This window comes from Variovorax sp. Soil_C_33, from assembly GCF_057656935.1.
The window spans coordinates 57,672-113,326 of sequence record NZ_JBDGJK010000017.1; the positions used below are offsets into that span (position 1 = coordinate 57,672).

Consider the following 55,655-nt stretch of genomic DNA (forward strand, 5'->3'; position numbering starts at 1 on the left):
CGAGCTGGACCTCGCGAGCCAGAAGCGCTGCATCGATTTCATGATCGAGTCGGGCTCGGACGGCATCTGCATCCTGGCGAATTTTTCCGAGCAGTTCGTGCTCGCGGACGACGAGCGCGAGCTCCTGACCCGCACCATCCTCGAACACGTCGCCGGCCGCGTGCCGGTGATCGTGACCACCACCCACTTCAGCACCAAGGTCTGCGCCGAGCGCAGCCGCCGTGCGCAGGACATGGGCGCCGCGATGCTGATGGTGATGCCGCCCTACCACGGCGCCACCTTCCGCGTGCCGGAGACGCAGATCTTCGATTTTTATGCACGCCTGTCCGACGCGGTGGACATCCCGATCATGGTGCAGGACGCGCCGGCCAGCGGCACCGTGCTGTCGGCGCCCTTCCTCGCGATGATGGCGACGGAGATCGAGCACGTCGCCTACTTCAAGATCGAGACTGCGGGCGCGGCATCGAAGCTGCGCGAACTGATCCGTCTGGGCGGCGACGCGATCGAAGGTCCGTGGGACGGCGAGGAAGCGATCACCCTGATGCCCGACCTCGACGCCGGCGCCACCGGCTCAATGACGGGCGGCGCCTACGCCGACGGCATCCGGCCGATCATCATGGACCACCTGGCCGGCCGCCGCGAGGCAGCCTTCGCGCGCTACCAGCAGTGGCTGCCGCTGATCAACTACGAGAACCGGCAGGCCGGCTTGCTCGCCTGCAAGGCGCTGATGAAGGAGGGCGGGGTGATCAACTGCGAGGCCCCGCGCCATCCTTTGCCGGCGATGCATCCCGACACGCGCGCCGGCCTGATCGAAACGGCGCGGCGCCTCGATCCGCTGGTGCTGCGCTGGGGCCGCTGAGGGGCGCGGCTCAGCGCTTCGATCGTTTCCAGAACGGTTGCGCGTGCGCGATCTTGTTGAGCGCGTCGCGACATTCCAGCGCGCTTGCGGGCTGCCGCGCGGCCAGCCAGCCGACCGCGAACCATGCCCGCCCGTCGCGCTGGGCCGTGTCGCGGTAGGCGGCGATGGCCATGGCGGCGTCGTTGTGCGTGCCCAGCGCATCCTGCGCCGGGCGCAGTTCCTTCAGATAGCGCTTCGCGCCGTGGCCGAACAAGGGCGCGACGAACTCGCCCAGGTAGCGCAGCCGCTTGAGGCGCTTGCGCACGCGATGCTGCTCCTCGACCGCCAGCGCGTCGAAGCGCCGGCCGTCGCGCACCACTTGACGGTGCAGCTTGGACAGCCGCGCGCGCAGCGGCTTGCGGGCCGGCGCGTCGGGTTCCGGTTCGCCGAGGGGGTCTTCTTCGGGCAGCGAGGCTTCGATCAGGCTCATCAGCACGAGCTGGAAGGCCGCCGAACGCACCACTTCGGCCGGGGGCGGCGACGCATCGTCCGGCGAGCCCTCGTTCAAAGACATCGACGGCCCGCCGACGGCCTCGATCTGCGGCTGCACGGTCTGCTGCAGGTGCTCGCGGTCGCGCTGGCGGCCCAGCGCGCGGAATGTGTCCACCAGGGCCGGCTCCCATGCCGGATCGATGGAAGGCGCGAGCTCGGCCAACTCGCGCAAGGCGGTGCGCAGGCGCCGGATGCCGACGCGCAGCTGATGCACGTGCTCGGGATCGGTGCTGCCGGCCGCGACCTCGCCGGCATTGGGCAGGATCTGAGTCAGGCAGCTGTTCAGCACCGCGCGAAAAACCTGCACGCCGCTCGGATCGCCGCCCAGCTTCGGCGCTTCGGCCTTGACCGGCTCGCCGTATTCGACGCCCTTGGCCAGCCGCTCCCCGCGCGCCGACTTGGACACGGTGTCGAGCCACAGGCCGTAGCGCATGCACCAGCGCCGCGCGAGCTCCAGCACCGACTGCGGGCTGCCGCTTTTCAGCTCGATCTCGAGCTCGCACACCGCGTGCGAATGATCGCCGGCACGCACTTCGCCGCGGTCGAAGGCGAGCTCGACCCGTGCATCGCCGGTGCGCATCTCGCGCAGGGTGCGGTGGATGTCGGTGAGGTAGAGCGGCACCAGCACGGCGTCGGCCGGCTCATGTCCGGCCGCGCGCAAGGCCTTCGCGATCAGCGCGCCGACGGGCGTGCCTTCATGGCGCTCGATGCGCGGCGGCGGCACCTCGCCGGCGCGTTCGGTGCGAAGGTCGACGTTGTGCTCGTGGCGCTGCAAGGGTCCGTCGGCAGGCGCTTTGGCGGTCTGTATCCAGTTCCTGCCTTCCTTGCGCACGCGCAGCACGAGTTTCTGTGCCGCCAGGGCACCGTCGGCGGTGTCGAAATAGCGCGCCTGGAGACGGGTGCGCTGCGAATGGCCGCGCGCGACCGCCGCCTCGACGGCGGCGCGTTGTTGCGCGTCGACCTGGAACTTGAGTTCGAACTCGGTCACTGCGGGGGCATCAACCCGGCAGCTCGCTGATCTGCAGCGACAGGTCGAACAGCTTGGACTTGCTGGCGTAGTAGCGGTCGAGCCGCCATTCCTTCAGGATGTCCATGGCCAGCTGGAAGCTCTTGTAGTCGAGGTCGTAGAGCGTGATCAGCTCGAAGCTGCGCTCCGATTCGAGAGCCAGGACGAGCCGGGCCAGGATCTGGGCCGACTCGTTGGCCGGGTCCGTTTCGATGAATCGGCGTGCGACCTTGATGGCGTTCATGGGGGTGGGCTTCGGAGTTGACGGGCCCACGACTATAGCCAGCACCCCCGGGGCCTTTTATGACAGCCGCGTGACAAAGTAGGGCTTTGGTCTTCGTCTTAACGAAGCGGAAGCGGCGCCATGGGTGCCGGCGCTGTCATCGGCGCCGGCGCGGTCATCGGCTCCGGCCTTGTCATCGGCGCTGCTGCCGGCGGCGCGCTCATCGGCGTCGGCGACACGATCGGCGTCACGGTTTCGCGGATCACGCCGCCGCCCAGCACGCTGCCTTCCATCGTGGTCCTGCCGGTGCCGAGCACGCGCGCCTCGCAGTCGGCCCGGTCGGCCGGCGGCTGCAGGCTGCAGCGTGCCAATGCGTTCTGTTGGTAGTTGGTGGGCGCGGCGCTGGTCAATCCGCCTCGCCGCGCCTCGTGGCGTGCCGCTCCGGCTTCTCGAAGACAGGCGGTGCGATCCTGCAGGACGCCGTCGCAGACCGCGCGCTCGCGCTGCAGGGTGGCATCGGAACCGGCCGCCTGGGCGATGGCCGACGAGCCGCCGATCAGGCCGCCCGCAGCAAGCAGGACGGCAAGGGTCGAACGAATGGGTGCTTTCATGAGATCACTCCTTGACTCGGGCGGCACAGTTCGCGCCGCCGGTCAGGCAGTGTGGTGGCGCTCCGCGGCGCAGGCTGTGGGACAGCGTGGCCGCGATCTGGCGCAGGTGCCGCAGCTTCGTGTGGGACAGGTCCGTCACGGCGGCAGCGCCGCCGCGCGCTCAGCCAGCAGCGATGCGCTTCGCCAGGTGAGCGAGCGCTTCCTCGACCTGGTCGACCAGGATCAGCGAGAGGTCGCCAGGCTGCAGCCGTTCGAGTGCGGTGTCGATGGCGATGAACTCGCCGCGGATCTCGTCGATGGCACGGGTACGCGTCGCGCCTTCGAGCCCCTGCCGCAGCAGCGCCATGACCTCGCCGTCGGCGCGGCCGCGCTGGGCCGCGTCCTGGTAGAGGATCACGTCGTCGAAGGCCTGGCCGAGGATCGCGGTCTGGTCGCGGATGTCGCAGTCGCGGCGGTCGCCGGCCCCGCTGATCACCACCGAGCGCTTCTTCGCCGGCATGGTGTCGACTGCGGCCACCAGCGCACGCATGGCGTCGGTGTTGTGGCCGTAGTCGGCGATCACGGTGGCGCCGCGGTAGTCCATCACGTTGAAGCGGCCGGGCACGCCGGCGGCGTCGTTCTTGAAGCTCGCGAGGCCGCTGCGGATGGTGTCCCAGTCCAGGCCCACGGCCCAGGCCGCGGCGACCGAGGCCATCACGTTGTCGACCTGGAAGCCGATGGTGCCGTTGCGCGTGATCTGCACGTCGCGCAGCGCAATGCGCTCGCGCCACGAGCCCTCGGCGGCGACCAGCGTGTCCTGGTCGACGTAGACGGTGCGCTTGCCTTGCGCGCGGTGCGTGGCCATCACCGGATGCTGGCGGTCGGCGGCGAAGAAGATCACGTTGCCGGGACAGGTGGCGGCCATCGCGGCCACATTGGGGTCAGCCGCGTTGAGTACCGCGTAGCCACCGGGCGCCACGTTGCGCACGATCACGCGCTTGAGGACCGCGAGGTCTTCGACCGTGGTGATGTAGTTGAGTCCCAGGTGGTCGCCGCTGCCGATGTTGGTGACCACCGCCACCTGGCAGCGGTCGAAGCCCAGGCCCTCGCGCAGCACGCCGCCGCGCGCCACTTCGAACACGGCCGCATCGACGTCCGGGTGCAGCAGCACGTTGCGGGCGCTCTTGGGGCCGCTGCAGTCGCCGCTGTCGGTCTGGCGGCCATCGACGTAAACGCCGTCGGTGTTGGTCATGCCGGTGCGCAGGCCGCTGGAGGCGAGCAGGTGGTTGATCAGGCGCGCGGTGGTGGTCTTGCCGTTGGTGCCGGTCACGGCCACCACCGGGATGCGGCCGTCGTCGCCGTGCGCGAACAGCGTGTCCATCACCGCTTCGCCGACCGCGCGGCCGCGGCCGAAGGAGGGCGAGATGTGCATGCGCAGTCCCGGCGCAGCATTGACCTCGACCACGCCGCCGTGCTGCTCCTCGAGTGGGCGCAGCACGTTCTCGCAGACCATGTCGACGCCGCAGATGTGCAGGCCGACCATCTGGGCCGCATCGACGGCGCGCGCCGCGACTTCGGGATGAACCGTGTCGGTGACGTCGGTGGCAGTGCCGCCGGTCGAGAGGTTGGCGTTGTTGCGCAGCACCACGCGCTGGCCGAGCGCGGGCACGCTGTCGGGCGCGAGGCCCTGCGATTCGAGGCGGCCGATCGCGATGTCGTCGAGCCGGATCTTGGTCAGCGAGGTCGCATGGCCTTCGCCCCGGCGCGGGTCCTGGTTGACCAGGTCGACCAGCTGGCGCACGGTCTGCCGGCCGTCGCCGATGACTTGCGGCGGATCGCGCCGTGCCGCCGCCACCAGCTTGTCGCCCACCACCAGCAGGCGGAAGTCGAAGCCCGGCAGGAACTTCTCGACCATCACTTCGCCGTAGGCCGCGGCCGAGTCGTAGGCGGCGAGCAACTGCTCGCGCGTCGTGATGTTGACCGTGACGCCCTTGCCCTGGTTGCCGTCCTGCGGCTTCACGACCACCGGCAGGCCGATCTCCTGCGCCGCGGCCCAGCCGTCGTCGGCATCGCTCACGGGCCGGCCCAGCGGCACCGGCACGCCGGCCGCGTTGAGCAACTGCTTGGTGAGCTCCTTGTCCTGCGCGATCGATTCGGCCACGCCGCTGGTGCTGTCGACCTCGGCGGCCTGGATGCGGCGCTGCTTCGAACCCCAGCCGAACTGCACCAGGCTGCCGCTGGTGAGGCGGCGGTACGGGATGCCGCGCGCCACGGCTGCATCGACGATCGAACCGGTGCTCGGGCCCAGGCGCTCGGATTCGTCGAGGTCGCGCAGTTCGGTGATGGCGGCGTGGGCATCGAATTCGGTACCGGCCTGCGCGGCGGCGATCAGCTGCTCGGCCAGCTCGATCGCGCGCCGGCCCACGGGTTCTTCGCTGTATTGGAAGGTGACTTGGTAGACGCCTTGCTCTACTGTGCGCGCGGTGTGTCCGAAGTTCACGGCGCAGCCGGCCTGGGCCTGCAGCGCCACGGCCGCATTCTCGAGCACGTGCGCCAGCGCGAGCGGCTGGCCGAGCACGATCGGGTGCAGTTCGCCGATGGTCGGGAACAGCGCGCGCAGCCGGGCTTCGAAGCCGGGCAGCCGCCTGATCGCGTTCTCGTCGCCTGCGCAGGTGACGATCGCCTCGATGCAGGTGTGGCGGCTCCAGAGATTGGGCCCGCGCAGGGCGCGGATGCGGGTGACTTCCATGGCGGTGGTGCAGTAGGGCGCCGGCGAACCTGAGGGTTGCGCCGGTCAGGCCAGTTGAGGTTCGGGCGAAAGCAGGGTTTGGGACAGCTGCAGCGAGGCCAGCGCGGCCTGCAGGTCGGCTTCGAAGGCTTCGACGCCGGCGCCGATCAGGCTCAGCGGAATGCCCAGCGCCCAGCCGGCGGCAATCGCGGCCAGCAGGCTCTCGAGCCCGACGCCCGCGTGCGTGGCGCGCCAGATGGTCAGCCGGCCGAGGCCGGGCAGGAAGGATTCGCTGCTGCCGTTGGCCAGCACCACGCGGTCCTGCCGCACCAGCACGGCCTTGCCGCCGGCGCTCTGGTGCTTGGCCAGTGCCTCGGCTTGCGGGTCGATCGAATAGAGGATCACCTCGCCATCGCACAGCGGCGCGAGGCCGGCGACACGCATGTCCGCGGCGTTGAGCACGGCGGTGCCTTCGGGCAGCACCACGTCGACCTGGGTGCGCAGCACCCTGACCATCTGGTCGCTCTCGGTGATGTCGAACTCGGCCAGGTCTTCGGCGCCGTCGAGATCGGTCACGATGCCGACCTCGCAGCGGTCGTAGGCCAGGCCGTCGCGCAGGATGGTCTGGGCGCCGTTCTCGATCACCACGGCCTGCACGGCGCGGTTCACCAGCAGGCGGCGGCCGGCGTCCCAGGTCGCGCTGTCGCGCGCATCGACGCGGCGGCGCTCGAGGAACAGGCCGTCGCGGCAGGCCAGGCCGGTGTGGCGTCCGCCCAGGCCGACGAGCCAGGCGACCAGGCGCGAGAGCACCGCGGTGCCGCGCGAGCCGGCCACGCCGACCACCGGGATGCGGCCCGGCGCGTCGTCGGGAAAGAGGTGGTCGCAGATGGCGCGGCCCACCGGCCGCGGCGAACCGACGGCCGGCTTCAGGTGCATCAGGAGGCCGGGGCCGGCGTTGACTTCGACGATGGCGCCGCCTTGCTGCGCCAGCGGGCGGCCGATGTCCTGCGCCACCAGGTCGACGCCGGCGATGTCGAGCCCGACCACGCGGGCCGCCAGCACGGCCGCATGCGCGACCTCGGGATGCACCTGGTCGGTACAGTCGATGGCCATGTTGCCGTTGCGCTGGATCGTGACGACCCGGCCGGCGGCGGGCACGGCGGCCGCGTCCAGTTCCTGGCGCTTGAGCTCGAGCTGCAGCTTGGCGTCGGTCGCGACGTCGATAACGTCGAGGGGAAATTCTTCTTCCGCGCCGCGCCGCGGGTCGCTGTTGAGCTGGCTGTCGATCAGCTGGGCCACGGTGGATGTGCCGTCGCCGGTCACCGTGATGATCTCGCCGCGCGCGGCCGCGACCACCTGGCCGCCGACCACCAGCAGGCGGTGCTCGTGGCCGCGGATGAAGCGCTCGACCATCACGTCGCTGCCCTCGGGCTCGGCGACGGCGAAGGCGGCTTCCACTTCCTCGCGCGTATTCAACTCCAGCGAGACGCCGCGGCCGTGGTTGGCGTCCGAGGGTTTGACCGCCACCGGCAGGCCGATGTCTTCGGCGGCTTCCCAGGCTTCCTGCGCGTTGGCCACCACCTGGCCCTCGGGCACCGGCACGCCACAGCCGGCGAGCAGCGACTTGGTGAGCTCCTTGTCGCTGGCGATCGATTCGCCGATCGCGCTGGTGTAGTCGGTCTCTGCGGTCCAGATGCGCTGCTGGTTGGCGCCGTAGCCGAGCTGCACCAGGTTGCCGCTGTTGAGCCGCATGTGCGGAATGCCGCGGTCGGTCGCGGCGCCGACGATGCAGGCCGTGCTCGGGCCCAGGTAGCAGTCCTCGACCTTGGCCTTGACCGCATCGACCGCGCGCTGCACGTCGGCGGCGTCGAAGGGGTCGTTGTTGATGGCGGCCATCAGCAGGCGGTGGCCCTCGGCCAGGGCGACGCGGGCGACTTGCTCGTCGCGGGCGCGGAACACCATGCGGTAGACACCGTACTTGGAGGTGCTGCGCGTCTGGCCGAAACCGGTCGGCATGCCGGCCAGGTTGAGCAGCTCGATCACGACGTGCTCCAGCACGTGACCCGACCAGGTGCCCTCGGTCAGGCGCTGGATGAAGCCGCCGCGCTCGCCGACGCCGCAGTGGTGCTCGATCAGGGCCGGCAGCAGCGTGGTCAGGCGGTCGGTGAAGCCGGAGATCTTGTTGGAGGGGTAGTCCTCGAGCGCGCCGAGGTCGAGCCAGACTTCCAGCACAGGCCGGTAGGTCCAGAGGTTCGGGCCGCGCAAATAGTTGACGCGCAGCAGGCGGATGTCGTCGAAACGGGTCATGAGAACGTTCGTTGTGCTTTGGCCGAGCACGGGGCCGACTTCAAGCGCGCCCATGGTCATCGGTCAGAATCGGCGCCCGGCAGGCGCCATGAAGGGCCCCGTCGCGGGCCAGAGACACAGAAACACAATGCAACATCACGATCCAGTCGGCACCCCGGAGGGCGGAGAAGAGGAGGCTTCTGAGGCTCTGAAAAGCCGGCTCAGAACCGCGGAAAACGTCTTGGCAACCGTACCGGTTGACCTCGATGGCGAACTTCGGTTTGCTTCCGGCCTGCTGGCCCTGACCGATCGGCGCCTGCTGGCCCGGGATTCCGAAGGTGCTTGGGCCGAATGGCCGCTGGCCGCACCGGGGCTGGACCTGCAACTCGCCGACCATGCCGGCGTCGGAACCCTCGACCTGCTCGATCTCCGCGGGCGGCTGGCGCGCTGGCGCTACACCCTGCGCCACCAGGCGGCCGCGCTGCGGCTGCAGAAGCTGTTCGGCCAGCAGGCGGCGGGTGTCGCGCAGGCGACAACAGCGGCCGCCGAGGCTGACGAGGCGGCGCTTTCCGAGCCCGAGCTCCAGACCCCGCCCTCCACCTGGGTGCTGCTGCGGCTGGGCCGTTTCGCCAAGCCCTACCGCAAGCAATTGATCGCCGGTTTCCTGCTCACCCTGGCCTCGACCGCCGCCACGCTGGTGCCGCCCTACCTGACCATCCCGCTGATGGACGACATCCTGATCCCGTTCCAGAACGGCCAGCAGATCGCCTTCGGCAAGGTCGCGATGTTCCTCAGTGCGCTGCTCGCCGCCGCGCTGGCTGGCTGGGCGCTGGGCTGGGCCCGCACCTACCTGCTGGCACTGGTGTCGGAGCGCATCGGCGCCGACCTGCGCACCACCACTTACGAACACTTGCTCACCTTGCCGCTCGATTACTTCGGCGGCAAGCGCACCGGCGACCTGATGGCGCGCATCGGCTCGGAGACCGACCGCATCAACGTTTTCCTTTCGTTGCATGCGCTGGACTTCCTGACCGACGTGCTGATGATCGCGATGACGGCGGTGATCCTGGTCTCGATCAATCCGCTCCTGGCCGTGGTCACGCTGGTGCCGCTGCCCTTCATCGCCTGGATGATCCACGTGGTGCGCGACCGGCTGCGCACCGGCTTCGAGAAGATCGACCGCGTCTGGAGCGAGGTCACCAACGTGCTGGCCGACACCATCCCCGGCATCCGCGTGGTCAAGGCCTTCGCGCAGGAAAAGCGCGAGGCCAGCCGCTTCCACGCCGCCAACGCCTACAACCTGCAGGTCAACGACAAGCTCAACAAGACCTGGTCGCTGTTCACCCCCAGCGTGTCGCTCCTGACCGAGATTGGCCTGCTGGTGGTCTGGGGCTTCGGCATCTGGCAGGTGGCGCGCGGCCGCATCACGGTGGGCGTGCTCACCGCCTTCATCGCCTACATCGGGCGCTTCTACACGCGGCTCGATTCGATGAGCCGCATCGTCTCGGTGACGCAGAAAGCGGCGGCCGGCGCCAAGCGCATCTTCGACATCCTCGACCACGTGAGCAACGTGCCCGAGCCGGCGAACCCGGTGAAGGTCGAGCGCGTGCAGGGCCGCATCGAGATGGCCGACGTCGGCTTCCGCTACGGCAGCCGGGCCGTGATCCGCGACCTCGACCTGGTGATCGAGCCGGGCGAGATGATCGGCCTCGTCGGCCACAGCGGCTCGGGCAAGAGCACGCTGGTCAACCTGATCTGCCGCTTCTACGACGTGACCGACGGTGCCATCCTGGTCGACGGCACCGACATCCGCCGCTTCGCGGTGGCCGACTACCGGCGCCATGTCGGGCTGGTGCTGCAGGAGCCCTTCCTGTTCTTCGGCACCATCGCCCAGAACATCGCCTACGGCAAGCCGGAAGCCACGCGCGAGGAGATCGTCGCCGCGGCGCGCGCCGCCCATGCGCACGACTTCATCCTGCGCCTCCCGCACGGCTACGACTCGCTGGTCGGCGAGCGCGGGCAGGGCCTGTCGGGCGGCGAGCGGCAGCGCATCAGCATCGCGCGCGCGCTCCTGATCGACCCGCGCATCCTGATCCTCGACGAGGCGACCTCGGCGGTCGATACCGAGACCGAGAAGGAAATCCAGAAGGCGCTCGACAACCTGGTGCAGGGCCGCACCACCATCGCCATCGCGCACCGGCTCTCCACCTTGCGCAAGGCCGACCGGCTGGTCGTGATGGACCGCGGCGAGATCGTCGAGGTCGGTCCGCACGACGCGCTGATGGAAAAGCAGGGCGCCTACTGGCGGCTCTACCAGGCGCAGCTGCGGCAGGCCGATGAGGAGAGCCCGGGTTCCGCGGCCGAGCGGGCTTCGGTCGCGCTGGTGCTCGGCGGCCATGCGGCGCATCCGGCGGGTGAAGCATGAACGATTGCCAACTGGAACGCGACGGCTTCGGCCGATTGGTGGTGGTCGACGCCGAGGGCGTCCGCCACGCCGGCGTGGTGCCGGTGCGCGCCTTTCCGCTCAGCGCGCCGGGCGATGGCCTGTCGCTGGTCGGCAGCGACGGCCGTGAACTGCTGTGGATCGATCGCGTCGACGACTTGCCGGAAGAAGTGCGCGCCTTGCTCGCGCAGGACCTGGCCGCGCGCGACTTCGCTCCTACCTTGCGGAAGCTGCACAAGGTGTCGAGCTTCGGCGTGCCCAGCACCTGGCAGGTCAGCACCGATCGCGGCGAGACCAGTTTCGTGCTCAAGGCCGAGGAAGACATCCGCCGGCTCGAAGGCGGCGCGCTGCTGATCGCGAGTGCGCACGGCGTGCAGTTCCGCATTCCCGATGTGAAGGGGCTGGACCGGGGGTCGCGCAAGTTGCTGGAGCGCTTCCTGTAGGCCCGCATCAAATGAGATAAACTGCATCAAGTTAACGAAACAGCATCAAAATCATGCGGACCACCGTCACCTTGGAAGACGATGCCTTCGTTGCTGCGCAAGCCTATGCGCAAGCGCGGGCACTGAAGCTCGGGCAGGCCATCTCCGAGTTGATCCGGCGCGGCAGCGGCGAGCGCCTGCCGGTGCGAAAGGAAGCCGGCGTCTGGGTGTTCGATGTGCCGGCCGATACGCCCAAGGTGACGGCGCGCCAGGTCAAGGATCTGCTGGAAGACGGGTCTTGAGCTACCTGCTGGATGCCAATGCGCTGATCGCCTTGGGTTGGCCGACGCATGAGCACCACGAGCGAATGATTCGCTGGTTCAAGGCGCACGCCCGGCATGGCTGGGCCACCAGCGCCCTGACCCAGGCGGCTTTCGTTCGCATCATTTCGCAGCCCGCCTTTTCGGGTCGAGCAATAGGGGTGAGCGAAATTGCCGAGGTACTGCTCCGCAACACGGCGCACCCTCGGCACCGTTTTCTCACGCTGGATTTCGGGATTGAGCAGGTGCTCGGTTCCTGCACCGGTGGACTGCGCGGCCATCGTCAAATCACGGATGCGTGGCTTCTCACGCTGGCAATGCGCAACCAGGTCAAACTTGTTACTTTCGGCGGCGGGATCGCACAGTTGCTGGCAACCACCGAAGAGCGGGAGCAGCATCTGCATCTGCCCGCCTAGTCAGCTCGCCAACGTGTAAACAGACCCATGCACACCACCGCCCTCGTCCTGTTCTCCGGCGGCCAGGACTCCACCACCTGCCTGGCCGAGGCGCTCGACAAATACGAGCGCGTCGAGACCATCGGCTTCGACTACGGCCAGCGCCACCGCGTCGAGCTCGAGGCGCGCACCACCGTGCTGGCGCGCCTGCGCGAGCGCTTCCCGCATTGGGCGCCGAGGCTGGGCGAAGACCACCTGTTGAACGTCGACGTGCTGGGCCAGGTCAGCACTTCATCGCTCACGCAGGACATCGCCTTCGAGATGCAGGCCAACGGCCTGCCCAACACCTTCGTGCCCGGCCGCAACCTGATGTTCCTCACGCTGGCCGGCGCGCTGGCCTATCGGCGCGGGCTGGAGGTGATCGTCACCGGCGTTTGCGAGACCGACTTCTCGGGCTATCCCGACTGCCGCGACGACACCATGAAGGCGATGCAGCTCGCGCTCTCGCTCGGCATGGACCGGCGTTTCGTGATCGAGACGCCGTTGATGTGGATCGACAAGGCCGCGACCTGGGCGATGGCGCACCGGCTGGGGGGCGAGCCGCTGGTGGAGCTGATCGTCGAGGACACGCACACCTGCTATCTCGGCGAGCGCACGCAGCGCCATGCCTGGGGCCATGGCTGCGGCAGCTGCCCGGCCTGCGAGCTGCGTGCGCGCGGCTGGGAGCGCTACGCGGCTTCGAGCCGGTAGCGCGCACCGGTGCCTTCGGGCTGCGGCACCAGTGTCCAGCGCTTGTCGTGGAAGGCCGCCGCCGACGCGCGGTGCGCGATCGACACCATCGCACCGCCTGCCGCGCGCACGCCTTCGGCCAGGCGCTTGTAGAGCGTCTCCTCGGCCTGCGCATCGAGCGCGCTGGTGGCCTCGTCGGCGAACAGCCAGGCCGGCTTCTTGAGCAGCACGCGCGCGATCGCCAGGCGCTGCTGCTCGCCGCCGGAAAGCTTCTGGGTCCAGGCGTCGCTGTCGTCCAGGCGCGCGGCAAGGTCGGGCAGCAGGGCATCCTCGAGCGCCTGCTTCAGCTGCGCGTCGCTGTACTCGCTCGCCGGCTGCGGATAAGCCAGCGCATCGCGCAGCCGGCCGTCGGGCACGTAGGGTCGCTGCGGAATGAACATCGCGTTCTCCGGCATCGACACCCGGCCGCGGGCGAAGGGCCAGATGCCGGCGAAGGCGCGGAACAGCGTCGACTTGCCGCTGCCCGAGGGGCCTTGCAGCAGCACGCTGTCGCCGGGCTTGACCATGAGCGCGGCGTTCTGGATCAGCGACGCGCCGCCCGGCAGCGCCACGGTGAGGTCGTCGGCTCGCAAGCCTTCGTCGCCGCCGGAGGGCGCGCGCTCCACCGCGCTGGCCGCGCCGGCATGGGCTCGCATGGCGGCCTCGAAGGAAGTGAGCCGGTCCGCGGTGGCGCGCCATACGGCGACGCGGTCGTAGTTGTCGACGAACCAGCTGAGCGAATCCTGCACGCGCCCGAAAGCCGAATTGACCTGCATCAGCTGGCCGAGCTGGATGGCGCCGCTGAAGAAGCGCGGCGCCTGCACGATGAAGGCGAAGATCACCGAGGCTTGTCCGAAGGAAGCCGTGAAGGCGACCAGGTTCTTCTGCTTGCCGATCAGCTTCAGGTAGTTCTTCAGCACCGAGCCGAAGCGCAGCTGGAGCTGGCCGTGTTCGACCTGTTCGCCGCGATCGAGCGCGATGGCCTCGCTGTATTCGCGAACCCGCATCAGGTGATGCCGGAAGTCGGCCTCGTAGCGCTGCTGCTGGAAGTTCAGGCCGATCAGCGGCCGCCCGATGAAGTGCGTGATCACGGTGCCGGCTGCGCAGTAGGCCAGCGCAATCCACACCATCGAGCCCGGCACCGTGTAGCTGCTGCCGAAGAACGGGACGCTGACCACGCCGCTGAGCGTCCACAGGATGCCGATGAAGCTCACCAGGGTCACCACGGCATTGAGCAGGCCCATCGACAGCGTCATCGTGTAGTCGGTGAAGAGCTGCATGTCTTCCTGGATGCGCTGGTCGGGGTTGTCGGGCGTCTGGCCGTCCTGCTGCCCGTAGCGCGCAAGTTCGAGGCGGTAGAAGGTGCGGTCGGCCATCCAGCGCGCGAGATAGCTGTGCGTCATCCAGGCGCGCCAGCGCAGCTGCAGGAGCTGCGTCAGATAGAACTTGAGGATCGCGATCGCGATATAGCCGGCCGCGATCCAGCAGAAAACGACGATCTCGCGCCAGAACACCGCCTGGTCCTTGTTCTGCAGCGCGTCGTAGAAGCGTCCGAACCACTGGTTGTTGAGCACCAGCATGTAGACCGTGCCGAGGTTGAGCGCCACGATCGTGGCGAGCAGCCCGCGCGCCTTCCATTTTTCTTCCGAGCGGAAGTAGGGCGCCGCCAGCGCGCCGATGCGGCGCAGGGTCGAGAGCAAGCTCGTGGAACCGTCGGGAGTAGTCATGGGATCAGCGTGGGTTGGCCGGCGCGCGAAGCGGCGCCTTTGCGTTCATCGTATCGCCTGGGCGCGCCGCATTCTTAAACGGCGCTGAAGCGCCGGCTCAGCGCAGGTTGCTGATGCCGCTCGCCACATGACCCGAAGGCACGTGGCGCGCGGCCGAGTCCACGTGGCCGGTCTGGTCGTCGAAGAAGAAGTCGGGCTCGAACTCGCGCAGAAACTCGCCCTTGGGCAGGCCGCCGAGGAACATGGCTTCGTCGACCTTGATGTTCCAGTTCATCAGCGTGCGGATCGCGCGCTCGTGCGCCGGCGCGCTGCGCGCGGTGACCAGCGCGGTGCGGATGCGCATGCTGGGATTGCTCGCGAGCTGGAGCCGATGCAGCGCGGCGAGCAAAGGCTTGAACGGCCCTTCGGGCAGCGGCAGCTGGGCCTTGCTGGATTCGTGCAGCTGGAAGGCGTCGAGTCCCTCGGCCTGGTACACGCGCTCGGCCTCGTCGCTGAAGAGCACCGCGTCGCCGTCGAAGGCGATGCGCACCTCGTTGGGGTAGGCGTCGCTCGCATGCACCGATTCGACCAGCACGCGCGCGGCCGGGAAGCCTGCATTGAGCGCCTCGCGCACGTCCTCGGCGTTGACCGAGAGGAACAAGTGCGCGCGCAGCGGCCGCAAATAGCCGAAGGGCGGCCGGCCCTGCGTGAACACGCCGCGCTGCAGCGAAATGCCGTTGGCCACGCCCGAGCGGAACACCCGCATGCCCGAGACCGGATCGTTGCGCGAGAGGATCACGACCTCGACGCGCTGCACGCCGTCGTCGTTGAAGCGCAGCAGCTTGCGCACCAGCGAGTAGGCGATGCCGGGCTGGGCCGGCACGTCGAGCCGTTCGAGCTGGAGCTTCATGTAGCCGGCGTCGTCGCCCGCTTCGAAGATCCTGTTCTCTTCCTCGAGATTGAAGAGCGCACGCGAGGAGATGGCCACCACCAGCTTGTCGTCCAGAGAAACCGGCATCGGCTACCTCACGAACTGATTGAGCTGGATGATCGGCATCAGCACCGCCAGCACGATCAGCATGACCACGCCGCCCATGGCCACGATGAGCAGCGGCTCGAGGATGGTCGCCAAGTGCATCGCGCGGCGCTGCACCTCGGCGCCGAGCTGGGCCGCCGCGCGCTGCAGCATCAACGGCAGGGTGCCGGTCTGTTCGCCGAGGCGGGCGAACATCGAGACGATGCCGGGGAATCTCTTCTTCTGTGCCAGCGCGGAGGCGAGCGGCGCGCCTTCGCGCACCAGCACCAGTGCGTCGAGCGCGTCGGCGCGCATGGCGCGGTTGCTCAGCGTTTCGGAGGCGGCCTGCAGCGCGCGCAGGATCGGCACGCCGGCCGTGGCCAGCATCGCGAGCGTGCTCGCGAAGCGCGCCGCGTTGTAGCCGCGGGACAGCCTGCCGACCAGCGGCAGCTCGAGCCAGGCGGCGTCGAATCGTTCGCGCACGGCAGCGCGTGCCAGCGCCATGCGCGCGCCGAGGGTCGCCAGCACGATGGCGCCGAGCATCAGCCAGCCGTAGTTGCGCACGAAGTCGCTCAGGGCCAGCATCGCCACGGTGAGGATGGGCAGCGCCCGCTTCGTGCCCGCGAACACGTTGGCCACCTGGGGCACCACGTAGCTGACGAGGAAGATCACGATCACGATCGCGACCAGGGTCACGATCGCCGGGTACAGGGCCGCGCCGACCAGCTTCTGCTGCAGCGCCTGCCGCTGTTCGAGGTCGTCGGCCAGGCGCTCGAGCACCAGGCCGAGATTGCCGCTTTGCTCGCCGGCGCCGATCACCGCGGTGTAGATGGGCGAGAACTCCCGCGGATGCTGGGCCAGCGCGCGCCCGAAGGGCGAGCCCGCGTTGACCTCGGCGCGCAGGGAGGCGATCAGGTTGCGCTGCTGTTCGGTCTCGGCTTCGTCGGTCAGCGCGGTGAGCGCGCGTTCGAGCGGCAGGCCGGAAGAGACCAGGCCGGCGATCTGCCGCGTCCAGACCGAGAGGGTGGTGGAGTTGAAGACGCGCTTGCCGCCCAGCAGGCGGCGCAAGCTCCGGTCCGGCGCGGCGCCGCTCTCCACGCTGCCGACGACGGTCACCGACAGCGGAATCAGTGCCTGTGCGCGCAGCATCCCGCGGGCGCTGCGGGCTGTGTCGGCTTCGAGCACGCCCTTGCGGGGCTGGCCCAGTTGGTCTATGGCTTCAAAGGAATAGGCGGGCATGGTGACTGGCGACAAAATGCGCGAGCCAGCATTGTCGGCGTTTGGCGTTGCCTTTTCGTCGCGCGGCTTCCACAACACCACTCCGAGGAGTCTTCATGTCGCTTCGTACCACTGCTGTAGCCGTCGCTGCGCTGCTGGGAGCGCTTTCCCTTCCCGCCGCGGCGCAACCCACTTTCGACGGCTTTCTCTGCTGCAACATGCGCACCGACGGCAGCTGGATCAGCGACGGCAACTATGCCGAAAGCGGTAAGCGGATCATCCCGGCCGGCACGCCGGCGCGCGTCACTGGCTATGGCCGCAACCGCGTGCAGGTCGAACTCAACGGCAGCAAGCAGGCCATCGGCAACGACTACAGCCGCGACCTTGATCTCGGCACCTTCGCCAAGCGCTACGTGGTGAGCGATGACCCGGCACGCAAGATCGCGGGCTACCCGCCCAAGATCCGGGACGCAATCAAGTCGGCGCGCGTCACCAAGGGCATGACGCGGGAGCAGGTGGCGATGGCCGTGGGCTATCCGATGAGCAGCGAGAACCCGAACCTCGACGCGCCGATCTGGCGCATGTGGCTCAGCAGCTTCAGCGAGTTCCAGGTGCTGTTCGACAATGCGGGTCGCGTGCGCCATGTGGAGACCGACCCGCAGACGCGCAACCTCGTCGTGCTGGAGTGACTCTCTTGGCCCCAAGGCTTCTCACTCTGCTTCGCTGCGTGTAACTCGACCCCCGAGGGGGCGGCCCGGCGGCGGCCGATTGGCCGATCGATCAGTCTCTCGTCACGCGCAGCAGCTCGGCGCGCGAGGTCACGCCGGTCTTGACCAGCCGCTCGCCGTCCTCGCGCATCGAACGCAGGCCGCCGCGCTCGGCCGCCACGAAGAGCTGGCTTTCGGGCGCGCGGTTGTGGATCAGCGATTGCACCGTGTCGTCGGCCACCAGCAGTTCGAAGATGCCGGTACGGCCCTGGTAGCCGGTCTGGCCGCAGGCATCGCAACCGACGGGCTCGGCCTCGTCGCCGGCGGCCGAGGGCACGGCGCAGACCGGGCAGAGCCTGCGCACCAGGCGCTGCGCCAGCACGCCGAGCAGCGAGGAGCTCAGCAGGAAGGGCTCCACGCCCATGTCGGTCAGGCGCGTCACGGCGCTGACCGAATCGTTGGTGTGCAGCGTGGCCAGCACCAGGTGTCCGGTGAGCGAGGCCTGGATCGCGATCTGCGCAGTTTCGAAATCGCGGATCTCGCCGATCATGATCACGTCCGGGTCCTGCCGCAGAATCGCGCGCAGCGCCTTCGCGAAGGTCAGCTCGATCTTGGCGTTGACCTGGGTCTGGCCGACGCCGGGCAACTCGTATTCGATCGGATCCTCGACCGTCATGATGTTGCTTCGGCCGGCATCGAGCCGGCTGAGCGCGGCGTAGAGCGTGGTGGTCTTGCCGGAGCCGGTCGGCCCGGTGACCAGGATGATGCCGTGCGGCTGGCCGATCAGGTGCTGGAAGCGCGCCAGCGTGTCGCCCTGCATGCCGACGGCTTCGAGCGTGAGCTTGCTTTCGGTCTTGTCGAGCAGGCGCAGCACCGCGCGTTCCCCGTGTGCCGACGGCAGGGTCGAGACCCGCACGTCGACCGCGCGCGTGCCGATGCGCAGGCTGATGCGCCCGTCCTGCGGCAGGCGCTTCTCGGCGATGTCGAGGTCGGCCATGATCTTCAGGCGCGAGATCAGCGCGGCGTGCAGGGCGCGGTTGGGCTGCACCACTTCGCGCAGCGTGCCGTCGATGCGGAAGCGCACCGCGGAGGTCCGCTCGTAGGGTTCGATGTGGATGTCGCTGGCGCCGTCGCGCGCTGCCTGCGTGAGCAGCGCGTTGAGCATCCGGATGATGGGCGCATCGCCGGCGCTTTCCAGCAGGTCTTCCACCGCCGGCAGCTCCTGCATCATGCGCGAGAGATCGGCATCGCCCTGCACCTCGCTCACGACCGCAGCGGCGTTCGATTCGCCTTGCGCATAGGCGGCGCTGATGCGCTGCGCCAGCTCGTTGGGCGCCAGCGCCTCGAAGGCCTTGACCGGGTACTTGCGGGCCACCTCGCCGATCGCGCTGCGCGGCGGCACCTGGGGCATCCAGAGGGTGAAGGCGCCTTCGTCCGTTTCTTCGAGCAGCAGTTGCTGGCTGCGTGCGAAGGCGTAGGGCAGGGGATAGCGCACGGCAGGATCCTTAAGGCAGTTCGCGCGCCGTGGACGGGTCGGCGGTCGGCGGCAGCGCGCCCTTCATCGGGCCCGGCGGCAGCGGTGCGTGCTGCGGCGGCAGCGGCGGCGGGATCAGGCGCGTGCCCTCGATGCGGCGCGACGGGTCGCCGCGCACGGTGTCGCTCAGCGGTGGCAGCACCGGCGCCCCGCGCACCGAATTGAGCATCGGGTTGTCGGTCGAAGGCTGGATGTTCTGCTGCATCGCGCGCAGCGCATCGTAGCGGTCGGCCGTGATCGTGTCGCCGGAGAGCTGGTCGCGCACGATGGTCGGCCGCAGGAACACCATGAGGTTGGTCTTGCGGCGGCTGCGGACCTCGCTCTTGAACAGGTTGCCGAGCACCGGGACGTCGCCGAGGCCGGGCACTTTTTCCTCGGAGGTCGAATACTCGTCGGACAGCAGGCCGCCGAGCACGATGATGTTGCCGTCGTCGACCAGCACGTTCGATTCGATCGAGCGCTTGCTCGTGGTGGGGCCGTTCAGGTTGTTCACCGTGGATGCGACCACGCTGGAGACCTCCTGGAAGATCTGCATCTTGACCGTGCCGGTCTCGCTGATCTGCGGGCGCACGCGCAGCGTCAGGCCGACGTCCTTGCGCTCGATGGTCTGGAACGGGTTGACGGTGTTGGTATTGCCGCCGGCGCTGGTGTACTGGCCGGTGACGAAGGGCACGTTCTGGCCGACGACGATCTTGGCTTCCTCGTTGTCGAGCGTCAGCAGATTGGGGGTGGACAGCACGTTGCCCTCGCCGTTGCTCGCCAGGAAGCGGGCCAGGAAGCCCAGCACGTACTGCCCGTCGCTGCCGTAGCGGTGGCCGATGCCGAAGTTGAAGCCGGTCGAGGGCCGCGTCGCGGCGTTGCCGGTCGCCAGCCCGACGGCCAGGTCGATGATGTTGGCGCCGCCCAGGCTCGAGTTGGTGCCGATCACGCCCACGTTGCGGTCGCCGCTGCTGCCGAGGCCGGCTTGCCACTGGATGCCGAACTCGGCCGCCTTGTCGGCATTGACCTCGACGATCAGGCTTTCGATCAGCACCTGCGCGCGGCGGCTGTCGAGACGGTCGATCACCGCGCGCAGCTGCCGGTAGAGCGGTTCGGCCGCGCTGATGATCAGCGAGTTGGTCGCCGGGTCGGCCTGGATCTGTCCACCGGTGGAGGGCTGCGCCGTCCCGCTGATTGGTGCCGTGGCGGCGCTCATTCCGCCTTGCGCACTCGCGCCGAGCTGGCTGAACTGCTGTTGCTGCTGTTGGGCGGCGGGCGTGGTTCCGGCGGTACTGAGGGCACCGGCCGCGCCGCCCAGCGCGCCGGGGGTGCTCGGCTGCGAGCTTGCGAGCGCGGCGCGCAAGGTGATCGCCATCCGGACCGCGTCGGCGTTCTTGAGGTAGACGACGTAGATGTTGCCGGCCGCGCCATTGCCGCTGTCGATCGGCGCACGGTCGAGGCGATCGATCAAGATGCGGACCAGCTGCGAACGCGCCGGGTTGGCCGCGCGCAGGATGACGGCGTTGCTGCGCGGCTCGGCCAGCAGCGTGGTGCGGAACGAGGCGTCGGCGGCGCCGGGCGCGGCGCCCGCCACCTGCCCGGGCACGGTCGCGGACCCGCCTTCGACCAGGCGCGTGAGCACCGGCACCAGGTCGGTGGCGACCGAGTGCTTCAACGGAATGACCTCGATGTCGGAAGCGTTCGGCACGTCGAGCGCGGCAATGATGCGCGCCAGCCGCCGCATGTTCTCGGCATAGTCGGTGATCACCAGCGAGTTGTTGCCCGGGTTCACGTTGATCGTGTTGTTGGGCGCGATCAGCGGGCGCAGTACCGGCAGCAGGTTGTTGGCCGACTCGTAATTGAGCTTGAAGACCTGGGTCACGATCTGGTTGCCGCTCAGCGTCGCGGTGGCGGGCGTCGAGGTGCTGACGGCGCTGCTCTGCAGCTTGGCATCGGCCTCCGGCACCACCTTGTAGAGGCCTTCGGACTGCACGATCGCAAAGCCCTGCAGGCGCAGCGCCGCGGCAAACTGGTTGAAGGCCGCGGCGGGGGAGATCGCGCGGTCGGTCTGCAGGTTGATCGTGCCCTTCACGCGCGGGTCGACCACCACGTCGCGGCCGGTCACGACCGCCATGGTCCGCGCGACGGATTCGATCTCGGCGTTGGTGAAATTCAGCGTGATCGGCTCGCCGCGTCGTGGCGGCGCTGCGGCTTCCTGCGCGAACGCAGCCGGAATGCAGGCGGTGATCAGCATCTGTGCCGCGAGGGCGGCGGTGCCGATGCGTGTCGCGTACGAAGACTGTTGCTTCATGGTCAACCCAGTGTGATGAGCGAGCGCGCGCCTTCGCGTCGCCCGATGATATTCAACAAATTCGAGAGCGCATCTTCGCGCCCCGGGGCGGCGCTGGCTTCGCCGTCGAAGCGCAGCGCGCTCCCGTCCCATCGTCCGCTGCCGCTGAGCTGGAGACTGCCTTCGCGGGTGGTCAGCAGGAGGGTCGGCGTCGGCCCGCCCTCGAGCGTGATGCGGTAGCTGCCCATCGGCTTGAGCGTCGAGAGGCTGGACGAGATGTCGGTGGCGTCGAGGACGGCGCGGCCGGCGAGCCCCAGCTGCGGGCCGTTCCATTGCATCGCGAAGGCCTGCATGGAGATGTCGAGCACGCCTTCGGGCTTGAGGGTGTTCCAGGGCGCGCCGAAACCGCTGAGCAGCGCGGCGGGCCAGCGGGACTGGCCGTCGCGCCACTCGAGCTGCAATCCGCTGGGCCGCGGACGCGCCTTGAACTGCAGCGGCTTGGGCGCGCAGCAAGGGATGTCGAGCGCGGCGGTCACGCCGTCCCAGCGCGGCCGCAATGTCCAGCCCAGCGTGCCGGGCAGGGAAATCGATTCGGCGCCGCCCGCGCCGCTCGAGAACACGACTCCCGCGCTGCCGTTCCAGACCGTTCCGCGCGCATTGACCAATTGCAGATGGCCATCGCTTCGCGCGGCCAGAAAGGCGGCCAGCCAGCGTGCCGGCGCGTAGACCGAGAGCGCCAGCACCGCACCGATCAGCGCGCCGAGAATGGCCCAGCGCCGGCCGGTCGATTTGCCGAGGACAGGAGAGCGTCGGGTGGCCATGGCGGTGACGGTGCTCAACGGGCCGGCAGGCTCATGACCAGCGTGCCGTCCCAGCGCACGACGGAAGGCTCGGCACCTTTGGCCGTTGCTGCGGGGGAAGCGGCGGCCGGAGCGCCTTGCGCGGTGCGCGTCAGATGCACCTCGCGCGGCACGGCGCGCGCATTGCTGCGCGCCTGTGCCAGCCATTGGGCGAGCGTGTCGGCGGGCGTGGTGCGCATGGCGATCGTCACGCCTTCGCCGGCAGCGGCGGGCTGCATCTGGGCGTTGGGTCCGAAGCTCTGGCGCACCGAGGTTTCGAGCGCGCGCATGGCGTCGTCGCGGCTGGCGCGCGGCTGGGACTGCAGGGCCTTGGCTTGCGTCTGCAGGCTGGTCATCTGCTGCAATTGCGCATCGAGTTTTGCGTGCTCGGCCGGTGCCGACGACAGGGTGCGCAGCGCGGGCGCCAGCATCACCCACCAGAGCAGGGCGAGCACCACCAGCGCGGCGGCGATCGCGATCATGCGCTGCTCGCGCGATTCGAGTTCGGGCCACCAGGCCTGCCAACGTGCTTCGAGGGATTCGAGCCAGTTGTTCATCGCGCGGCCTCCGCCTGAACCAGCAGCAGATCGCCTTCGCTGCGTGCGCTGTAGCCGCGTGTGGACAGCGTGGACGCGACGCTGTCTGCCTCGGCGGGCTGCAAGCCCAGGCCGCGCAGCCGCAACTGGCCGGCGCTGTAGTCGATGGCAGTGGGCACGCGGCCGGGCGGCAGGCTGCTTGCGAGCACGCCCAGCATGGGTTCGAAATCGGCCGCGGCGACGCCGCCGGTGGCCTGCTGCAGCGAGGCGACCTCGCGTGCCATCTGCACCGGCGCATCGACCACCAGTTGCACCGACGGGAAAGTCTGCTTGAGGATGCTGTTCACCGCGGCACGCTTGCTGTCGAGCGCGCTGCGCTCCTTCCAGGCCCAGGCGTTGAGGCCGATGAGCTGGGCCAGCACCAGGACCAGTGCGCCCCAGCGTGCCGCGCGCCACTCGGGCTCGTGCCATACGGCGCGCCAGATCCCTGCCAGCTTCTTGCTCGCGCGGGCGCGGCCGGTGGACGCAAGGTCGAACTGCGCAAGATCCCAGGGCGATCGGCTGGCCTGCAGCCAGCGTGCGGCTGGCTTGACGATCGGCACGCGGCGCCCGAGCAGGCTTTCCGCCAGTTCGGCCACCGCGGGTTCGGCCAGCATCGTCGTGCCTTCGGGGGGCGTGCCGAGCAGCGCAACGCCGGCGCCGTCGAGCGGCAGCGCGGTCACCCCCTGGGTGTCGCAGATCACGAGCTGCGCGGCGTCCGTTTCGCCGATCGCGAAGACCATCGGGGCCGCGCCGGCCGGCTGCGGCGCGAATTCGGGAACGATGCGCGTGACGCGGCGGCCCGCTGCTTCGAGAGCCTGCACCGCGCTGCGCAGCCAGATCCGGTTGCAGGCCGCCACCCATGCGGGCGTGGCGGCGCGTGCGCCGGGCTCCAGCGCGAAATGCAGCAGCTCGGGTTCGTCGAGCAGCCGGTCTTCGAGCAGGCCATTGAGCACCGAGCGCACGCGCACGGCGCCGCTCATGCTGCCCTGCGGCAGCGTGACCTGGTGCCAGGAGAGGGCGGCCGCGGGCACACCCAGGATCACTTCGTCCCCGCTCGGCAGCAGGGCCGGCGGCGCGCTTCCCTGGGAGCGCAGCTTGCGGCCGTCGCTGGACCAGACCGCCCAGCCGTACTCGCCGCCGGCGGGAGCGGGCGGGGGTGGGACGGTGACGAGCAATAAGGCCATGGCGATCGGTGAGGGGTGGTCATTGTAGGTGGATGGTTCACATCCACCCGCTACATATTTGATAGCGCCTTACGCCCGTGGCGTGGGCGCTCCCGTGCTTTTTATCCTATAAGCGTGACTAAAAGTTTCCGCTTCAGGACTTCGGCAGCGCCGGCGTGGCGCCCGCACCACGTTCGCGCCACACGATGCGGACCTCGATGCCGTCGCGCCGCAGCAGCGACTGTTCCTCGACCCAAGTTCGGTCCAGCCGCAACCGTCCATGTACTTCGAAGTAGCTGCTTGCCACGCTGTGCTGGCCTTCGCTGAACTGCACCGAGCTGTCCTGCAGGAGGCGGTTCGCGTCGCTCAGGGTGCGGAAGTGGCTGCGCGTGCGTTGCGCCACCAGGCGCTTGGCACCGGCGAGATCGAGCGCGGGAACACTGGCGAACAAGGCTTCGGCGCTGGCGGTGTTGATGTTGAGCTTGCTGCCCGCCGGCAGCACGGTGACGTAGGGTTCCAGCGCGGCCACGGTGTTGGGCGAGAGGCCGAGCCAGACCAGCTGGGAGGTGCGCTGCGGCATCAGCGGGCCAGTGGCCGAGGTGTCGGGAGTCACGGCGGGGGGCGTGGTGCCGCTGCCCGTGCCCGTGCCCGTGCCCGTGCCCGTGCCTGTGCCTGTGCCTGTGCCTGTGCCTGTGCCTGTGCCTGTGCCTGTGCCTGTGCCTGTGCCTGTGCCGGTGCCGGTGCCGGTGCCGGTGCCGGTGCCGGTGCCGGTGCCGGTGCCGGTGCCGGTGCCGGTGCCGGTCGTCGCGGCGGCCGGCAGCGCACGTTGCAGATTGGCTGTCAGCGCCGCCAGTTCCTGCGCGGGCAAGCCCAGCAGTTCGAACAGCTTGGTGAAGGCGGCGACCGATGCGACCACGGGCTTGCCGCCCTGCACCAGGCTCAGCACGTTGAGCTTGGATTGGGCATCGATGATGCGGCCCGAAAGAAAGGCATCGGGCAGGCCTTCGAGCACATCGCTCGCGATGTTCTTCTCGGCCGAGAGAAAGCTGGTCAGCTTGGCTTCCTCCAGCGGCACGGCCCAGGGCTCGGCCAAGTGGTCTGCGCCCCCGCCCGCGGCGGCGCCGGCTCGGGCATCCTCGCGCAGGATCAGGCGTGACCAGTCGAGCGCGCCGACCAGCACCCAGGCCGACTGCACCCGCGCCCGCTCGGCCGCCTCGACCTCGACCGCGCGCCACTGCTGCCAGAGCGCGGCGGCGGCGAAGGTCGCGACCAGCGTGACGGTCAGCATGGCCGCCAGCAGGGCAGCGCCGCGCGTGTTGCTGGCGGACTTCACTCGCGTCTTCATGATTTGGGCGCCATGGCGGTGGGCCGCAGCCAGTCGCGGGTCAGCAGCCCGGCGAGCGCCGGGCCGGGCGGCAGGCTCAGGACCAGGCGCACGCCGTCGGGCAAGGGCGTGCTTGTGCCGAGCACCTCGGCGCCGACGGCCGGGCTCCAGCTGTCGTTGCGGAAGTAGTAGAGCTGCCAGGCCTCGACCGGCATCAGCCCGAGCTCTGCGCCGCGCAGCTCGCTGCCGGAGCTCGTGCCGGCGCCGCCGTCCTGGCCCCATGCGGCGGCGCGGTCCCAGGCTTGCTGCCATTCGGCGCGGGTGGTGATGCCGGGCGATTGCCAGCGCTGCCAGCGCGCGCCCACCACGGCATCGGCGCGCAGGGTCCAGGCAACTACATAGACCACCGATTGGGCGCTGTCGGTGCTGCGCCGCGTGAGGCGCAGCACGCGGCCGTCCCAGTCCATCGGCCTGATCTGCGCCAGCGCCGTCGTGGCATCGAGATCCGCATTCCATTGCGAGAGCGCAGCCTGCAGCGTGAGCATGGCGTCGCCTCGCTCGCGGTTCAGGGCTTGGGCGCGCGCCATGCCCTCCAGGCCGCGCCAACTCACCAGCGCGAGCAGTGCCATGACCGCGATCGCGACCAGCAGCTCGATCAGCGTGAAGCCCTTGGATCTGCGCATCAATAGCGTCCCACGACGGTGGACAGGCGCAGCACCGGCGCGTCGGCTGCATCGCGCACCTGGACGTCGACACGGCGGAAGTTCGGGTTCAGCGTGGGCGTGGTCGAGACGGTGACGGCGAAGCTCACGTTGGCCTGGGTGCAGACCAGGCCCGCATCGCCGACCGCCGGCAACTGCCGCGCGAGCCGGGCTTTGATCAGCTCGTTTTCGGCGCACAGCTGCGCGAGCAACAGGTCCGACTGGCGCTGCGCGTTGCGCGTGAGCGCCATCGTGGCTTGCGAGCCGGCCATCAGTGCGATCGCGACGATGCCGAGCGCGACCAGCACTTCGATCAGCGTGAAACCTGCCTGCCGGCCGCTGGTCATGGCGCGACCACCGTGAAAGGCCGCAGCCCGTCGGTGCCGATGCGCAGGCTGCGCGCCGGCGGGCCGTCCGCGGTCAGCAGCACCTGCTGCGCCGCGATGATCGGTTCGGGCCCCAGCTGCAGCGCCGGGACCGCGGTGCCGTCGGCGGCGAGGGGTTGCGCCGCGATGCCGTCGGCGAGCCAGGCGGTCGGCAGGGTGCCGGGCTGCAGGCCGTCGAAGATGAAGTTGCCGGGGCCTTGCGGCGTAGGACGCCAGCGCACTGCGATGCCGCTGGCGCGGGATTGTGCCCGTGCCGACTCGAGCAGCGCCGCGAGCCGCTCGGCTTCGCGATCCAGCGTGGCCTGGCCCGAATCCCGCAGCGCCAGCCCGACGCCGGCCGTGGCGAGCGCGATGATCGCGAGCACCACCAGCAGTTCGAGCAGCGTGAAGCCGCCGGTACGGCGGCGGGCGCTGTCGGAGCGAGGGCCGCAGCGCTTATTGCCAGCTGCCGATGTCGGCATTCTTGCCTTCGCCGCCGGCCTGGCCGTCGGCGCCGAGCGAAAGCACGTCGATCTCGCCCTTGAGGCCCGGGTTCATGTACTGGTAGGGCCGGCCCCAGGGGTCGTTCGGGAGCTTCTCGACGTAGGGCTTCCAATTGGGCGCGGCTGGGCCGCTGGTGGGGCGGGTGAGCAGTGCCTGCAGGCCTTGTTCCGACGTGGGGTAGCGCTGGTTGTCGAGCCGGTAGAGCTTGAGCGCCTGCATCAGGTTGTTGACGTCGGTCTTGGCGGCGGTGACGCGTGCGTCGTCGGCGCGTTCGATCACGTTCGGCACGATCAGGGCCGCCAGCACGCCGATGATGACCAGCACGACCATCAGCTCGATCAGCGTGAAGCCGCGCTGCAGGGCGCGCGCAAGGGGGCGGTGAGAAAGGGGCATGAAAGGTGGGGAGCAGATCAAAAAGAAGCGGGCCTCAAAAGAAGAGGGCCTTGCGGCATTCGCTGAATGATAATCCGGCCCCATGTCAGTTCCCTATGCACCTGCCCGCTGGCCCTCGGCCACCGCGACGACCGGCCTTTGGGCGCTTGCCGCTGCGAGCATCGTGTTCTGGGGGCTGCGGCTGATGTCGCCGTCCGATGCCGTCGCACCGCCCGCGGTGAGCAGCGGTGCGTCGCCGACCGTGGATTCGACGGCGGTGGCGCAAATACTGGGTGCGGTGCCCAGCCAGGCCGTGGTCACGGCAACGCCCGATGCGGCAAGCCGCTTCGTGCTGCAGGGTGTGGTGGCCGACACCGACCAGCAGGGTGCTGCGCTGATTGCCGTCGACGGCAAGCCGCCACGGCCGTTCCGTGTCGGTGCCAAGGTGGCGGATGGCTATGTGCTGCAGTCCGTGAGCACGCGCGCCGCCACGCTGGGCGCGAGCCTCGACTCTGCTGCGGCCTTTACATTGCAGCTGCCGGTGCGGCCGCTCGCCGCGAACCCCCCGCCTGCAGTGCCCGGCGCTCCGCCGCCCGTGGTGGCGCCGGCTCCGCCGCGCTGAGGCGCCGGCCGGGCCTCAGGCCTGCAGGAACAATCGATAGACCGGGTTGGCGGTTTCCTCCACGAAGGGATAGCCGAGCGTCCGGAGGAATTCGTCGAACGCAGCATGGTCGGCCGCCGGCACCTGCAGCCCGACCAGGATGCGGCCGTAGTCGGCGCCCTGGTTGCGGTAGTGGAAGAGGCTGATGTTCCAGGTCGGCCGCATGAGGCTCAGGAACTTCAACAGCGCGCCGGGCCGTTCGGGGAACACGAAACGCAGCAGCCGCTCGTCGTGCGCGAGGCCGGTGCGGCCGCCGACCATGTGGCGGATGTGCTCCTTCGCGAGCTCGTCGTGCGTGAGGTCGATGGCGCCGAAACCGTGCGCAACGAAGGTGTCGGCGATCGTCTTCGATTCGCCGCGCGCCGTCGTGGTCAGCCCCACGAACACGTGCGCCTCCCTGGCATCGCTGATGCGGTAGTTGAACTCCGTCACGCTGCGCGATGCGCCCGGCAACTGGCCGACCAGTTCGCAGAAGCGGCGGAAGCTGCCGCGTTCCTCGGGAATCGTCACTGCGAACAGCGCCTCGCGCTCCTCGCCCACCTCGGCGCGCTCGGCCACGAAGCGCAGCCGGTCGAAGTTCATGTTGGCGCCGCAGAGGATGGCCGCGTAGGTCTCGCCGCGCGTGCCGTGCGCCTCGACATACTGCTTGATCGCGGCCACCGCGAGCGCGCCTGCGGGCTCGACGATGCTGCGCGTGTCGATGAAGACGTCCTTGATGCCGGCACACACGGCATCGGTGTCGACCGTGATGAACTCGTCCACCAGGTCGCTGGCGACACGGAAGGTTTCTTCGCCGACCAGCTTGACCGCGGTGCCGTCGGAAAACAGGCCGACGTCGGGGAGCGTCACGCGCTGGCGGGCCGCGACCGATTGCATCATCGCGTCCGAGTCGTTCATCTGGACGCCGATCACCTTGATCTCGGGCCGCACGGCCTTGATGTAGTTGGCGACGCCCGCGATCAGGCCACCGCCGCCGATGGCGACGAACACCGCATCGAGCGGGCCCTGGTGCTGGCGCAGGATCTCCATCGCGATCGTGCCCTGGCCCGCGATGACGTCGGGGTCGTCGAAGGGGTGCACGAAGGTCAGCCCGTGCATCTTCTGCTGTTCGAGCGCGTACACGTAGGCATCCGAATAGCTGTCGCCGTGGAGCTGCACTTCGCCGCCGAGCGCGCGCACCGCGTCGATCTTGAGTTGGGGCGTGGTCACGGGCATCACCACCACGGCGCGCGCGCCCAACTTGTGGGCGCCGAGCGCCACGCCCTGGGCATGGTTGCCGGCCGACGCGCATATCACGCCCTTGGCGAGCTGGTCGACGCTCAGATGCGCCAGCTTGTTGTAGGCGCCGCGCAGCTTGAAGCTGAAGACGGGTTGCTGGTCTTCCCGCTTGAGCAGCACGGTGTTTCCCAGCCGCGCGCTCAAGGCGCGCGCCGGCTCGAGCGCGGACTCCACCGCGACGTCGTAGACGCGGGCGGTGAGGATCTTCTTCAGGTAATCGGCGGGAGTCAGTGGCGCTGTCGGCTTGGGCATAGGGCCGCGATCATAGGCCTGCGCAAGCGCCGCAGGCGGCCGCAAGAAAAAAGCCCCGGGCCTTGCGGCTCGGGGCTAAATCCACCAATTGGGAGGGTGGAGGAGACAACCGGTGCACATGCGTTCGTGTGCGATGAAATAAAGTATATCGGTTGTTTGTTGCGTTGCAACAAGCGGGTGACGCTTTTCCAACACAAATCTACGTCGGCGTGGTTTTTATCCCGCCGTGACCCTCTGGAGTCTGCAAAAAATGGAATGCACAGTGAGCTGGACCGGCAACTCGGGTGCGCGATCGGCGATGGGTTTCGTCGCCGAGACCGGCAGCGGCCATGTCCTGATGATGGACGGGGCGCCGGATGCGGCCAAGCCGGAGAACGGCGGACAGAACGTCGCGGCCCGGCCGATGGAAACCGTGCTGGCCGGCACCGGCGGCTGCACCGCCTACGACGTGGTGCTGATCCTGAAGCGGGGCCGGCACCAGGTCGAGCGCTGCAGCGTCAAGCTGACCAGCGAGAGGGCGGAAAAAGACCCCAAGGTCTTCACCAAGATCCACATGCACTTCACGGTGGCGGGCAAGGGGATCCCGGCCGCCGCCGTGGAGCGCGCGATCACGCTGAGCCATGAGACCTACTGCTCGGCCAGCATCATGCTAGCCAAGACCGCCGAGATCACGACCAGCTTCGATCTTATCGAAACCTGAGCGCGGGCCGGGCCCTATCCGCTCAGATGCGGTGGGCGACCGTCGTCATCACGCGGGAGGCCAGGCGCATCAAGGCCTTGGTCGGGGCCGGCAGTTCCTGGGCGCCGGCGCTCCAGGCCTGTGCTGCATGGCGCGCTTCGTCCAGCTTCATCTGGTTGATCACGGCCCGCGACGCCGTATCGCCGGCCGGCAGGCGGTCGAGGTGCCCGTCCAGATGCGCCTCCACCTGGCGCTCGGTTTCGGCCACGAAGCCCAGGCTCAGCGGATCGCCGAGCCGGCCGGCAACGAGGCCCAGCCCGAACGCGCCCAGATACCAGAGGGGATTCAGCACCGACGGGTGGGCTCCAAGCTCGTCGAGGCGCTGTCGCGTCCAGGCGAGATGGTCGGTTTCTTCCCGCGCCGCCGCGTCGAAATGCGCCCGCAGCACCGGATCCCGCGCGACGGCAGCCTGCGCTGTATACAAGGCCTGGGCGCACACCTCCCCGACGTGGTTCACCCGCATCAACGCGCCCGCTTCCCGGCGCTCGGCTTCGTCGAGCTCGCCTGCGGGGTCCGCCGGCTGCGGGGCGGCCCGCGTCGCATGCGGCCTGGCGAACAAGGTGCGCAAGGCCGCGTCTGCGACGGCCAGGACGGAGTCGAGCGAAGGATTCATGGGGCGATTGGAACCGATCCGAAATAGAGCTCATGCAGGGCAGGTCTTGTTTCGCATCGTGGTGTGGTGACGACTGCTAAAGCTTTGTTGCACTGCTGCAACGAAACGTCGAGCCCGGCCGTGATTTCGGGCGATTTGTTTTGCCCTGCTGGGGCGGCTCTGGTGCAATAGCGACAACTTCCCAAAAGGAGGTTGGCCCGGGGTCCGGTAGGAGCACAAATGTGCCAGTCACAGTGAGCCCTTCGCACCGGAGCCCTATGTTTAACCTTGGAGAAACTTGCAATGAAAAAATCTCTAGTTGCTCTGGCCGCACTGGCTGTCGCTGGTGTTGCCTCGGCTCAGTCGTCGGTCACGCTGTTCGGTGTGGTTGACGCCTCGGTCAGCGGCTATTCGAACAAGTCGGAATTCGTCCCGACGCTCGCTACTCCTGTCAGCCCCACGTTTACCGATAGCATCAAGGCCAGCCGGACCATCCTGAACAACTCGGCCTACAACTCCAGCCGTCTGGGCTTCCGTGGTACGGAAGACCTCGGTGGTGGCCTGGCTGCCAGCTTCTGGCTCGAAGCCCCGATCAGCAATGACGATGGCCAGACCGGCGTCTCGACCTTCCGTCGTCGTTCGACCGTGAGCCTGTCGGGTGGTTTCGGTGAAATCCGCCTGGGTCGCGACTACACCCCGACCTTCTGGAACGACACCGTGTTCGATCCGTTCGGCACCAACGGCGTGGGTACCAACCTGATCTCGACGGCCAACGACGCGTTCGGCACCTTCAACGGCGCTGCTCCTCCGGTGGTCGCCGGTGTCCCCAACGTTGGCGGCAACAACTACGTTCGCGCCAGCAACACCATCGGCTACTTCCTGCCCCCGAACCTCGGTGGCTTCTACGGCCAGGTGATGTACGGCTTCCACGAGCAGACCAAGTTCGATCCGGGTACCGTCACGCCGACCGCGCTGAACAACTCGCGCACCGGTCGTTACATTGGTGGTCGCATCGGCTACGCCAACGGCCCGCTGGACGTCGCTACCTCGTATGGCAACAGCACGATCGGCGACAACTTCTACGTTGGCACCACCACTTCGGTGAAGACGTGGAACCTCGGCGCTTCGTACGACTTCGGCGTCGTGAAGCTCTTCGGTGAATACTCGCAAGCCAAGAACGAAATCGACGTCGACACCCCGCTGTTCAGCGGCACGATCGGCAACGACATCGATCTGAAGGGCTACCTGCTCGGCGTGACCGTGCCGGTTGGCGCTGGTCTGATCCGCGCGTCGTACTCGCATGTCAAGTACGACTTCAACCAGCCGTTCTCGCTCATCGACGACCCGAAGGCCAACAAGCTCGCCATCGGCTACGTGCACAACCTGTCGAAGCGCACGGCTCTGTACGCAACGGTTGCTCGCATCCGCAACAAGGACGGCGCGAACCTGACCGTCGGCGGCCCGGCGAACGTCGTCACCACGAGCCTGCTGCCGGGTCAAACCTTCCAGCCGAAGACCTCGACCGGTTACGACATCGGTATCCGTCACGCTTTCTGATTTGACGCTGGCGCAAGCCGGCTTTAATGGGAAGTCTTGAAAGCCACCCGACGCAAGTCGGGTGGCTTTTTTCTTTGCTCGGGCTTTCTCGAACAGGGATATCCCTTGGGTCGGAGTTCTCCTGTGTCCGAAGCTGGCCCGGGTGTTGCATAGTCCGCGTTTTGACTTTGTGACGGATGGTTAATCATGGATTCCAAGCGCGTACTGATTCCTGTCGCCCTCGCGGCCTTTGTGCTGGCGGCGCCCGCACTGCATGCAAAGACCTTCAAGTGGACGAGCGCGAGCGACATCCCGACGCTCGACATCCATTCTCAGAACAACGCACTGGGCAATGGGGTCCATGCCGCCATCTACGACTCGCTGGTCTACTACAACAGCAAGACATTCAAACCTGAGCCCCAGCTCGCGTCCAGCTGGAAGCTCGTGACGCCGACCCAGATGCGCTTCACCTTGCGCAGCGGCGTCAAATTCAGCGACGGCTCGGCGCTGACGGCCGAAGACGTGGTTTATTCGCTGACCCGCGCGATGACCAAGACCTCCAACTACGCGGTCTACACCCAGGGCATCGACAAGGTGGTCAAGGTCGATGCGAGTACGGTCGACGTCCTGCTCAAGGGCCCCAATCCCGTGCTGCTGAATCAGCTGACGGAGCTTCGCATCATGAGCAAGGCCTGGGCGGAGAAGAACAAGTCGCTCGAGCCGAAGGACATCAAGACGCCTGAGGAAAGCTACGCCCATCGCAACGCCATGGGCACCGGCCCGTACATGGTCAAGGAATGGCAGCCGGACCAGCGCCTGGTTCTTGTGCAGAACCCCAACTACTGGGGCAAGAACGATACGAACGTGACAGAGGTGATCTACAGCCCGATCAAGTCCGAGGCCACGCGTGTCGCGGCGCTGCTTTCGGGCGAGATCGACTTCGTGCTGGATCCGAGCCCGCAGGATCTGGGGCGCCTGCGCCAGAGCGGCAACCTGAAGGTCATCGATGGCGTCGAAAACCGCACCATCTTCTTCGGCATGGACCAGTTCCGCGACGAGTTGCCCGGCTCCAACGTGAAGGGCAAGAATCCACTGAAAGACCAGCGCGTGCGCAAAGCGCTTTACCAGGCTATCGACAGCGGCAGCCTCAATCGCGTGACGATGCGGGGTCTGAGCCAGCCTACGGGTGGGCTGGTGGCGCCGCAGGTCAACGGCTGGACCGAAGGCGTGCACAAGCGCCATCCCTACGATGTAGAGGCCGCCAAGAAGCTGCTGGCGGATGCCGGGTACCCCAACGGCTTCGAGGTCGATTTCGCCTGCCCCAACAACCGCTACATCAACGACGAGGAAATCTGCCAGGCCGTGACCGCGATGTGGGCGCGCGTGGGCGTCAAGGCGAAGCTCCGCACGCTGCCGCTGGTGACCTATTTCCCGATGATCCAGCGTTACGAAGCCAGCATCTACATGTTGGGCTGGGGCGTGCCCACCTTCGATGCGCTCTACAGCCTGCAGTCGCTCACGCGCACTGTGGGCAGCGGGGGTGACGGCAACTACAACGTCGGCCGCTACAGCAATCCGAAGATGGACCAGATCATCGATCGCGTGAAGACGGAAACCGATCTCCCGGTGCGCGACCGCCTGCTGACCGAGGCGCTGCAGTTGCAGAACGACGACGTCTCCCACATTCCGCTGCACAACCAGATCATTCCCTGGGCCATGAAGAAGAACATCGATGTGGTCCACCGCGCTGACAATCGACTCGACTGGCGCGTCATCAAGGTGAACTGACGCGCTGCGAAAGCGTTTTGCTGCAGGCGCCTCGTCGCGCCTCTTTTTGGCTCGGCTTCGAGCAAGGCGCAACCCGGGGAACCACCTCTTGGGCACATACCTTGCTCTGCTAGCATCGTTGAACACATGCTTTGCTGAATGATTGCTTTCGTACTGCGCCGCCTGATCCAGGCCGTGATCGTCATGATCACGGTCGCCTTCATCGCCTTTCTTCTTTTCCAGTACGTGGGCGACCCCGTGGTGTTCCTGCTCGGCCAGGACGCGACGCCTGAACAGATCCGCGAACTGCGCGTCGGCCTCGGGCTCGACAAGCCCTTCTTCGTGCAGTTCTGGCATTTCCTCGTCAATGCTGCGCAAGGTGAATTCGGGCTGAGCCTGCGGCAGGGCAGCAAGGTCTCGCGGCTGATCGGCGAGCGCTTCCCGGCTACGCTCGAGCTGGCGTTGGCTGCGGCCTTCCTTGCCCTGCTGATCGGTATCCCGATGGGGGTCTACACGGCGCTGCGCCGCGGCACCTTCATGAGCCAGGTGTTCATGACGATCTCCTTGCTCGGCGTCTCGCTGCCCACCTTCCTGATCGGCATCCTGCTGATCCTCGTCTTTGCGGTGCTGCTTGGCTGGTTCCCGAGCTTCGGGCGCGGAGAAACGGTGCAGATCGGCTGGTGGAGCACCGGCCTTCTGCGAGTCGACGGCTGGCACCACATCGTGCTGCCGGCGGTCACGCTCGCCATTTTCCAGCTCACGCTGATCATGCGGCTGGTGCGCGCCGAAATGCTCGAGGTGCTGCGCACCGACTACATCAAGTTCGCGCGTGCCCGCGGCCTGTCGGACCGGGTCATCCATTTCGGCCACGCGCTCAAGAACACGCTGGTGCCGGTGATGACCATCACGGGCCTCCAGCTGGGCGGCCTGATCGCCTTCGCGATCATCACCGAGTCCGTTTTCCAGTGGCCCGGCATGGGCTTGCTGTTCATCCAGGCCGTGACCTTTGCCGACATTCCCGTGATGGCCGCCTACCTGTGCCTGATCGCGCTGATCTTCGTTGTCATCAACCTGGTGGTCGATCTGCTCTATTTCGTGGTCGATCCGCGCCTGCGCATCGGCCGCGCGGGAGGCCACTGATGAGCGAAGCACGTCTGCAGGCGAACGGCAGGGCGTTCGCGCACATCGCGCGCTTCTATCCGGAGATCACCGCCTTCCGGCGCGACCTGCATGCGCATCCCGAACTGGGTTTCGAGGAGGTCTACACGGCCGGCCGCGTCCAGGAGGCGCTTCGGGCCTGCGGCGTCGACGAGATCCACCCCGGCATCGGCAAGACCGGCGTGGTCGGCGTGATTCGCGGCCGGTCCACTGCCAGCCGCCGCATGATCGGCCTTCGGGCCGACATGGATGCCTTGCCCATGCGCGAGGAAAACGACTTCGCCTGGGCGTCGGCCAAGCAGGGCCTGATGCATGGCTGCGGGCACGACGGCCACACGGCCATGCTGGTCGGGGCCGCGCGCTACCTCGCCGAGACCCGCGACTTCGACGGCACCGCAGTCCTGATCTTCCAGCCGGGCGAAGAAGGCTTTGCCGGCGCGCGCGCGATGATCGAAGACGGCCTGTTCGACCGTTTCCCCGTGCAGTCGGTGTATGCGATGCACAACTGGCCCGGCCTGCCGGCCGGCACGGTTGGCATCAACCGCGGCGCGATGATGGCGGCCGCTGATCGCATCACGATCGAAATTGCCGGCAAGGGCGGCCACGGCGCGCATGCCTATCTCACGGTCGATCCGGTGCTGGTCTCCGCGCACATCATCACCGCGGTGCAGAGCATCGTGTCGCGCAACGTGCGCCCGATCGACGCGGCAGTGATCAGCATCTGCGCGGTCCAGGCCGGCGACCTCGGCGCCATGAGCGTGGTGCCGGGCAAGGCGATCCTGGTGGGCACCGTGCGGACCTTCAGCGCCAGGGTGCAGGCGCAGGTCGAGCAAAGGCTCGTGGAGCTCTGCGCGGCCGTCGCTTCCGGCTTCGGCGCCACGGCGCAGGTGAAGTTCGAGCGCATCTATCCCGCCACCATCAACACGGCGCCCGAGGCGATGTTCGCCGGCGACGTCGCGCAGTCGCTGGTGGGCGCGCACAACGTCGAGCGCAACATGGAGCCCAGCATGGGCGCCGAAGATTTCTCCTTCATGCTGCAGAAGAAGGCGGGCGCCTACATGCGCATCGGGCAGGACGCCCGGGGCGGTGCTTTCCTGCACAACAGCAAATACGATTTCAACGACGAGATCCTGCCGCTCGGTGCCGCGTTGCATGCCGGCCTGATCGAGCAGGGCATGCCACTGGCCGCTGCCGGCAAACCCACCAAGAACAAAGTCGCCTCGACGGCGTCATGACCCTTTCAACCCGAGGAGTGCTTCTCATGAATCCGAAGAAACAACTGGCCGCAGCGGCCGTCCTGTCCGTGCTGAGCGCCCTGAGCCTGGTGGCCGGCGCACAGACCATCCGGATCGCGAACCAGGGCGACGCGCTCTCGCTCGATCCGCATTCGCTCAACGAATCGTTGCAGCTCTCGGTGACTTCCAACGTCTACGAGACCCTGGTCGGACGCAACAAGGACCTGAGCCTGGCGCCCTTGCTGGCCACCTCCTGGAAGCAGAGCTCGCCGACAGTCTGGCGCTTCGAGCTGCGCAAGGGCGTGCAGTTCCATGACGGCACGCCGTTCACCCCCGACGACGTGGTGTTCAGCTTTCGCCGCGCCGCGGGCGAAGGCTCCGACATGAAGGCCCACGTGAGCGAGATCAAGGAGGTCCGCAAAGTAGGCGATTCAGCCATCGAGATCGAGACCATCGGCGCCTTTCCGATCCTGCCGGACGTGATCACGCAGATCATGATCATGAGCAAGAAGTGGTGCGAGACCAACCAGGCGGTCAACCCGGTCGATCGCCGCAAGGGCATCGAGAACACGGCCTCGTTCAAGGCCAATGGAACGGGCCCGTTCCGCGTGCGCGAGCGCCAGCCGAACGTGCGCAGCGTCTTCGTTCGCAACGCGAGTTACTGGGGCAAGATCGAGGGCAACGCGCAGGAAATCATCTTCACGCCCATCGCCAATCCGGCGACGCGCGTCGCGGCGCTGGTCTCAGGCGAGGTCGACGTGATGGAGCCGGTGCCCGTTCAAGACGTCGCGCGCATCAACAGCAGCCCCAGCGCCCGCGTGATCGCAGGCCCCGAGTTGCGCACCATCTTCCTCGGCATGGACCAGAAGCGCGACGAGCTGCAGTACTCCAGCGTCAAGGGCAAGAACCCGTTCAAGGACAAGCGCGTGCGCCAGGCCTTCTACCAGGCGATCGACATCAACGGCATCCAGCGCACGGTGATGCGCGGCGCGTCGCGCCCCACCGCGCTGATGGTCGGCCCCGGCGTCAACGGCTGGAACGCCGATCAGGACAAGCGCCTGCCCTACGACACCGAGGCAGCCAAGAAGCTCCTTGCCGAGGCCGGCTACCCGAACGGCTTCGAGGTCACGATGAACTGTCCGAACGACCGCTACGTGAACGACGGCCAGATCTGCCAGAGCGTGGCCGCGAGCTTGGCGCGCATCGGCGTCAAGATCAACCTGGCCACCGAAACCAAGGGCACCTACTTCCCTAAGATCCTGCGCCGCGACACCAGCTTCTATCTGCTGGGCTGGACGCCAACCACCTACGACGCCCACAATGCCCTGAGTTCGCTGACGGCCTGCCCCGACGACAAGGGTACCGGACAGTTCAACCTGGGCGCCTACTGCAATCCGAAGCTCGACGAGGTCACGAAGAAGATCCAGTCGGAGACCGACAAGGCCAAGCGCAACGAGCTAATCAAGGAGGCCTTCAAGATCCACGCGGACGACATCGGCCACCTGCCGCTGCATCAGCAGTCGCTCGCCTGGGGCGTGAGCAAGAAGGTCGAGCTCACCCAGCTGGCCGACAACTTCATGTTCTTCAAGTGGATGAGCATCAAGCCATAAGGGCTTGATCGCATGACCCTGCGGACCCGCCCACGATGCGGGTCCGTTCTTTCCGCTCCCCGATGAAAAAAACCTTTGCCCGATGGCTGGACAGTGATGTCGGCCACAGCTTTCGCAACTCGCCGGTCGCGATGCTGGCCGCCGCGATCGCCTTCGTATGCATCTTCTGCTCCGTGTTCGCCGGCTGGGTGTCGCCGCACAATCCCTTCGACCTGGCCGCGCTCGAGCTGGGCGATGCGCGCCTGCCGCCCGCCTGGGAGGCCGAGGGCACACGCAAGTACCTGCTCGGCACCGACGACCAGGGCCGAGACATCCTTTCGGCACTGATCTACGGCGCCCGCATCTCATTGGTCGTCGGCCTCGTGTCGGTGATGCTTTCGGTCATCGTCGGCGTGCTGTTCGGACTTCTTGCGGGCTTCTGGGGCGGCTGGCTCGACGCCTTCCTGATGCGGGTGTGCGACGTGATGCTGTCCTTCCCGCCGATCCTGGTCGCCTTGCTGATCGCCGGCGTCGGCCGTGCCTTGTTTCCGAACGCGCACGACTCGGTGGCCTTCGGCGTCCTGATCATTTCGATCTCGCTCACCGGCTGGGTGCAATACGCGCGCACCGTGCGCGGCTCCACGCTGGTCGAGCGCAACAAGGAGTACGTGCAGGCAGCGCGCGTGACCGGCGTGTCGCCCTGGCGCATCATGGTGCGGCACGTGCTGCCGAACGTGATGGGCCCGGTGCTGGTGCTGGCGACCATCCAGGTGGCCACGGCCATCATCACCGAAGCCACGCTGTCCTTCCTGGGCGTGGGCGTGCCGCCGACCTCGCCCTCGCTGGGCACGCTGATCCGCGTCGGCAACGACTACCTGTTCTCGGGCGAATGGTGGATCACGGTCTTCCCCGGCGCGATGCTGGTTCTCATTGCGCTGAGCGTGAACCTGCTGGGCGACTGGCTGCGCGACGCCCTCAACCCGCGCTTGCGCTGAAGAAGGTGGAGCACCGCATATGAGCCTGCTTCAAGTCAACCATCTGGTCGTCGAATTCCCGCACCGGCGCGGCACGCTGCGCGCGCTAGACGACATCTCCTTCGAAATCGCGCCCGGCGAGATCCTCGGCGTGGTCGGCGAATCCGGCGCCGGCAAGTCGCTCACCGGCGCGGCCATCATCGGCCTGCTCGAGCCGCCGGGGCGCATCGCCAGCGGCGAGATCCGGCTCGAAGGGCAGCGCATCGACAACCTCGACCACGAGGCCATGCGCCACATCCGCGGCCGCAAGATCGGCGCCATCTTCCAGGATCCGCTGACCTCGCTGAACCCGCTCTACACCATCGGGCGGCAGTTGATGGAGACCATCCGCACGCACCTGCCCGTGGGCGAGGACGAAGCGCGCCGGCGCGCCATCGGCCTCTTGCAGGACACCGGCATCCCGGGTGCCGCGCAGCGCATCGACCACTACCCGCACCAGTTCTCCGGCGGCATGCGCCAGCGCGTGGTGATCGCGCTCGCGCTGGCGGCGGAGCCGAAGCTGATCGTCGCCGACGAGCCCACCACCGCGCTGGACGTGTCGATCCAGGCGCAGATCATTCAGCTGCTCAAGAAGGTCTGCAAGGACCGCGGCGCCGCCGTCATGCTGATCACCCACGACATGGGCGTGATCGCCGAGACCTGCGACCGCGTCGCCGTGATGTATGCCGGGCGGATCGCCGAGATCGGCCCGGTGCAGGAGGTGATCCACCAGCCCGCGCACCCGTACACCTCGGGCCTCATGGCCGCCATCCCCGACATGACGATGGACCGCGAACGCCTCAACCAGATCGACGGTGCCATGCCCCGCCTCAATGCCATTCCGCGCGGATGCGCCTACAACCCGCGCTGCCCGCGCGTCTTCGACCGCTGCCTGGAAGAGCGGCCCGACCTGCTCAACGCCGGGGCGACCCGCGCTGCCTGTTGGCTGCACGCTGCGCACAGCGCGGCGCCGATCGACGGGATTGCTGCATGAGCGCACTGGTCCAGGCGAACGATCTCGCCAAGAGTTTCGACGTCTCCCCGCCCTGGCTCAACCGCGTGCTCGAACGCAAGCCGCGGGTGCTGCTCAATGCCGTCGACGGCGTGAGCTTCTCCATCGAGCGCGGCAAGACGCTCGCGCTGGTGGGCGAATCGGGCTGCGGCAAGAGCACCGTCGCGCGCCTGCTGGTGGGCCTGTACGAGCCCACCCGCGGCGGCATGCACTTCGACGGCCAGGACGCGCATGCGGCCTTCAAGACCGCCGAGGGGCGCAAGCTGCGCCGGCGCATCCAGATGATCTTCCAGGACCCCTACGCGAGCCTCAACCCGCGCTGGATCGTCGAAGACATCATCGGCGAGCCGCTGCGCGAGCACGAGATCCTCAAGGAAGGCCCGGCGCTCAAGGCGCGCGTGGGCGAGCTGCTGCAATCGGTCGGCCTGAGCCCGCTGGACATGGTCAAGTACCCGCACCAGTTCTCCGGCGGCCAGCGCCAGCGCATCTCGATCGCGCGGGCGCTGGCCACACAGCCCGAATTCCTGGTGTGCGACGAGCCCACCTCGGCGCTGGACGTGAGCGTGCAGGCCCAGGTGCTCAACATCATGAAGGACCTGCAGCGCGAGCGCGGTCTGACCTACCTCTTCATCTCGCACAACCTGGCGGTGGTGCGCCACGTGGCCGACCAGGTCGGCGTGATGTACCTGGGCCGGCTGGTCGAGGTGGCGGACAAGAGCAAGCTCTTCAGCGAACCGCAGCACCCCTACACGCGCATGCTGCTGGAGGCGATCCCGAAGATGAAGCACGCCGGCGAACGGCGAACGCCGGTGCAGGGCGAGGTGCCGAACCCGCTCAATCCGCCCACCGGCTGCACCTTCCATCCGCGCTGCCCGCATGCCAACGCGCGCTGCAAGGCCGAGCGGCCGCCGCTGCAGATGCTGCGCGGCGTGCAGGTGGCCTGCCACGCGGTGGAAGAGGGACGGATCTGAACTACTGCTCTTCGCTCCAGGCGAAGCCGTCGCGCGCGATCATCGCGCTCGATGCGCTCGGCCCCCAGGTGCCCGCTGCGTAAGGGCGCGGCACGCCGTCCGCGGCCCAGCTGTCGATCAGCGGCTCGACCCAGCGCCACGCCTCTTCCTGCTCGTCGCTGCGCACGAACAGGTTGAGCCGGCCGTCGATCACGTCGAGCAGCAGTCGCTCGTAGGCGCCCACGCGCTCGGCGCCGAAGCGCTTGTCGAAGTCGAGGTCCAACTGCACCGGCGCGAGCTGCGGGCCGGCACGGCGGTTGCCGTTGCGCTGGCGGTTGTCCTGCGCCTGCGCGAGCATGTGCAGCTCCAGGCCGTCCTTGGGCTGGAGGTTGATCACCAGCTTGTTGACCGCGCTGGGCGGCGCGCGAAAGATCGCATGCGGCGTCGGCCTGAAGTTGACTTCGATGCGCGCATCGCGCGAGGCCAGCCGCTTGCCGGTGCGGATGTAGAGCGGCACGCCGGCCCAGCGCCAGTTGGCGATCTCGGTACGCAGCGCCACGAAGGTCTCGGTGCGGCTTTCCGGATCGACGCCCGGCTCGTCCCGGTAGCCCGGCACGCGCTCGCCGTAGGCCGTGCCCGCGGTGTACTGCCCGCGGATCGCGTGCAGGCCGATCGACTCCGCGGTCCACGGCTTCAGCGCGCGCAGCACCTTCAGTTTTTCGTCGCGGATCGCGTCGGCGTGCGCATTGATCGGCGGCTCCATGCCGATCGCGCAGACCAGCTGCAGCGCATGGTTCTGCACCATGTCGCGCAACGCGCCGGTCTGGTCGTAGAAGGCACCGCGCTTCTCGACGCCGAGGTCCTCGGCGATCGTGATCTGGATGTTGGCGATGTGCTCGCGGCGCCAGATCGGCTCGAACAGCGCGTTGCCGAAGCGCATCGCGAACAGGTTCTGCACCGAGGGCTTGCCCAGGTAGTGGTCGATGCGGAACACCTGGTGCTCGTCCAGCACCTTGCAGACCGCCTTGTTGATGGCCCGGTTCGAGGCCAGGTCGTGGCCCAGCGGCTTCTCGAGCACGACGCGCGTCTGTGGGCCGTTGAGGCCGGCCGCGGCGATCTGTTGCACCACCTGCGTGAAGAGCGCCGGCGCCGTGGCGAGGTACATCACGACGGTGCTGGCGTCGCGGGTCTTCAGCAGGTCGGCGAGCTTGGCGTAGTCCTCGGCCTTCGACAGGTCCATGCGCAGGAAGCACAGCATCGAGGCGAACTTCTTGAATTCCTCGGGCGTCGGCCGCTTGGCGCCCTCGACCGCCTCGAAGCGCGACTGGATAAGCTCGCGGTACCCGTCGTCGGAAAGATCGTCGCGCGCCACGCCGATGATGCGGCCGTCTTCGGGCAGGCTGCCGTGCCGGAAGGCCTGGAACAGCGCCGGCATCAGCTTGCGCCATGCAAGGTCGCCGGTACCGCCGAAGAGGACAAGATCGAAACTCATGGATACATCCGTGTTGTCATGAATGAAATGCCGAGCAGGAACGCCGCCTGCGAATGGTAATGGACGGCTCGGGCCCCTACGGCTTCGCGTAAGCTCCGGGTCGGCCCCCGGGGCCCTTTTTCTTGGACTCGACGGTATGAAGAATGTGGTGTTCGATCTCGGCGCGGTATTGCTGAGCTGGGAGCCGGTGTCGCTGGTGCATGCGGAGTTCACGCACCTGGCGCCCACGGCCGAAGCCGCGCACGCGCTCGCGCGCGAGATGTTCCATCATGAGGACTGGCTGGGTTTCGATCGCGGCACGCACAGCCTCGACGATGCCATCGGTCGCATGGCGCTGCGCCTTTCGCTGCCGGTCGACCGGCTCAACGAGGCACTGGCGCCCATGGGCGAGCGCCTGGAGCCGATCGCCGTCACCATCGATCTGCTCGACGGGCTGCGCGCGCGCCGCGATGCGGGTGAGCACCTGCGGCTCTACTACCTCTCGAACATGCCGGTGCCCTATGCGCGCGTGCTCGAAGAGCGCCACGCCTTTTTCCGCTGGTTCGACGGCGGCATCTTTTCGGGCGACGTGCGCATCATCAAGCCGCAGCGCGCGATCTACGAGCTGTTGGCCGCCCGCTACCGACTCGCGGCTGCCGACACGGTCTTCATCGACGATTCGCTGCCCAACGTCCTCGCGGCGCGCGAACTCGGCTGGCAGGCCATCCATTGCGAACGGCCCAGCGCCTTGCCGGCGCAGCTCGCGGCCTACCTGCCGATCAGCTCGACCTTGTCGACGTCGAAGCCCAGCGAGCGCGCGTAGTCGAGCTCGGCGCCGAGCTCGGCATCGTCAAGCCGCGGCGCGCGCGACAGCACCCAGAGGTACTTGCGGTCCGGCGTGCCGACCAGTGCCACCTGGTAGTCGCGATCCAGCTTCAGGATCCAGTAGTCGCCCCAGACCAGGGGCAGCCAGCCGAGCCATTCGGGAGCGAAGCGGACCTCGAGCCGGCCGGCGCCCGGCTGGCCGGCCACCGGTGCCACGCGCGCCACGCCCACCGCTTCGTCGAAGCTGCCGTCTTCGCGAATGCAGCGGTTGCGTACCTCCATCTGACCATCGCCCAGCAGCATGTACTCGGCGGTGGCCGGGCCCGCGCACTGCTTCTGGAAGCGATTGGGCAGCCGAGCTTGTTCGTGCCACAGGCCGGCATAGCGCTGCAGGTCGACCGGCGCCACCACCTGGAGCGGCGCGCGCATCAGCGGCGCGCCATCGGCGGGGCCGGCCAGACGTTCGGTGCGCGTCGCCCTGGCGGTCTGGAGCGCGAGCAGGGTCAGCACGCCGCCCACGCAAAAGGCCGTGGCAAGGGTACCGATCGACGCGCTGTGCGCGCGATCGTCGAACACGTCGGTCGATGGCGGTGCGTGGCGTCTGCGAAAAAGCATGGGATTCCTCCGGCGGGCGATCAGCGAACGCTAGTCGCTGGCCTTGCCGGGGCCCGTCAGCCGAGGACCACACGGACTGTAGTTTTGCGGCTGGATAATGGCTGCATGAACCAACTCGATGCCCTCCGTCAATGGACCACCGTGGTGGCCGATACCGGCGATTTCCGCCAGCTGGCCCAGTTCAAGCCCCAGGACGCCACGACCAACCCCTCGCTCATCCTCAAGGCCGTGCAGAAGGCGGAGTACCGTCCGCTGCTCGACGAAGCGGTGAAGAAGCACGCCGGCCTGGCCGTCGACGAGGTGATCGACCGGCTGCTGGTGCGCTTCGGCACCGAGATCCTCTCGCTCATCCCGGGCCGCGTCTCGACCGAGGTCGATGCGCGCTTGAGCTTCGATACTGCGGCCACCGTCGAACGCGCCGAGCGCATCGTGGCGCTCTACCGGGCCGAGGACGTCGAGGTCGAGAAGCGCGTGCTGATCAAGATCGCCGCCACCTGGGAAGGCATCGAGGCCGCGCGCCGGCTCGAAGCAAAGGGCATCCACACCAACCTGACCTTGCTGTTCTCGTTCGCCCAGGCAGTGGCTTGCGGCGCGGCGGGCGTGAAGCTGATCTCGCCCTTCGTCGGGCGCATCTACGACTGGCACAAGAAAACGGCGGGCGGCAGCTGGGACGAGGCAGCGCGTTCGGGGGCCAACGATCCGGGCGTGCAGTCGGTGCGCCAGATCTTCGACTACTACAAGAAGCACGGCATCGCGACCGAGGTGATGGGTGCGAGCTTCCGCAATGTGGGGCAGATTGCCGCGCTGGCAGGGTGCGATCTGCTGACCATCAGCCCCGAGCTGCTGGCCGAGCTCGCCGCCAGCGAAGCGCCGCTCGCGCATGCGCTCGACGCCGAGGCCGCGAAGGCGCTCGACATTCCGCAGCTCAGGCTCGACGAGCCGGCCTTCCGCTTCGCCCTCAACGAAGACGCCATGGCCACCGAGAAGCTTGCCGAGGGCATTCGCGCCTTCGCGGCCGATGCGGTGAAGCTGGAGAAACTGATGGAGGAGGCCGCATGACGATGAAGACGCGTTGCGATCGCACCGCGGCCTGGGGCCGGCTGCAGGCGCACTACGATGCTGCCGGCCGCGGCTTCGACCTGCGGCAGGCCTTTGCCGCCGACCCGCAGCGTTTCGACGCGTTCAGCCAGTCGGCGCCCCATCTTTTTGCCGACTTGTCGAAGAACCTGATCGACGCGAAGACCGAAGAACTGCTGCTGGCGCTCGCACAGGAAGCCGGGCTGGAAGCGCACCGGGATGCGATGTTCGCCGGCGAGCACATCAATGCGACCGAAGACCGCGCGGTGCTTCACGCGCTGCTGAGAAGTCCGGCCTCCGCACCGGTGTCCGCGCGGGTCGCCGGCGCGCTGGCCGATGTCCATGCCACGCTGGCCGCGATGCTGGCCTTTGCCGAAGAAGTGCGCGCCGACCACACGATCACCGACGTGGTCAACATCGGCATCGGCGGCTCCGATCTCGGTCCGCAGATGGCGGTGCGCGCCCTCGACCAGTTCGTGGCGCCGGGCAAGCGCTTCCATTTCGTCTCCAACGTCGACGGCCACGAACTCGCGCGCGTGCTGCGCGACCTGGCGCCCGAGCACACGCTGTTCCTCGTCGCCTCGAAAACTTTCACCACGGCCGAGACCATGGCCAATGCGCAGTCGGCCAAGCGCTGGTTCGAGCAGTCGGGCAGCGTTGACATCGCGCGCCATTTCGCTGCGCTCACCACCAATGTCGAGGCCGCGCGCGCCTTCGGGATCGAGACGACCTTCGGCTTCTGGGACTGGGTGGGCGGGCGCTATTCGCTGTGGTCGGCCATCGGGCTGCCGATCGCGTTGGCGATCGGCGCCGACGGCTTCCGCCGCCTCCTCGCCGGCGCCCACGCGATGGACGAGCACTTCCGCACTGCCCCGCTGGCGCAGAACCTGCCGGTGCGCCTCGGCCTGCTCGATGTCTGGTACCGCAACTTCCATCGCTTCGCCAGCCGCGGCATCGCGCCGTACCACAGCGCGCTGCAACGGCTGCCGGCCTACCTGCAGCAGCTCGAAATGGAGAGCAACGGCAAGCGTGTCGATGCCGGCGGTCAGGCGCTGCCCTTCGGCACTTCGCCGGTGCTGTGGGGCGAGCCCGGCACCAATGGGCAGCACGCCTATTTCCAGATGCTGCACCAGGGCACGGACGTGATCCCGCTGGAATTGATCGCCGTGCGCGATGCGGCACATGAGCTCGAAGGCCACCATCCCAAGCTGCTCGCCAACGCGCTCGCGCAGGCGCAGGCGCTCATGGTCGGGCAGCGCGACGAGGGCGGGCACCGCAATTTCCCGGGCAACCGGCCGAGCAGCTTCTTCGTCTTCGAGCGGCTCACGCCCGAGTCGCTCGGCGCCTTCCTCGCGCTCTACGAGCACCGGGTGTTTACCAGCGGCGCGCTCTGGGGCATCAACAGCTTCGACCAATGGGGCGTCGAGCTCGGCAAGGTGCTGGCGCGGGACATCGAACCGCGCCTGGCCTCGGGCGACACGCAGGGTCTGGACGCTTCCACGGCCGGCCTGCTCGCCCGCCTGCGCTAGCGAAGAAGGTCACCAAAGCCGGCGAATGGCCCTTTATGATGGCCGCGGGAGTTTTCCCGGGGAACTATCGAGAGGAGTTGTTCGATGAATTTTCAACAAGCCATTCAGACCTGCTTCAGCAAGTACGTCGACTTTTCGGGGCGCGGATCACGCTCCGAGTACTGGTGGTTCGTGCTCGCCTACGTCATCGTGGCGGTCGTGGCGGGCTTCATTCACGAGATCGTCTATCTCGTGGTGATCCTCGCCTTCCTGCTGCCGCTGCTGTCGGCCGGCGCGCGCCGCCTGCACGACATCGGCAAGAGCGGCTGGTGGCTGCTGATCGGCCTGATTCCGCTGGTGGGCCTTGTGCTGCTGTACTTCATGGTCCAGCCCAGCCAGTCCGAGAACAACGAGTACGGAGCGCCACCGCTCGCCGCTGCCTGAGCCTGGCTTCGCAAACGTAAAAAAAACCCCGCGGCGCAAGCCGCGGGGTTTTTTATTTGGCCGGAGGCCGGGCAGGCATTACATGCCCATGCCGCCCATGCCACCCATGCCGCCCATGTCGGGCATGCCGCCGCCGCCGGCGCCGGACTCGTCCTTCGGTGCGTCGGCGACCATCGCTTCGGTCGTCAGCAGCAGCGAAGCGACCGATGCGGCGTTCTGCAGAGCGGTGCGGGTCACCTTAGTCGGGTCCAGGATGCCCAGCTCGAGCATGTCGCCGTAGGTGTCGTTCTGGGCATTGAAGCCGTAGTTGCCCTTGCCGGCCAGCACGGCGTTCACCACCACGCTGGCTTCGCCGCCGGCGTTGTTGACGATCTCGCGCAGCGGCGCTTCGACGGCCTTCAGCACCAGCTTGATGCCGGCGTCCTGGTCGGCGTTGTCGCCCTTGAGCTTGTCGCCCACGGCTTGCTTGGCGCGCAGCAGCGCCACGCCGCCGCCGGCCACCACGCCTTCTTCCACTGCAGCGCGGGTGGCGTGCAGGGCGTCTTCGACGCGGGCCTTCTTTTCCTTCATTTCGACTTCGGTCGCAGCGCCGACCTTGATCACGGCCACGCCGCCGGCCAGCTTGGCCACGCGCTCTTGCAGCTTCTCGCGGTCGTAGTCGGACGTGGCTTCCTCGATCTGCACGCGCACTTGCTTCACGCGGGCTTCGATGTCGCCCGCGGCGCCGGCGCCGTCGATGATGATGGTGTTTTCCTTGCCCACTTCGATGCGTTTGGCCTGGCCCAGGTCGGCCAGCGTCACCTTCTCGAGCGTCAGGCCTACTTCTTCAGCGATGACCTTGCCGCCCGTCAGGATGGCGATGTCTTCCAGCATGGCCTTGCGGCGGTCGCCGAAGCCCGGTGCCTTGACGGCCACGACCTTCAGGATGCCGCGGATGGTGTTGACCACCAGCGTCGCCAGGGCTTCGCCCTCGACTTCTTCGGCAATGATCAGCAGGGGGCGGCCGGCCTTGGCGACTTGCTCCAGCGTGGGCAGCAGGTCGCGGATGTTGCTGATCTTCTTGTCGAACAGCAGCACGAAGGGGTTTTCCAGCAACGCCGATTGCTTCTCGGGGTTGTTGATGAAGTAGGGCGACAGGTAGCCACGGTCGAACTGCATGCCTTCGACGACGTCGAGTTCGCTGTCAAGCGACTTGCCGTCTTCGACGGTGATCACGCCTTCCTTGCCGACCTTGTCCATCGCGTCGGCGATGAGCTTGCCGATGGTGTCGTCGCTGTTGGCCGAGATCGAGCCGACTTGCGCGATTTCCTTCGAGGTGGTGGTGGCCTTGGAAGCCTTCTTCAGCTCTTCGACCAGGGCGGTGACCGCCTTGTCGATGCCGCGCTTGAGGTCCATCGGGTTGATGCCGGCGGCCACGTACTTGAAGCCTTCACGAACGATGGCCTGGGCCAGCACGGTCGCGGTGGTGGTGCCGTCGCCGGCGTTGTCCGAAGTCTTGGAAGCCACTTCCTTCACGAGCTGGGCGCCCATGTTCTGGAGCTTGTCCTTGAGTTCGATTTCCTTGGCCACGGACACGCCGTCCTTGGTCACGGTCGGGGCGCCGAAGGAGCGCTCGAGCACCACGTTGCGGCCCTTGGGGCCCAGGGTTACTTTGACGGCGTTGGCCAGGATGTTGACACCCTCGACCATGCGTGCGCGGGCTTCACCGCCGAAGACTACGTCTTTTGCTGCCATTTTGATTACTCCAGATTCGGTTGAATTACTTCTCGACGACCGCGAACAGGTCGTCTTCCTTCATGACCAGCAGTTCGTCGCCATCGACCTTGACGGTCTGGCCGCTGTACTTGCCGAACAGGACGCGGTCGCCGATCTTGACGCTCATCGCGCCGAGTTCGCCCTTGTCGTTCTTCTTGCCAGGGCCGACGGCCAGCACTTCGCCCTGATCGGGCTTCTCGGCGGCGTTATCGGGGATCACGATGCCCGAGGCGGTCTTGGTTTCGCTTTCAATGCGCTTGACGATCACGCGATCGTGCAAAGGACGAAGTTTCATTGCATCTCCTGGATAGAAACGGGGTTTGGTTCGGGCGCTTGCATGATGCCGGCAGCCCAGCCACTGGAAGCGGGTGTTGTTAGCACTCCTCTTCAGCGAGTGCTAATCATAAGGGCATTTGGCGGGGTTTCAAGGGCCTCGCTACGCCCGGGGCGGCCAGACCGCTCGGCTGGCTGCCTGCTGTCAAGAGAGATGAGTGGGCGCAATGTTCGCGCCATCAGCGCCGCAGAACGTCACAGTCCTGAGACTCGACCGGTCGCCCTACTGCCGAGGCTCTATTCCGTGTTGGTGCTGCTCAACGTAGATTTATTGGTCAGGACAGGTGGGCGCTCAAGGGGTATGGAAGGAAGATCCTCTTCCAGCTGCGCCAGCGTCTGGCGAACGCAATGCCGCGAGGTCCCCTACGAGGTCCTGGTGCGGCAAACCTTCCGCGAACGCGGCGATCCGGTCTACGCCGCCGTCGCGAATCCGGTGCACAAGGAGGCCGTCGGCCGCTGGCGGCGCTATGCGGCGCTGATCGAGCCGTTGGAAATGCAGTTGGCCGAGGTTGTCCGGAAAGTTGGGGTGAATTTGTGAGCGTCACGAAGAGCCTGCCTTTGCTTTTGAGAGAGAGGGGCTATGAATCGCGTTTCAGCATCATCTGGTCCCAGGCGCGGCGTGCCTGGGTGGTAGCCTCCGAGCTGACGAACCACTGCGGCAAGGGTGGTGGTGGCGCCGTTGACAAGCGGAAAGCCCTTGGCGAGCTCATGCTCCACTCTGTCGCGGCCGAGGGCTTGCCGCCGGCCTGGCCGCTGCGGCTGGGCATCCTGCTGACGCTGCTTGCGCTGAACCCGCCGGCCCGGGCAGTCGACTACCACTGGGACATTGACGGCGCTACGGCAGGTGCCGGCGGTGCGACGCCGGGCGGGACCTGGAGCGCCGGCGGCACGACGCTGTCCACGGACGCCAACGGCGCCGCGGCTGCGGCAGCGGTCACGACGACCACGGCGGACCGGCTGTTCTTCTCGGCGGGAACCAACGCCACCGGCGCCTACACGGTCACGGTGAGCGGTACGCAGAACATCGGCCGGCTGACCTTCCAGGAAGGCACGGCGAATCTGACCGGCGGCACGATCAATTTCGGGAGTGCGTCCGGCCTGATCGAGGGCGATGCCACGCCCGACACCGTTTCGTCCGTCATCACCGGAACCAATGGTGTGCGGTTCAGTGGCGGCACGGTCACGCTGACCGGCACCAACACATTCACCGGCTTGGCGGTTTTGGGTGGAGCACTGACTCAGGGGGCGGTCATTCTTGCGGCACCGGGGGGAAATGCCATCAGCGGGAGTTCTCTGCAAATGGGCTCCGGCAACCAGAGCACCCGAGGGGGCACCGTGACTCTCGGCGCCGCCGAGCAGATCAATGACACGGCCACCCTCACCATCGCTTCCGGACACTTTTCCGGCAGTTCGGTTTTCTCACTGAACGGGTTCAACGAGACTCTCGGCGGCATCAATCTCACTCATTTCGGAGAGGCGTCGGGGGTGACTGTCCGCAATGGCGCGGCGACGGATGCCACCCTGACCCTGACCGGATCAGGTACCTATACCACCGCCAGCGGCGACCGCACCTTCGGCCGCTCCATCCAGAACGGCGGCGCGGGCAGACTACATATCGTCGTGGCGCTGACCGGTGCGGGCATGCAAACTTTTTCCGGAACAGCCCCCAGCTATACAGGCGACACGACCCTCCACAGCGGCACGCTGCAGCTCTGGAACACCTCCCTGTGGGCCAGCAACGCGATCTTGAACGGTGGGACGCTGCGACTGCATCAGACGCCCACGGCCACAGGCAATCTGGCAGGCGCGGCGACGCGTACCCATGCCAATACGATCGGTGGCACGGGCGGCACGCTGCGCAAAACCGGCGATGGCACGATCATCCTGAGCGGCGCCAACACCTACCAGGGCGCCACCGCGATTGACGCGGGCACGTTGCGCGCAGGCTCGGCCACCGCATTCGGCAACAGCTCGGCAGTGACGCTCGCGAATGTCGCGGGCGCAACGATGGACCTCAACAATTTCAACATTTCCATCGGCTCGCTCGCTGGCGGCGGCGCGACGGGCGGCAACGTGACGCTGGGTTCTGGCACCCTGACCACCGGCGGCAACGAAACCAGCACCATCTACGGCGGTGTCGTCAGCGGCACCGGCGCGCTCGTGAAGACCGGCATCGGCAGGCAGACGCTGACCGGCGCCAGCACCTACACGGCCGGCACCACGATCGCGAGCGGCACGTTGCAGCTGGGCGACGGCGGCGCGACCGGGAGCATCGTCGGCGACGTGGTCAATGATGGCGTGTTGGCCTTCAATCGATCGGATACCTTCACCTTCGGCGGCGTCGTCTCAGGCACGGGCTCTCTAAGCCAGGTTGGCCCCGGTACGACCGTTTTGACCAGCGCCAATAGCTACACGGGCGGGACGGCGATCGACGCCGGCGTGCTGCAGATCTCGAGCGACGCCAACCTCGGGAATGCAGCCGCAGGCTTGAGCTTCGACGGTGGCACTTTGCAGAATACCGCCCCGTTCAGCGCGGCGCGCGCCGTGGCGCTGAATGCCGGCGGCGGCACGTTCCAGACCGATGCCAATCTTGCGCTGCTGGGCACAATCAGTGGCACCGGCGAGCTCAGGAAAACCGGAGGAGAGGCGCTGGTGCTGACGGCCGCCAACACCTACACCGGCGGCACAACGATCTCCGCCGGCACCTTGCAACTCGGCGCCGGAGGCACGAGCGGCTCGATCATGGGCGATGTGGTCAATGACGGTACCCTGGCTTTCAACCGCAGCAACACGCTGAGCTTCGGTGGCGCTATCACCGGCGCAGGCGCCATCCGCCAGATCGGATCGGGCGTGATCAACCTCACCGGAAACAGCGCGGCATTTACCGGCACAACCTCGGTCGAAGCCGGGACCCTGGCGGTGAACGGCCGTCTATGCGGCACCTTGAATGTGCTATCGGGCGGAAGGCTCCAGGGCACGGGGAGGGTCTGCGACACGACCAACTTCACCGGCGGCACAGTGGCGCCAGGAAACTCCATCGGCACCCTCAGCGTCAACGGCAACTTCGCCCAGCTGACGGGCTCGACCTACCAGGTCGAAGTCGATCCGGCCTCCGCCGCGTCCGACCTCATCCACGTGAGCGGCAGCGCCAGCATCGCAGCCGGTGCGCGACTCGAGGTCGTGCGAGCCGGGGCCGCCAACTACAGCGTGGGCACCCGCTACACCGTGCTCAGCGCCGATGGCGGCGTCACCGGCACCTACAGCCTGGCGGGCGACACCGAGAGCGCATTCGTGCGTCTGGCCGACAGCTACGACGCAAACCATGTCTATCTGACCGCTGAGCAATTCCGCAGCATCACCGATGCGGCCGGCACGCCGAACCAAGCGGCCGTCGGCGCGGCACTCGACAGCCTCCCCGCCAGCAACGGGCTGGCCAATGCGGTGGTGTGGCTGCCGAACGACTTCGCGGCGCGCGATGCACTGAACCAGCTGTCGGCGGACATTCATGCCTCCACGAAGACGGCATTGCTGGAAGACAGCCGCTTTGTGCGCGAAGCCGCGATCGACCGGCTGCGCGGCTCGTCCTGTGCGCCGGGCAGTGCAGCCGCTCGCCCAACGCAGACGACGGAGCAGTTCCGCGCCGGCTGCACCCCGAAGGACCGCCGGAAGCACTCGGCCTGGACCCAGGTGTTCGGCTCCTGGGGCAGCATCGACGGCGACGGCAATGCGGCCAAGCTCAAGCGCGACATCGGCGGCTTCATGGTCGGCGCCGATACCGGCGTCGGCGCAGGCTGGCGCGTGGGCGCACTCGGCGGCTACAGCCGCGCGAGCGCGGACACCAGCGCGCGCAACAGCAGCGGCAAGACCGACAGCTACCACCTGGGCGCGTACGGCGGCACGCAGTGGGGCGCCACGGCGCTGCGCCTGGGCGCAAGCCACAGCTGGAACAAGACGGAAACGAACCGCTCGGTCGCCTTCGCGGGCTTCGCCGGCGGTCTGGACGCCGAGTACGACAGCACGACCACGCAGGTGTTCGGCGAGTTCGGTCACCAGATCGACTTGGGGCGCACGACGCTCGAGCCCTTTGCGGGGCTCGCCCATGTGAGACTGAAGAGCGACGCGTTCTTCGAGCGCGGCGGACCGGCTGCGCTGCACAGCACTGGCGACAGCCTTGATGTGACCTTCTCGACGCTGGGCCTGCGCGCGAGCATGCAGGCGAGTGAAAGCACGCGCCTGCGCGGCATGCTGGGCTGGCGTCATGCCTTTGGCGACACGGCGCCCGCGAGCACGCACACCTTCAGCGGCAGCCTGCCGTTCACCCTGGCCGGTGTGCCGCTGGCCAAGGATGTCGCAGTGCTCGAAGCAGGCATCGAGACGCAGCTGCGGCCGAACCTGACGCTCGGGGCCTCCTATTCAGGTCAGTTCGGTGACGGCCTCGAGGACCATGGTTTCAAGGCCAGCCTGATCTGGAAGTTCTGAAGCACGATCGTCGCGTGAGCGTTCCGGGGATGCCGCACTGGGCGCAGCGGAATCTGTTCCGCAAAACGAAAGAGGCCCGCATGCGGTTTCGCGTACCTTCTCTCAATTCGGTTTTGCGGAACGGGAAAATTCAAGGTAGGTTGAAAAAAGTGCCGAGGAATTCAAAGTACCGTGAACAAGCAGCTCAAGGTGTCGTGGCTCGGCAAGCGGTAAGTGCTTGGTCTATCGAGACCACCGATTCAAGATGGGCTGATCATCGACAGTGGTCACGGCAGTCGTCGCGCGCCGCCCCAAACCGAGCGCGGTGCCGCCTTGCCGAGGCCCGCGCGGCGGAATCAGCCCTTAACCGTGACATTGCTCCCGTTGCGTCCCCGCAGGAGGAGCGCATACTGGGTTGAAGCCTTACTTTGACCACCGATGAACATTTCCCCGGCGCGCGACGACGCCGATCCGCCTGCAGCTCCGCCAGACTGGACGATCGAAGTTGGATCTGAACCGGTTGGCGAGGGCGAATATTTCTTTGCCGATGTGAAGCGGGCCGGGCAAGTGATGTTTCGGGTTGGACTTGGCGGCATCGCCGAAGAAGCGTGCTTGGATCGACGAGTTCCTCATTCGAGAACAGCAATCGGCGCTTCGTCCCAAGGCAACTGAGCTGGTCCCTGTTCAGTCCTTGTCGTCGAGTAGCTCCAGTTTGGGATCTTCCATGCGTGATTGAAGTGCCACGCACCCGGCATCCCAGGCGCTCTTGTATGTCGTGAAGCTGAGCTCCGAGCGCGCCAAGGGCTCAAAGCGGGGCACGCCATCGAAGGATTCGAACAGCACCCATTCGAACGCTCCTGACGGGAGTGCTTCGACGATCAGTACAAGAAAGCGGAAGCGGCTCATGCAGTAATGCTGGGCGTGGGCATTGCTTTTGCAGTCGGCCGGCGCCTGCGTTTGATGGAAGGAAAGCTCGCCGCCGAAGTGCTCCACTAACGCACTGCCGACACGCCGGGCGAGGGATCGGCGGGGATGTGTGCGCCAGGCGAGCGGAGCATCGGCCGAGTGGGGCCAGGCCGAATGTGGCGCGGGCAGATCGCCCGGCGTGTAAAGGTGCAAGCCCACTGCCCCAAGGTGACCATGATGGCAACAAAGCGGCCAGCACCTGCAATCGAGAAAGAGCTCGCCGAAATGCGCGAGCAATTGGCGAGTCTCGGGAAGGCGGATTCCCCGGAGCCCAAAAAAAGCGGCCATGCGCCTTCAAAGGCGGTTGGAGACAAGAAGCTCACCGGGGCGAAGATCGCGGAACTCGAAGCCGAGCTGAAATCGCTGGGCGACCAACCTCCCCCTTGAGTAGAAGCGATGCTGCACCCGTGAGGGCCGTCAGAAGCGCTCGGCCTGGACCCATGTTTTCGGCTCCTGGGGCAGCATCGATAGCGACGGCAATGCGCCAAGCGCGAGCGCGACATCGGCGGCTTCATGGTCGCTGCCGATACCGGCGTGGGTGGGGGAAGCTGACGAGCAACACGCCTTCGCGGCGGCGTGGCGGAACCAACCGAAATGGGTGGTTTCACGCTCGTTGAAGTCGGTCGGCCCCAACGCCAGGCTTGTCGAGGATGATCTTGAGGGCGCGATCCGTGAGCTGAAGGCCGAGCGCGACGGGGAGATCGAAGTTGCTGGCCCGGACTTGGCGCAAAGCCTCACCGAACTTGGCCCGATCGACGAGTATCGGATCTACCTGCACCCCGTCGTGCTTGGTCACGGCAAGCCATATTTCGCCGGACCCCGGCCGCCTCTCCGCCTTGTGGCTCATGATCGGATTGGCGAGGATGTGATCAGGTTGGCCTACGTTCCTGCTTAGTCTCGCGACTCGCCGGATCGACGCGTGGCGACATGAGCGCGAGCCCTCGCCAGCGCTGGGAGTGCGGGCGGCGCGCGCATGCGCCAGCCGCACTCCGCGTCCGGTGCGCCTTTACGACAATGAATCCGCGGGCTTGCTCGTCAAGCCAGTCAGCTCCTTCGGAATGGGCGCAACGATCAGCTTCCTGGTGCCCAGGATCAGCAGGTTGTTGCCATCCGGCGTGAGCCGCATCTTTGGCCGGTAGCAGTCGTAATTGGGATAGCTGGCCGTCTGGCAGCCGGGCATGTCCGGAATGGTGAGGCTCCCGACCTGGGGCAGGTTGAGCTGCGTGCCGGCCTGCACACTGGTGTCGAAGACCTGGGCGACAGGCGGCGACGAATCACCGGGCTCGACCGCGTAGGTCAGCACGTACGCACGGCGCCCATCCGGGGACATTTGCGCTGCCCTGACGCCCTTGGGCGGAGGAGGGATCCTGCCCACCGTGCCGAAGGCCCGGTCATAGACCGTGTTGCCCATCATCAGGAAACGATCGCCGTTGGCGCTCAGGCTCGTCAGGTAGTAGAAGAAGGTCAGCCCGGCGGGATTCGGTCGCATGATGTCGTCGGCCGCATCCATGTAGAGCATCGGTGGCTGCGGCGATATGGCGGCCGACTGCGTCAC

The 55,655-nt window shown here is 67.5% G+C and carries 53 protein-coding genes (2 of these 53 cut by a window edge); 26 read left to right on the forward strand and 27 right to left on the reverse strand.

Annotated features, from left to right (window positions below):
- Positions 1-859 carry the 3' portion of a dihydrodipicolinate synthase family protein gene (locus AC3A6B_RS23300; protein ID WP_487839020.1) on the forward strand. 71 nt of this gene lie to the left of the window's left edge, so the window shows 859 of its 930 coding nt (coding positions 72-930); its start codon lies off the left edge, out of view; the stop codon is at positions 857-859.
- Between the two features lie 10 nt (positions 860-869).
- Here the strand turns inward: AC3A6B_RS23300 and AC3A6B_RS23305 are convergent, their stop codons facing one another.
- The 5 genes from AC3A6B_RS23305 to AC3A6B_RS23325 form a co-directional block, all read right to left on the reverse strand.
- Positions 870-2,378 carry a CYTH and CHAD domain-containing protein gene (locus AC3A6B_RS23305; protein ID WP_487839021.1) on the reverse strand — a complete coding sequence of 503 codons (1,509 nt, stop codon included), beginning with the start codon at positions 2,376-2,378 and terminating at the stop codon, positions 870-872.
- Between the two features lie 10 nt (positions 2,379-2,388).
- Positions 2,389-2,640, reverse strand: coding sequence for a hypothetical protein (locus tag AC3A6B_RS23310; RefSeq protein ID WP_487839022.1), 252 nt, complete (start codon positions 2,638-2,640; stop codon positions 2,389-2,391).
- A 98-nt stretch (positions 2,641-2,738) separates the two neighbouring features.
- Entirely contained in the window at positions 2,739-3,230 is a 492-nt protein-coding gene (locus AC3A6B_RS23315) for a hypothetical protein (RefSeq protein WP_487839023.1), read from the reverse strand.
- A 160-nt stretch (positions 3,231-3,390) separates the two neighbouring features.
- Positions 3,391-5,958, reverse strand: coding sequence for a cyanophycin synthetase (gene cphA / locus AC3A6B_RS23320; RefSeq protein ID WP_487839024.1), 2,568 nt, complete (start codon positions 5,956-5,958; stop codon positions 3,391-3,393).
- A gap of 45 nt (positions 5,959-6,003) precedes the next feature.
- Positions 6,004-8,244 carry a cyanophycin synthetase gene (locus AC3A6B_RS23325; protein WP_487839025.1) on the reverse strand — a complete coding sequence of 747 codons (2,241 nt, stop codon included), beginning with the start codon at positions 8,242-8,244 and terminating at the stop codon, positions 6,004-6,006.
- A 127-nt stretch (positions 8,245-8,371) separates the two neighbouring features.
- Here AC3A6B_RS23325 and AC3A6B_RS23330 point away from each other — a divergent pair, with 127 nt between their 5' ends.
- The 5 genes from AC3A6B_RS23330 to queC are packed head-to-tail and all read left to right on the forward strand — an operon-like array spanning position 8,372 to position 12,553.
- Entirely contained in the window at positions 8,372-10,648 is a 2,277-nt protein-coding gene (locus AC3A6B_RS23330; protein WP_487839026.1) for a cyanophycin metabolism-associated ABC transporter, read from the forward strand.
- Complete coding sequence (locus AC3A6B_RS23335; RefSeq protein ID WP_487839027.1) at positions 10,645-11,109, forward strand: cyanophycin metabolism-associated DUF1854 family protein; 465 nt, start codon at positions 10,645-10,647, stop codon at positions 11,107-11,109. Before AC3A6B_RS23330 ends, AC3A6B_RS23335 begins: the two co-directional genes overlap by 4 nt.
- Positions 11,110-11,162: 53 nt before the next feature.
- Positions 11,163-11,390, forward strand: a complete 228-nt coding sequence (locus tag AC3A6B_RS23340) for a hypothetical protein (protein WP_487839028.1) — start codon at positions 11,163-11,165, stop codon at positions 11,388-11,390.
- On the forward strand, positions 11,387-11,824 hold the full coding sequence (locus AC3A6B_RS23345) for a TA system VapC family ribonuclease toxin (protein WP_487839029.1): 438 nt from the start codon (positions 11,387-11,389) through the stop codon (positions 11,822-11,824). Before AC3A6B_RS23340 ends, AC3A6B_RS23345 begins: the two co-directional genes overlap by 4 nt.
- Positions 11,825-11,851: 27 nt before the next feature.
- Positions 11,852-12,553 carry a 7-cyano-7-deazaguanine synthase QueC gene (gene queC / locus AC3A6B_RS23350; protein WP_487839030.1) on the forward strand — a complete coding sequence of 234 codons (702 nt, stop codon included), beginning with the start codon at positions 11,852-11,854 and terminating at the stop codon, positions 12,551-12,553.
- Here the strand turns inward: queC and AC3A6B_RS23355 are convergent.
- The 3 genes from AC3A6B_RS23355 to gspF form a co-directional block, all read right to left on the reverse strand.
- Complete coding sequence (locus AC3A6B_RS23355) at positions 12,532-14,298, reverse strand: ABC transporter ATP-binding protein/permease (protein ID WP_487839031.1); 1,767 nt, start codon at positions 14,296-14,298, stop codon at positions 12,532-12,534. The two genes, queC and AC3A6B_RS23355, sit on opposite strands and share 22 nt — an antisense overlap.
- Before the next feature lie 97 nt (positions 14,299-14,395).
- On the reverse strand, positions 14,396-15,295 hold the full coding sequence (locus tag AC3A6B_RS23360; protein WP_487839032.1) for a 5'-nucleotidase: 900 nt from the start codon (positions 15,293-15,295) through the stop codon (positions 14,396-14,398).
- A 3-nt stretch (positions 15,296-15,298) separates the two neighbouring features.
- Positions 15,299-16,531 (reverse strand): type II secretion system inner membrane protein GspF, encoded by a 1,233-nt coding sequence (gene gspF, locus AC3A6B_RS23365; protein ID WP_487839033.1) that lies wholly within the window; start codon positions 16,529-16,531, stop codon positions 15,299-15,301.
- Between the two features lie 95 nt (positions 16,532-16,626).
- On the opposite strand from gspF, the gene AC3A6B_RS23370 reads away from it, so the two are divergent.
- Positions 16,627-17,199, forward strand: a complete 573-nt coding sequence (locus AC3A6B_RS23370; protein WP_487839034.1) for a hypothetical protein — start codon at positions 16,627-16,629, stop codon at positions 17,197-17,199.
- Positions 17,200-17,290: 91 nt separating this feature from the next.
- Here AC3A6B_RS23370 and gspE read toward each other — a convergent pair whose 3' ends face one another.
- From gspE to gspG, 10 genes are all read right to left on the reverse strand, one after another.
- Complete coding sequence (gene gspE / locus AC3A6B_RS23375; RefSeq protein ID WP_214698490.1) at positions 17,291-18,712, reverse strand: type II secretion system ATPase GspE; 1,422 nt, start codon at positions 18,710-18,712, stop codon at positions 17,291-17,293.
- 10 nt (positions 18,713-18,722) lie between these two features.
- Positions 18,723-21,041 carry a type II secretion system secretin GspD gene (gene gspD / locus AC3A6B_RS23380; protein ID WP_487839035.1) on the reverse strand — a complete coding sequence of 773 codons (2,319 nt, stop codon included), beginning with the start codon at positions 21,039-21,041 and terminating at the stop codon, positions 18,723-18,725.
- Between the two features lie 2 nt (positions 21,042-21,043).
- Positions 21,044-21,841 (reverse strand): type II secretion system protein N, encoded by a 798-nt coding sequence (gspN, locus tag AC3A6B_RS23385; protein ID WP_487839113.1) that lies wholly within the window; start codon positions 21,839-21,841, stop codon positions 21,044-21,046.
- Between the two features lie 14 nt (positions 21,842-21,855).
- On the reverse strand, positions 21,856-22,416 hold the full coding sequence (locus AC3A6B_RS23390; RefSeq protein WP_487839036.1) for a type II secretion system protein M: 561 nt from the start codon (positions 22,414-22,416) through the stop codon (positions 21,856-21,858).
- A complete protein-coding gene (gspL, locus tag AC3A6B_RS23395; protein ID WP_487839037.1) occupies positions 22,413-23,621 on the reverse strand; it encodes a type II secretion system protein GspL in 1,209 nt (402 codons plus the stop codon). The genes AC3A6B_RS23390 and gspL overlap by 4 nt, the downstream gene beginning before the upstream one ends.
- A 133-nt stretch (positions 23,622-23,754) precedes the next feature.
- A complete protein-coding gene (gene gspK, locus AC3A6B_RS23400) occupies positions 23,755-24,945 on the reverse strand; it encodes a type II secretion system minor pseudopilin GspK (RefSeq protein WP_487839038.1) in 1,191 nt (396 codons plus the stop codon).
- Positions 24,942-25,607, reverse strand: coding sequence for a PulJ/GspJ family protein (locus tag AC3A6B_RS23405; RefSeq protein ID WP_487839039.1), 666 nt, complete (start codon positions 25,605-25,607; stop codon positions 24,942-24,944). The genes gspK and AC3A6B_RS23405 overlap by 4 nt, the downstream gene beginning before the upstream one ends.
- Entirely contained in the window at positions 25,607-25,972 is a 366-nt protein-coding gene (gene gspI, locus AC3A6B_RS23410; protein WP_487839040.1) for a type II secretion system minor pseudopilin GspI, read from the reverse strand. The genes AC3A6B_RS23405 and gspI overlap by 1 nt, the downstream gene beginning before the upstream one ends.
- On the reverse strand, positions 25,969-26,472 hold the full coding sequence (locus tag AC3A6B_RS23415; protein WP_487839041.1) for a prepilin-type N-terminal cleavage/methylation domain-containing protein: 504 nt from the start codon (positions 26,470-26,472) through the stop codon (positions 25,969-25,971). Before AC3A6B_RS23415 ends, gspI begins: the two co-directional genes overlap by 4 nt.
- A complete protein-coding gene (gspG, locus tag AC3A6B_RS23420) occupies positions 26,447-26,887 on the reverse strand; it encodes a type II secretion system major pseudopilin GspG (RefSeq protein WP_487839042.1) in 441 nt (146 codons plus the stop codon). Before gspG ends, AC3A6B_RS23415 begins: the two co-directional genes overlap by 26 nt.
- A gap of 82 nt (positions 26,888-26,969) precedes the next feature.
- On the opposite strand from gspG, the gene AC3A6B_RS23425 reads away from it, so the two are divergent.
- Positions 26,970-27,488, forward strand: a complete 519-nt coding sequence (locus AC3A6B_RS23425) for a type II secretion system protein N (protein WP_487839043.1) — start codon at positions 26,970-26,972, stop codon at positions 27,486-27,488.
- Positions 27,489-27,503: 15 nt separating this feature from the next.
- Here the strand turns inward: AC3A6B_RS23425 and ilvA are convergent, their stop codons facing one another.
- Positions 27,504-29,057, reverse strand: coding sequence for a threonine ammonia-lyase, biosynthetic (gene ilvA, locus AC3A6B_RS23430; protein WP_487839044.1), 1,554 nt, complete (start codon positions 29,055-29,057; stop codon positions 27,504-27,506).
- A 250-nt stretch (positions 29,058-29,307) separates the two neighbouring features.
- Here ilvA and AC3A6B_RS23435 point away from each other — a divergent pair, with 250 nt between their 5' ends.
- Positions 29,308-29,757: an OsmC family protein gene (locus tag AC3A6B_RS23435; RefSeq protein WP_487839045.1), complete on the forward strand. Its 450-nt coding sequence runs from the start codon at positions 29,308-29,310 to the stop codon at positions 29,755-29,757.
- Between the two features lie 22 nt (positions 29,758-29,779).
- Here the strand turns inward: AC3A6B_RS23435 and coq7 are convergent, their stop codons facing one another.
- Positions 29,780-30,409 (reverse strand): 2-polyprenyl-3-methyl-6-methoxy-1,4-benzoquinone monooxygenase, encoded by a 630-nt coding sequence (gene coq7 / locus AC3A6B_RS23440; protein ID WP_487839046.1) that lies wholly within the window; start codon positions 30,407-30,409, stop codon positions 29,780-29,782.
- A 282-nt stretch (positions 30,410-30,691) separates the two neighbouring features.
- Here coq7 and AC3A6B_RS23445 point away from each other — a divergent pair, with 282 nt between their 5' ends.
- The 8 genes from AC3A6B_RS23445 (at position 30,692) to AC3A6B_RS23480 (ending at position 40,669) form a co-directional block, all read left to right on the forward strand.
- Positions 30,692-31,945, forward strand: a complete 1,254-nt coding sequence (locus tag AC3A6B_RS23445; protein WP_487839047.1) for a porin — start codon at positions 30,692-30,694, stop codon at positions 31,943-31,945.
- Positions 31,946-32,131: 186 nt separating this feature from the next.
- The gene (locus AC3A6B_RS23450; protein ID WP_487839048.1) at positions 32,132-33,712 is read left to right on the forward strand and encodes an ABC transporter substrate-binding protein; all 1,581 of its coding nucleotides are present in this window, start codon (positions 32,132-32,134) and stop codon (positions 33,710-33,712) included.
- Between the two features lie 138 nt (positions 33,713-33,850).
- Positions 33,851-34,831: an ABC transporter permease gene (locus tag AC3A6B_RS23455; protein ID WP_214698458.1), complete on the forward strand. Its 981-nt coding sequence runs from the start codon at positions 33,851-33,853 to the stop codon at positions 34,829-34,831.
- On the forward strand, positions 34,831-36,084 hold the full coding sequence (locus AC3A6B_RS23460) for a M20 aminoacylase family protein (protein ID WP_487839049.1): 1,254 nt from the start codon (positions 34,831-34,833) through the stop codon (positions 36,082-36,084). The genes AC3A6B_RS23455 and AC3A6B_RS23460 overlap by 1 nt, the downstream gene beginning before the upstream one ends.
- A 26-nt stretch (positions 36,085-36,110) precedes the next feature.
- Positions 36,111-37,694, forward strand: coding sequence for an ABC transporter substrate-binding protein (locus tag AC3A6B_RS23465; RefSeq protein WP_487839050.1), 1,584 nt, complete (start codon positions 36,111-36,113; stop codon positions 37,692-37,694).
- Positions 37,695-37,756: 62 nt separating this feature from the next.
- Positions 37,757-38,668, forward strand: a complete 912-nt coding sequence (locus AC3A6B_RS23470) for an ABC transporter permease (RefSeq protein WP_487839051.1) — start codon at positions 37,757-37,759, stop codon at positions 38,666-38,668.
- Between the two features lie 19 nt (positions 38,669-38,687).
- Positions 38,688-39,680, forward strand: coding sequence for an ABC transporter ATP-binding protein (locus AC3A6B_RS23475; RefSeq protein WP_487839052.1), 993 nt, complete (start codon positions 38,688-38,690; stop codon positions 39,678-39,680).
- Positions 39,677-40,669: an ABC transporter ATP-binding protein gene (locus AC3A6B_RS23480; protein ID WP_487839053.1), complete on the forward strand. Its 993-nt coding sequence runs from the start codon at positions 39,677-39,679 to the stop codon at positions 40,667-40,669. The genes AC3A6B_RS23475 and AC3A6B_RS23480 overlap by 4 nt, the downstream gene beginning before the upstream one ends.
- Position 40,670: 1 nt before the next feature.
- Here the strand turns inward: AC3A6B_RS23480 and zwf are convergent, their stop codons facing one another.
- Positions 40,671-42,140: a glucose-6-phosphate dehydrogenase gene (gene zwf, locus AC3A6B_RS23485; protein WP_487839054.1), complete on the reverse strand. Its 1,470-nt coding sequence runs from the start codon at positions 42,138-42,140 to the stop codon at positions 40,671-40,673.
- A 136-nt stretch (positions 42,141-42,276) separates the two neighbouring features.
- Between zwf and AC3A6B_RS23490 the strand changes: the two genes are divergently transcribed.
- Positions 42,277-42,942 (forward strand): HAD-IA family hydrolase, encoded by a 666-nt coding sequence (locus AC3A6B_RS23490; RefSeq protein ID WP_487839055.1) that lies wholly within the window; start codon positions 42,277-42,279, stop codon positions 42,940-42,942.
- On the opposite strand, the gene AC3A6B_RS23495 is transcribed toward AC3A6B_RS23490, so the two are convergent.
- On the reverse strand, positions 42,888-43,559 hold the full coding sequence (locus AC3A6B_RS23495; RefSeq protein WP_487839056.1) for a lipocalin family protein: 672 nt from the start codon (positions 43,557-43,559) through the stop codon (positions 42,888-42,890). The genes AC3A6B_RS23490 and AC3A6B_RS23495 overlap by 55 nt on opposite strands.
- Positions 43,560-43,664: 105 nt before the next feature.
- Here AC3A6B_RS23495 and tal point away from each other — a divergent pair, with 105 nt between their 5' ends.
- The 3 genes from tal (at position 43,665) to AC3A6B_RS23510 (ending at position 46,588) form a co-directional block, all read left to right on the forward strand.
- Positions 43,665-44,618, forward strand: a complete 954-nt coding sequence (tal, locus tag AC3A6B_RS23500) for a transaldolase (protein WP_487839057.1) — start codon at positions 43,665-43,667, stop codon at positions 44,616-44,618.
- Positions 44,615-46,165, forward strand: coding sequence for a glucose-6-phosphate isomerase (pgi, locus tag AC3A6B_RS23505; RefSeq protein ID WP_487839058.1), 1,551 nt, complete (start codon positions 44,615-44,617; stop codon positions 46,163-46,165). The genes tal and pgi overlap by 4 nt, the downstream gene beginning before the upstream one ends.
- An 84-nt stretch (positions 46,166-46,249) precedes the next feature.
- Positions 46,250-46,588: a DUF805 domain-containing protein gene (locus AC3A6B_RS23510; RefSeq protein WP_487839059.1), complete on the forward strand. Its 339-nt coding sequence runs from the start codon at positions 46,250-46,252 to the stop codon at positions 46,586-46,588.
- Between the two features lie 78 nt (positions 46,589-46,666).
- Here AC3A6B_RS23510 and groL read toward each other — a convergent pair whose 3' ends face one another.
- Together groL and AC3A6B_RS23520 are read right to left on the reverse strand one after the other, a co-directional pair.
- Complete coding sequence (gene groL, locus AC3A6B_RS23515) at positions 46,667-48,322, reverse strand: chaperonin GroEL (protein WP_487839060.1); 1,656 nt, start codon at positions 48,320-48,322, stop codon at positions 46,667-46,669.
- Between the two features lie 25 nt (positions 48,323-48,347).
- Positions 48,348-48,638, reverse strand: coding sequence for a co-chaperone GroES (locus AC3A6B_RS23520; RefSeq protein WP_126837604.1), 291 nt, complete (start codon positions 48,636-48,638; stop codon positions 48,348-48,350).
- A 414-nt stretch (positions 48,639-49,052) separates the two neighbouring features.
- On the opposite strand from AC3A6B_RS23520, the gene AC3A6B_RS23525 reads away from it, so the two are divergent.
- The 3 genes from AC3A6B_RS23525 to AC3A6B_RS23535 all read left to right on the forward strand — a co-directional run bounded on the left by AC3A6B_RS23525 (position 49,053) and on the right by AC3A6B_RS23535 (position 53,806).
- Positions 49,053-49,214: a hypothetical protein gene (locus tag AC3A6B_RS23525; protein WP_487839061.1), complete on the forward strand. Its 162-nt coding sequence runs from the start codon at positions 49,053-49,055 to the stop codon at positions 49,212-49,214.
- The gene (locus AC3A6B_RS23530; protein WP_487839062.1) at positions 49,211-53,155 is read left to right on the forward strand and encodes an autotransporter domain-containing protein; all 3,945 of its coding nucleotides are present in this window, start codon (positions 49,211-49,213) and stop codon (positions 53,153-53,155) included. Before AC3A6B_RS23525 ends, AC3A6B_RS23530 begins: the two co-directional genes overlap by 4 nt.
- 417 nt (positions 53,156-53,572) lie before the next feature.
- Positions 53,573-53,806, forward strand: a complete 234-nt coding sequence (locus AC3A6B_RS23535) for a hypothetical protein (protein ID WP_487839063.1) — start codon at positions 53,573-53,575, stop codon at positions 53,804-53,806.
- A 12-nt stretch (positions 53,807-53,818) separates the two neighbouring features.
- Here the strand turns inward: AC3A6B_RS23535 and AC3A6B_RS23540 are convergent, their stop codons facing one another.
- Complete coding sequence (locus AC3A6B_RS23540; RefSeq protein ID WP_487839064.1) at positions 53,819-54,253, reverse strand: hypothetical protein; 435 nt, start codon at positions 54,251-54,253, stop codon at positions 53,819-53,821.
- Positions 54,254-54,274: 21 nt separating this feature from the next.
- Between AC3A6B_RS23540 and AC3A6B_RS23545 the strand changes: the two genes are divergently transcribed.
- Positions 54,275-54,487, forward strand: coding sequence for a hypothetical protein (locus AC3A6B_RS23545; protein ID WP_487839065.1), 213 nt, complete (start codon positions 54,275-54,277; stop codon positions 54,485-54,487).
- 30 nt (positions 54,488-54,517) lie between these two features.
- Here AC3A6B_RS23545 and AC3A6B_RS23550 read toward each other — a convergent pair whose 3' ends face one another.
- Complete coding sequence (locus tag AC3A6B_RS23550) at positions 54,518-54,733, reverse strand: hypothetical protein (RefSeq protein ID WP_487839117.1); 216 nt, start codon at positions 54,731-54,733, stop codon at positions 54,518-54,520.
- Here AC3A6B_RS23550 and AC3A6B_RS23555 point away from each other — a divergent pair.
- Positions 54,639-54,995 carry a dihydrofolate reductase family protein gene (locus tag AC3A6B_RS23555; protein WP_487839066.1) on the forward strand — a complete coding sequence of 119 codons (357 nt, stop codon included), beginning with the start codon at positions 54,639-54,641 and terminating at the stop codon, positions 54,993-54,995. The genes AC3A6B_RS23550 and AC3A6B_RS23555 overlap by 95 nt on opposite strands.
- 111 nt (positions 54,996-55,106) lie before the next feature.
- Here AC3A6B_RS23555 and AC3A6B_RS23560 read toward each other — a convergent pair whose 3' ends face one another.
- Positions 55,107-55,655 carry the 3' portion of a hypothetical protein gene (locus AC3A6B_RS23560; RefSeq protein WP_487839067.1) on the reverse strand. Its footprint extends 1,044 nt past the window's final position, so 549 of the gene's 1,593 nt are visible here — the last part of the coding sequence; the start codon falls outside the window, past its right edge — the gene reads right to left on this strand; the stop codon is at positions 55,107-55,109.

What these genes read in the sequence shown, in the direction of transcription:
- AC3A6B_RS23310 (WP_487839022.1), bottom strand. Translation starts at nt 2,640, where the DNA reads ATGAACGCCATCAAGGTCGCACGCCGATTCATCGAAACGGACCCGGCC.
- AC3A6B_RS23315 (WP_487839023.1), bottom strand. Translation starts at nt 3,230, where the DNA reads ATGAAAGCACCCATTCGTTCGACCCTTGCCGTCCTGCTTGCTGCGGGC.
- cphA (WP_487839024.1), bottom strand. Translation starts at nt 5,958, where the DNA reads ATGGAAGTCACCCGCATCCGCGCCCTGCGCGGGCCCAATCTCTGGAGC.
- AC3A6B_RS23325 (WP_487839025.1), bottom strand. Translation starts at nt 8,244, where the DNA reads ATGACCCGTTTCGACGACATCCGCCTGCTGCGCGTCAACTATTTGCGC.
- AC3A6B_RS23330 (WP_487839026.1), top strand. Translation starts at nt 8,372, where the DNA reads ATGCAACATCACGATCCAGTCGGCACCCCGGAGGGCGGAGAAGAGGAG.
- AC3A6B_RS23335 (WP_487839027.1), top strand. Translation starts at nt 10,645, where the DNA reads ATGAACGATTGCCAACTGGAACGCGACGGCTTCGGCCGATTGGTGGTG.
- AC3A6B_RS23340 (WP_487839028.1), top strand. Translation starts at nt 11,163, where the DNA reads ATGCGGACCACCGTCACCTTGGAAGACGATGCCTTCGTTGCTGCGCAA.
- queC (WP_487839030.1), top strand. Translation starts at nt 11,852, where the DNA reads ATGCACACCACCGCCCTCGTCCTGTTCTCCGGCGGCCAGGACTCCACC.
- AC3A6B_RS23355 (WP_487839031.1), bottom strand. Translation starts at nt 14,298, where the DNA reads ATGACTACTCCCGACGGTTCCACGAGCTTGCTCTCGACCCTGCGCCGC.
- AC3A6B_RS23360 (WP_487839032.1), bottom strand. Translation starts at nt 15,295, where the DNA reads ATGCCGGTTTCTCTGGACGACAAGCTGGTGGTGGCCATCTCCTCGCGT.
- gspF (WP_487839033.1), bottom strand. Translation starts at nt 16,531, where the DNA reads ATGCCCGCCTATTCCTTTGAAGCCATAGACCAACTGGGCCAGCCCCGC.
- AC3A6B_RS23370 (WP_487839034.1), top strand. Translation starts at nt 16,627, where the DNA reads ATGTCGCTTCGTACCACTGCTGTAGCCGTCGCTGCGCTGCTGGGAGCG.
- gspD (WP_487839035.1), bottom strand. Translation starts at nt 21,041, where the DNA reads ATGAAGCAACAGTCTTCGTACGCGACACGCATCGGCACCGCCGCCCTC.
- gspN (WP_487839113.1), bottom strand. Translation starts at nt 21,841, where the DNA reads ATGGCCACCCGACGCTCTCCTGTCCTCGGCAAATCGACCGGCCGGCGC.
- AC3A6B_RS23390 (WP_487839036.1), bottom strand. Translation starts at nt 22,416, where the DNA reads ATGAACAACTGGCTCGAATCCCTCGAAGCACGTTGGCAGGCCTGGTGG.
- gspL (WP_487839037.1), bottom strand. Translation starts at nt 23,621, where the DNA reads ATGGCCTTATTGCTCGTCACCGTCCCACCCCCGCCCGCTCCCGCCGGC.
- gspK (WP_487839038.1), bottom strand. Translation starts at nt 24,945, where the DNA reads ATGAAGACGCGAGTGAAGTCCGCCAGCAACACGCGCGGCGCTGCCCTG.
- AC3A6B_RS23405 (WP_487839039.1), bottom strand. Translation starts at nt 25,607, where the DNA reads ATGCGCAGATCCAAGGGCTTCACGCTGATCGAGCTGCTGGTCGCGATC.
- gspI (WP_487839040.1), bottom strand. Translation starts at nt 25,972, where the DNA reads ATGACCAGCGGCCGGCAGGCAGGTTTCACGCTGATCGAAGTGCTGGTC.
- AC3A6B_RS23415 (WP_487839041.1), bottom strand. Translation starts at nt 26,472, where the DNA reads ATGCCGACATCGGCAGCTGGCAATAAGCGCTGCGGCCCTCGCTCCGAC.
- gspG (WP_487839042.1), bottom strand. Translation starts at nt 26,887, where the DNA reads ATGCCCCTTTCTCACCGCCCCCTTGCGCGCGCCCTGCAGCGCGGCTTC.
- AC3A6B_RS23425 (WP_487839043.1), top strand. Translation starts at nt 26,970, where the DNA reads ATGTCAGTTCCCTATGCACCTGCCCGCTGGCCCTCGGCCACCGCGACG.
- ilvA (WP_487839044.1), bottom strand. Translation starts at nt 29,057, where the DNA reads ATGCCCAAGCCGACAGCGCCACTGACTCCCGCCGATTACCTGAAGAAG.
- AC3A6B_RS23435 (WP_487839045.1), top strand. Translation starts at nt 29,308, where the DNA reads ATGGAATGCACAGTGAGCTGGACCGGCAACTCGGGTGCGCGATCGGCG.
- coq7 (WP_487839046.1), bottom strand. Translation starts at nt 30,409, where the DNA reads ATGAATCCTTCGCTCGACTCCGTCCTGGCCGTCGCAGACGCGGCCTTG.
- AC3A6B_RS23445 (WP_487839047.1), top strand. Translation starts at nt 30,692, where the DNA reads ATGAAAAAATCTCTAGTTGCTCTGGCCGCACTGGCTGTCGCTGGTGTT.
- AC3A6B_RS23450 (WP_487839048.1), top strand. Translation starts at nt 32,132, where the DNA reads ATGGATTCCAAGCGCGTACTGATTCCTGTCGCCCTCGCGGCCTTTGTG.
- AC3A6B_RS23455 (WP_214698458.1), top strand. Translation starts at nt 33,851, where the DNA reads ATGATTGCTTTCGTACTGCGCCGCCTGATCCAGGCCGTGATCGTCATG.
- AC3A6B_RS23460 (WP_487839049.1), top strand. Translation starts at nt 34,831, where the DNA reads ATGAGCGAAGCACGTCTGCAGGCGAACGGCAGGGCGTTCGCGCACATC.
- AC3A6B_RS23465 (WP_487839050.1), top strand. Translation starts at nt 36,111, where the DNA reads ATGAATCCGAAGAAACAACTGGCCGCAGCGGCCGTCCTGTCCGTGCTG.
- AC3A6B_RS23470 (WP_487839051.1), top strand. Translation starts at nt 37,757, where the DNA reads ATGAAAAAAACCTTTGCCCGATGGCTGGACAGTGATGTCGGCCACAGC.
- AC3A6B_RS23475 (WP_487839052.1), top strand. Translation starts at nt 38,688, where the DNA reads ATGAGCCTGCTTCAAGTCAACCATCTGGTCGTCGAATTCCCGCACCGG.
- AC3A6B_RS23480 (WP_487839053.1), top strand. Translation starts at nt 39,677, where the DNA reads ATGAGCGCACTGGTCCAGGCGAACGATCTCGCCAAGAGTTTCGACGTC.
- zwf (WP_487839054.1), bottom strand. Translation starts at nt 42,140, where the DNA reads ATGAGTTTCGATCTTGTCCTCTTCGGCGGTACCGGCGACCTTGCATGG.
- AC3A6B_RS23490 (WP_487839055.1), top strand. Translation starts at nt 42,277, where the DNA reads ATGAAGAATGTGGTGTTCGATCTCGGCGCGGTATTGCTGAGCTGGGAG.
- AC3A6B_RS23495 (WP_487839056.1), bottom strand. Translation starts at nt 43,559, where the DNA reads ATGCTTTTTCGCAGACGCCACGCACCGCCATCGACCGACGTGTTCGAC.
- tal (WP_487839057.1), top strand. Translation starts at nt 43,665, where the DNA reads ATGAACCAACTCGATGCCCTCCGTCAATGGACCACCGTGGTGGCCGAT.
- pgi (WP_487839058.1), top strand. Translation starts at nt 44,615, where the DNA reads ATGACGATGAAGACGCGTTGCGATCGCACCGCGGCCTGGGGCCGGCTG.
- AC3A6B_RS23510 (WP_487839059.1), top strand. Translation starts at nt 46,250, where the DNA reads ATGAATTTTCAACAAGCCATTCAGACCTGCTTCAGCAAGTACGTCGAC.
- groL (WP_487839060.1), bottom strand. Translation starts at nt 48,322, where the DNA reads ATGGCAGCAAAAGACGTAGTCTTCGGCGGTGAAGCCCGCGCACGCATG.
- AC3A6B_RS23520 (WP_126837604.1), bottom strand. Translation starts at nt 48,638, where the DNA reads ATGAAACTTCGTCCTTTGCACGATCGCGTGATCGTCAAGCGCATTGAA.
- AC3A6B_RS23535 (WP_487839063.1), top strand. Translation starts at nt 53,573, where the DNA reads ATGAACATTTCCCCGGCGCGCGACGACGCCGATCCGCCTGCAGCTCCG.
- AC3A6B_RS23545 (WP_487839065.1), top strand. Translation starts at nt 54,275, where the DNA reads ATGATGGCAACAAAGCGGCCAGCACCTGCAATCGAGAAAGAGCTCGCC.